Consider the following 57671-nt stretch of genomic DNA (forward strand, 5'->3'; position numbering starts at 1 on the left):
ACGTCGAAGAAGACCTGCCCGGCGGTCGGCAATTCGCGAGCCGAGCGCACTCGCCGGCCGGTCTCGATCCGCCCGCCGTTGCCGAGGATGATCGCGGCCAGCGCGTCGACGACGGACTGGGATCCGCCGGCGGCAACGGGCCAACCCGCCTCGGCCAGCGTTCCCAGCAGAAGTCCGGGGGCGGCCGAACCGAGCGCGTCCGAGGGCCGGATGGCGTGCGCGGCCACCGCCGCGAACGCGGTGCGCACCCGTTCGGTACGGAAAGCCCACCGGACCAACGCGTCGACGGGCATCAGGGCCTGCGGACCGAAACGCGCCATTCGCGGCAGATGCCGGGGAAACGCGGGCATCCGTAACGCGTCATGCGCCGCCCCGGTGCCGAGCGCGACCGTCCGACGCCACGCCCGGGCATCGTCGCCCAGCTCACTCGCCCGTCGCACCGGATCGCGGTACACGCCCAGGGCATCACCTCGCGAGAAGACGTGGGCGAAAGAGACTTCCGGCACCAGCCACTCGACCCGGTCCGCCAGGCCGAGTTCGGCGAACGCCGGCGACGCGTACCCGGTCGGATGGACGGCCGCGCAGACGTCGCGCCGAATTCCGGTTCCGAACGCCTCGTCAGTCCGCGAACCGCCGCCGATCGTGTCCTCCGATTCGATGACCAGCACCGATCGGCCCGCACGCGCCATCACCGCTCCCGCGGTCAATCCGTTCGGACCGGAACCGATCACGATCGCGTCCCATTCGTTACCCACCGTGCCCCGTTCACCGACCCAGAACCGTCAGACTCACAAGCTAGATTGAGTCCATGGTTTTCGCGAGCATCCAGCGTCTGATCCGGGCCCGCCTACTCATGGTGACGGTCTCGGCTCTCGCGGTCCTCGCGGCACTGCTCTTCACCGGGGCCGGCAGCGCTCGGGCTCAGGCGCCGCTGCGCATGGCCGATCAGGTGGTCGACACCGCCGGCGTCTTCAGTGAGGCCGACCACGACAAGATCGCCTCCGCGATCGACGCTCTCTATAACGACCACAAGATCCAGATGTGGGTGGTCTACGTCGACTCCTTCGACGGCATGAAGGCGGCCGACTGGGCCCGCCAGACCGAAGACCTCAGTGATTTCGGCGACCGCGACGTACTGCTGGCGGTGGCCACCGGGGACCGCGGCTACCGGCTCACCGCGCCGGCCGCGATCGACGGTCTCACCCAGGACGAGATCAACAGCATCGCCACCGACACGTTGGTCCCGGATCTGAAGCGGGGACGGTGGGCGGCGTCGGCGCTCGACACCGTCGACGAGATCGACGCGGCGGCGGCCGGCGATGAGTCCCACGCCGGAGCGATCGCCGCGGGGGTGGTCGGCGGCGCGGCCGTGATCGCGGGCGGCGGCTTCCTCTACCTCCGCAGGCGGCGACGCCGGGCTCACGCCGCGCACGTGGACGATCTGCGTGAAGCCGGCGACTCGTTGACCGTCGACCAGTTGTCCGAGCAGCCCCTCGAAGTACTCCATGCATGGTCGCGGGAGGTGCTCACCGACACCGACAATGCCGTCAAGACCAGCGCCGACGAACTCGTCCTCGCGATCGACGAGTTCGGTGAGGCGGACGCCGCGCCGTTCACCGCGGCGCTCGGCGCCGCCCAGCGCGCGCTGGCGTCGTCGTTCGCTCTCCGTCAGAGATTGGACGATCACATCCCGGAGACCGCCGACGAGCAGCGGTCGATGCTGGTGCAGATCATCACCTCGTGCTCGGACGCGGATGCGCTGCTGGACGAGCAGGTGGAGAAATTCGACGCCATGCGCAACCTGCTGATCAACGCCGAGGAACGGCTCGACGAGCTGACACGGCGGATCGTGGAGACCACGGCCCGCCTGCCCCGATCCGAAGCCACCCTGGCCGAGCTGACCGAGCGGCACGGCGGAACCGTGGTCTCCTCGATCAGCCAGAACGTCGCCCTGGCGCGTGAGCAACTCCGGTTCGCCGAGGACAGCACCGATCAGGGCCGCGAGGCGATCGCCCTGCCCGCCGGACAGCAAGGACCCGTCGTGGCCGACATCCGGTCGGCCGAGGGAGCGCTGGAGACCGCTGCCAAACTGCTCGACGCGATCGACTCGGCCGACGCGACCCTGGCCCGCGCTCGTCACGGCCTGTCGCCGCTGACGGCCGATGTCACGGCCGCGGTGGCGCAGGCCGAGGGACTGCCGGCTCCCCCATCCGATCTCACGGCTGCGATCGGGAAGGCGAAGGCTGCGCTCGCCACCGCGGACTCGGAGGCCGACACCGACCCGCTGGGCGCCTTCGCTGCCCTCTCGGAGGCCGACGCGGACCTCGATGCCGCACTGGCCGCCGCACATCGGACCGCCGACGAGACGTCGCGGCGCACCCAGCTGATAACCAATGCGCTCGAGACGGCCGAAGCCAAGACGCAGGCCGCGGCCGACTTCATCGAGACCCGGCGCGGTGCCGTCGGCTCCGTCGCCCGGACCCGCCTGTCGAGGGCGCAGCAGCTCGGCGCCGAAGCGGTTCGGCTCTCCGACACCGACCCCGATCGGGCCCTGGAGCAGGCGCGGCAGGCGTCCCGGAACGCCGACGAGGCGCTGATGGCGGCACAGAACGACGTCGTCGCCTGGCAGGACCAGCAACGGGCGGCCGGCGCGGCCGACCGGACCGGTCCTCCGATCGCCGGTGCCGTCCTCACCGGCATCCTCGTCGACAGCGTTCTGCGCGGCACGATGCGTCCGGGATCGTTCGGCGGCTACAGCTCCGGCGGACGCAGTCCCGGTTCCTACGGCGGGTCGTCGAGTTCGGGCCGCATCGGGACCGGCGGTCGCTTCTGACCGGCGTCGGTCCGTCTCACTCCGGTGGTCGAGGTGTCCCGGACGTGTGACGTTCCCCATTTTCCTGACGTGAACTCCCTGTTCACAGGGCGATCGATGGCTCCGCGGTCTTTTATTTAGGCTTACGAAGTATTAGGCTTACGAAGTATGACCGATGAGAACGCCCCCGACCTCGCCTCAGGACTGCGGCACACGGTGACGCGGTTGTACCTGACCCTGCGACGCAACTCGCCCATCAGTGAGCTCAGCGCCGCCCAGGCCTCGGGGCTGGCCTCACTCGTGGACTACGGGCCGATGAGGATGGGCGAGTTCGCCGAACGCGAATCGATCCGGATGCCGACCGCGACCGCACTGATCGACGGCCTGCACCGGGGCGGATACGTATCCCGCGAACCCGATCCCGACGACCGCCGGGCAGTGATCATCGCAGCCACCGACACCGGCTCCGAGATCGTCAGCGACATCCGGACCCGTCGAGACGACAGCGTCACGCGCGCACTGCAGACCCTGTCCGACGATCACCGCGCAGCCCTGGCAGCCGCCCTGCCCGCCCTGCGTGAACTGCAGACTCGAATGGAGCTTTCATGAGCACTGACTCCCGCTCCCTCACCGCGGCCTTCAAAGGGCAACCGCGGACCGTCTGGGTGACCGCGTTCGCCGCGGTCATCGCGTTCATGGGGATCGGCCTCGTCGACCCCATCCTCAACACCATCCGCGAGGCGCTCGGCGCGCCCGAGACCAAGCTCACGCTGCTGTTCGGCGTCTACATGGGCGTCCAGGTGGTGGCCATGCTGCTGACCGGATGGTCCGCGTACCGGTTCGGCCCCAAGCGGACCCTGACCACCGGACTGGTGTGCATCGTCATCGCGGCCGGCCTGTCGACCTTCGCCGGAAACATCGACCAACTCATCGCCCTGCGCGTCATCTGGGGTCTGGGCAACGCACTGTTCATCGCCACCGCGCTCGCCTTCATCGTCGGACAGGCCACAGGCGGCCAGCAGGGAGCGATCCTGCTGTACGAGGCCGCACTGGGAGCGGGACTGGCCGTCGGTCCGCTGCTCGGCGCCGTCCTCGGAGAGTGGACGTGGCGCGCACCGTTCGCCGGCACCGCACTGCTCATGCTCGCGGGCGCCGTCCTGTGCGCCGTCATGCTCCCCGCCGACGGACCTCGTGAACAGCGGCAACCGGTCAAACTCCTCGATCCGATCAAGGCGCTGAAGAACCGCAGCCTGCTCATCAACTCGATCGGCTCGGCCTTCTACACCGGCGCACTGTTCACCGTCATCGCCTGGGCACCGATCGCGATGGGCCTGCGCCCCATCTACGCCGGAATGGTCTTCTTCGGATGGGGTCTGCTGACCGCGCTCTCCGGCGTCTTCGTCGGGCCGCGCATCGCCTCGGCCATCGGTGCTCGCGGCGGCGTCCTCTCCGCCATCGGCGCCTACCTGGTGACGATGGTGCTCGCCGCGATCGGCGTCGTCGATCATCAGGTGTGGCTGATCGGTCTGGCCGTGGTGCTCTCGGGCATTCCCTCCGGTGTGCTGAACACGCTGTTCACCGGGGTCGCGATGTCGGCCGCCGACGACTCCACCCCGCGGTCGGTGGCCAGCGCCGGATACAGCTTCCTGCGCTGGATGGGCGCCGCCGCCTCTGCGGTGATGGTCGCCTACCTCGCCGAGTGGTTCGGCATGGCCGCCCCGTTCTGGTTCGCCGCAGGCTACTGCGCGGTGGCCGTGGCCGCCCTGGTGCTCGCCGGAGGCAGCAAGCCCGACGAGCACACGGTGGACCCGGAGGCCGTCCTGGTCGGCGCCGAGGAGTACTGAGCCGAGAGACGTCATGCAGAGCCGGCATTCAATAGGATCGACGGTATGCCTACCGCTTTGATCACCGGTGCCAGTCGTGGGGTCGGTGCGCAGATCGCGAAAGCGCTCGCACCGACCCACGACTTGATTCTGGGCGGCCGCGGGTCGGCCGAACTCGACCGTGTAGCAACGGAATTGGACGGCGCCGTGACTCTTCCGGTGGACCTCACCGATTACGCCGCCCTGGAAACCGCTCTGGAGACCGTCACCCGTCTCGATGTGCTCGTTCACAGCGCGGGAGTCGCGAGCAGCCTCGAGGCCCTCGCCGACACGCCCGTCGAGGAATGGCGGCAGGTGATGGATGTCAACGTGATCGCAGCCGCCGAGGTCACCCGACTGCTGCTCCCGGCGTTGCGGGCCGCCGACGGACACGTCGTCTTCCTCAACTCCGGCGCGGGAATGAACGTGCGGGCCAATTGGACGCCCTATGCCGCAAGCAAATTCGCGCTCCGGGCCCTGGCCGACGGGCTGCGCGCCGAAGAACCCGCACTCCGGGTCACGTCCATCTTCCCCGGACGCATAGACACCGATATGCAGCGCGACATCGTCGCCTTCGAGGGTGCCGAGTACGACCCGTCGAAGTACCTGCGCGCGGAGACCGTCGCCGCGGCGGTGGCGTCAGCGGTGAACGCGCCGGCCGACGCCCACCCCACCGAAGTGGTGCTCCGGCCGCGCGGTCCGCGCAACCGATAGCCGGCGTCGGCCGACCGTCCGACCTACAGCTGCTTGAGGTCCGACTGCTCCCACACGGCCCGCATGCCGGCGATCTTGCCGTCGGCGTCGAAGACCATGATGTCGACCGGGGTGATCTCGAACTTCATCCCCGCGGTGCCGGTCACGAGCGTGAACTCGAAGACCGCGGTGTCGCCGGCGATCTTGGTCCACTTCAGCGTCGCTTCGCGGCTCTCGAGGCCGGTGATGATGCTGTAGAACTCGACGAGCTCGTCACGCGTGCTGCGCACCGGTGCGCCGATCGGGTCCTCCACCGTCGCGCCGTCGGCGTACAGGTTCACGATGTCCTCCGCCGACCCCGAGTTGAGGCCGTCGATGTAGGCCTCGACGGTGGCCGCGATCTTGTCGGAAAGTCCGGTTTCCTGCTGCTCAGCAGTCATTTCCACTCCCTGAATTGAAACATGTTCTAGTGGGAAGGTTAACAGGAGCGCCCCACTGGCGCGAGGGTCCGCGAAAGATTGCCGCGACCGCGTCCGCGAGCCCCGATCCCGGTCCGCTGGCATGATCGACTGCCATGACCGTCGCCCGTTCGCTCATTCTGTTCGCGCTAGCGGCCGTCGCCGAGATCGGCGGGGCCTGGCTCGTATGGCAGGGCGTGCGCGAACACCGCGGTTGGCTGTGGATCGGTGCCGGAGTCGCCGCACTCGGCGTGTACGGATTCGTCGCCACATTGCAGCCCGACGCCGAGTTCGGCCGCATCCTCGCAGCCTACGGCGGCGTCTTCATCGCGGGCTCCCTGCTGTGGGGGATGGTCGCCGACGGCTACCGGCCCGACCGCTGGGACGTCATCGGCGCGCTCATCTGCCTCGTGGGCGTCGCCGTGATCATGTACATGCCGCGCGCGGTGGACGGTTAGCCCGGGGCACAGCCGTAACAGGTCTACTTCAGCTCGGCACTGGTCTTTCCGAGCACCCGACGGGCGATGATCAGCTGCTGAATCTGCTGTGTGCCCTCGAAGATGTCGAGGATCTTGGAGTCGCGAGCCCACTTCTCGAGCAATTCGGTCTCGGAGAACGCCGCCGTGGCACCGATCTCGACGGCCTTGTTGGTGAGTTCGGTGACGGTGCGGCCGGCCTTCGCCTTGGACATCGACGCCTCGGTGGAGTTGGGCTGCTTATTGTCGGCCATCCACGCCGCGCGCAGCGTGAGCATCCACGACGACTCCCAGTCGGACTCGAGCCGGATGAACTCGGCGACGGCGGCGTGCTGAGCGGCGACCGGACGGTCGTAGTCGACCTCGTGACCGGACTCTTCGAGCATCCGGCGCAACTCCTCGAGAGCGGCCCGCCCGAGGCCGACGGCCATCGCGGCCACCACCGGCCTGGTGTTGTCGAACGTCTGCATGACGCCACCGAAACCCGTCTTCACCTGGATCTCCGGCGTGCCGAGCAGGTTCTCGGCCGGCACTCGAACGTCCTCGAACCGGACCACCGCGGTATCGGACGACTTGATGCCGAGCTTGTGCTCGAGCCGCGCGACGGTGACCCCGTCGGCGTTCATCGGCACCACGAAGCTCTTGATGGCGGCGCGGCCGACGCTCTTGTCGAGCGTCGCCCACACCACGACGTGGTCGGCGCGGCTTCCGGCGGTCACGAAGATCTTCTCGCCGTTGATCACGTACTCGTCGCCGTCCAGGACGGCGGTGGTGGAGACGGCGGCCGAATCCGATCCGAAGCCCGGCTCGGTGATGGCCATGGCGGCCCAGACATCGGCGAAACGCTCGAGCTGCTCGTCGTTCGCCACCGCGGCGATCGCCGCGTTTCCGAGGCCCTGGTACGGAATCGACAGCATCAGACCGACGTCGCCCCAACCGAGTTCGCGGGCGTTGAGCACTGACCGGAGGTTGGCGCCGTTGACGGTCTCCTCCGCGGACTCGTCCGCCTTGTCGGCGTCCTTATCGCCCCCGCGGGCCTGTTTGGCGATCTTCCCGAGCTCGTCGAGTTCGACGGGGTACTCGTGCTCGGCCTTGTCGTACTTGCGGGAGATCGGCCGGAAGATGTGCTCGGCAGCGAGACGGGCGCGCTCGACCGTGGAGTTCAGCTTCTCCGGGAGCTCAAGGTTGATAGCCATGGCGCTACCTTACTACTGAGTAAGTTCGTTGCCAAGCGTCTGCAGTCTCCCCGTTTCGGCACAATCGTGAAATGGTCCGATTCACGGCGAATCCCGTGCGTGCACTCGCCGGGACCGATCCCGGCCGTACCCGGCTGCTCAACGCGAGCGGGGTAGCGGTGGCTGTGCTGATCAGCACCGGGTGCGCCTGGCTGATCGTGAACGCGACCCACGCGGACGGCGGCTACCTGGCGGTCGGAGCGTTTCTCGCGATGCAAGCGGGTCTGAGCGTGCGCGACGCCACCGCGCCGGCCCGGCTCGTCACCACGGCCCTGTTGGTGATTCCCGTGGTCGGCGGCCTCGCCGGCACCACATTGCTCGCACACAACAGGTACGTCGAGATCGCCGCCTTCGTCGTGATCGGCGGCGTCGCCACCTGGATGCGACGCTTCGGTCCGCGCTGGTCGGCGGTGGGAATGATCGCGTTCTTCTCCAGCTTCTTCGCGTTGTTCCTGCGGCCGACGGTCGACGATCTCGGCCCGCTGCTGCTCATCGGCGTCGGCGCTGTGGCGGCGAGTCTGATCGTCAAGTCGACCATGCTGCTGCACGCACCAGACCGGTCGCTGCGACTGCTGATGCGCCAGTTCCGCGGCGCCGGGGACGCGGCCGTGCGCGCGGCGGAAGGCGCCGTCGGCCGGCCCCGCGCGACACTGCAGGCCCGGCTCGACCGCCTCGGCGACGTCGCCATGGCGATCACCGACTGGCAGAGCCGATACGACACCGCCGCCCGCACCGGATTGACAGCACACGAATTGGCCCGGCTGGTCTTCGACGCCCGCACCGATCTGGTGCAGGCATGTCTGCATCTGGCGCAGGTCCCAGAGCCGAACGCCGACCGGGAACTGACCGCACTACTGGACGCCATGCATCGCGTGCTGGACACGGACCTGCCGGCGTCCGAGCGGTCGGCCGCGTCCGCCCGCGCTCGCCGGACGCTGGAGGCCGTCGATCCCGACGTCCCCGGGCGATTCGCGGTCGCGCTCCTCGCCCGCGCGGTCGAATCGCAGGTCGCTCTGCGCGAGGCGCTCGAGTCACCGCATCCGGCGGCGACTGCCGAACCCGACACGGACGTCTCGAGCGACGAGCCGACGGACGCCGAACCGGCGGTCGCGCGCGATGCCGAGATCGCTGAGGCCCCAGACGCCGGAGGCGGTCCGCATCGTTTCTGGCACGAGTGGACTCCGACCACGCGGATGGCCGTGCAGGTGATGCTCGCGGCCACCCTCGCCACCGTCGCCGGCGAGGCCATCTCGGCGTCACGCTGGTACTGGTCGGTGCTGACGGCGTTTCTGGTGTTCGTGGGCGTCAACACCCGTGCCGCGATCCTGACCAGGGCCTATCGCCGAGTGATCGGCACCGTCTGCGGAGTCTTCGTCGGCTTCGGCTTCGGCATCGCGATCGACGGCGCGGAGTTGCCCCTCATGCTGCTGTGCGCGGTCAGCGTCTTCTGCATGGTGTACCTCGGGCCCCTCAATTACGCGGTGATGGCCTTCTTCGTCACCGTCCTGCTGTCGTCCATGTACGGCCTTCTGGGGATCCTCAACCGGCACATCCTCGAACTGCGGCTCGAGGAGACCCTCACCGGAGCGGTGATCGGCGTCGCGTGCGCCTTCCTGATCTTCTCCAGCAGTTCCCGTCCCGAGCTGATCACCCGCATCCGCGCATACTTCGCCTCGCTCGAGGAGGTCCTCACCCGATCCGGCGACGTCCTCATCGGCCACGGGCCGACCACGGCGGTGCTCGACGCGGCGCATCGGCTCGACACCGATCACCGCGAACTGGAGACCTTCGTCTCGTCGATGGCGGTCTCCTTCGCAGGCGGTCAACGCCGCACCCTCCGTCGATCGGCCACCGCGCTGCTCAAGAACGCCGGTGTTCACGCCGACCGGCTGGCCCAGGAATCGGTGATCCTCGGAAAGGAGGGCGGTACCGCGGCCTTCCACGGCGACGCCGCCGACGCGGTGCGGCGCGGCATCGACGCAGTGGTCGCCCAGTCGGACGCCGCATGCCGCTCGTTGCTGCACCGCAGACGCGACAATACGGCCAAAAGCGAGGCGTCCGAGACCTTCGACGCCGTCCGTCGGGTTCCGTGCCGACCGCATACGCCGCAGTATCGGGCCATGCTGGCGCTGTCGAATCTGAGCATCACCATGGCGAACATCGAACGACTGCGGGAGCGCGACTGACGCCTCGACCTCGTCATCGGGTCGCGGCTTTTGCCACGAATCGGCGACTGCGCGATCATCGGTGACCATGACACTGTTTCCGCCCGTCGCCACCGAACCGCCCGCGTCCCTGGTGACCCGCGGCCGATACAACTTCGGCACCTACGACGGCCCGATCGCCGACATCAACCCGCTCGACGCCGCCGGCTCCGGTCCGCTCGCCGGCACCCGGCGCGCCGTGCGCAACCTCGGGTTGAAGGAGTGGGAGGCCTTTCAACTCGGGGACGACGACCTCTTCGTCCTGGGTGCGGTCTACAACGCGAAGACCCTCGGTCTGCTCCAGGTCCTGGTGGTGGACAAGCACGCGGCGACCATCCGGCGCTGGGAGACCAAACTCCCGTCGCCGCTGCTGACGGTCGCGCGGGGTCTCGACGGCACCGTCTCCGAGGGGGAGTTCGCGGGACTGGAGATCGAGATCGGAAACCAGCTCCCCGGCGGCCGAGTCACCGTCGACGCGACGCACCGCGGCACCGCGCTGACACCCGAACTCGACCTGCACATCACGGGCCACTGCGCGACCGGTGCGGCCGGTCATCTGGTGATCGTGCATCCCTTCGACGAGAACCGGGCCCTGTACTCGCACAAGGCGATGATGCCCGCGTCGGGCTCGCTGCTGATCGGCGGAGCCGACGTGGGTCTCGCCGACGGTCGCGGCTTCCTGATCCTCGACGACCACCACGGCGACTACCCCCGGCCGATGAAGTACGACTGGGTCACCGGTGTCCGGCGCACGCCCGCCGGCGTGGTCGAGGGCTTCAACCTCACCGACAATCAGGTCCGCAATCCGGGTGTCTACAACGAGAACGCCATCTGGATCGGCGATCAGGTGCACCGCCTGCCCGCGGTCACCGTCGACCGCCCCGACGGCCCATGGGGCACCTGGTACATCCGCGACTCGGGGGGCGCGGTGGACGTGACGTTCACACCCACCGTGCAGTCGACGATGCACGTCGGACCACGCAAGATCCTCGCCGAATACTACGCGCCGTACGGGTGGTACGAGGGCACCATCCACGCGCAGCATGCGACGCTGAGGGTCGACGGCATGTTCGGCGTGGGGGAGTCCAAGCGCATCTCGGTGTGACCGTCGAGCGCGGTCAGGGAACCACGTTCACCATCTTGCCGGGCACATAGATCACCTTGCGCGGCTCGCCGTCGAGCAGCGCGGCGATCTTCGGGTCAGCCAGCGCGGCGCCGACGACCGTCGGCTCGTCGGCGTCCGCGGCCACCTGGATACGGCTGCGGACCTTGCCCTTGACCTGCACCGGGATCTCGATGCTCTCCTCCACCAGCCACTGCTCGTCGACCTCGGGGAAGGGTCCCCGCGCCAGCGAACCGTCGTGGCCCAAGCGGCTCCACAGTTCCTCGGCGAGATGGGGAGCGAGGGGAGCGAGCATCAGGACCAGCGACTCCACCGTCTCCCGCGGCGCGCCGCCGGGGTAGTTCTTGGTGAGGAAGTTGGTCAGCTCGATCAGCTTCGCACCGGCGGTGTTGGTCCGCAGGTTCGCGAAGTCGTCGCGCACGCCCTCGATCGTCCGGTGCAGCGCCTTGTTGGCCTCGTCGGACGGCGCCTCGTCGACGACGCGGACTCCGCCGGTCTCCTCGTCCACCACCAGGCGCCAGACGCGCTGCAGGAAGCGCTGCGCACCGACCACGTCCTTGGTGGCCCACGGGCGCGACTGGTCCAGCGGACCCATCGACATCTCGTAGACGCGCAGGGTGTCGGCGCCGTAGTCACGGCAGATGTCGTCGGGAGCGACGGAGTTCTTGAGCGACTTGCCCATCTTCCCGTACTCCTGCGTGACCTCCTGGCCCTGGTAGAAGTACTTGCCGTCCCGCTCGGAGACCTCCTCCGCCGGAACGTAGACGCCGCGCGAATCGGTGTACGCGTAGGCCTGGATCATGCCCTGGTTGAACAGCCGGCGGTAGGGCTCGCTGCTGGTGACGTAGCCGAGGTCGAACAGGACCTTGTGCCAGAAGCGCGAGTACAGCAGGTGCAGGACCGCGTGCTCGACGCCGCCGATGTACAGGTCGAGGCCACCGGGATCGTCCGGCCCGTGGATCGCCGGTCGCGGACCCATCCAGTATGCCTCGTTCTCCTTGGCGCACAGGGTCTCGTCGTTGGTCGGGTCGATGTAGCGCAGCTGGTACCACGAGCTGCCCGCCCACTGCGGCATCACGTTGGTGTCGCGGGTGTAGGTCTGCAGACCGTTGCCGAGATCGAGTTCCACGGTGACCCAGTCGGTGGCCTTGGCCAGCGGGGGAGACGGCTCGCTGTCCGCATCGTCGGGATCGAAGGAGACGGGCTGGTAGTCGGCCACCTCCGGCAGCGCGATCGGCAGCATCGACTCTGGCAGCGCGTGCGGGGCGCCCTGGGCGTCGTACACGATCGGGAAGGGCTCGCCCCAGTACCGCTGCCGGGCGAACAGCCAGTCGCGCAGTTTGTACTGCACGGTGCCGGTGCCGGTGCCGTCGGTCTCCAGCCGCTCGATCATCGCGGCCTTGGCCTCGTCCACACCGAGCCCGTCGAGGAAGCCGGAGTTGATCAGCGGACCGTCGCCGGTGAACGCCGACTCCTCGATGCCCTGCTCCGAACCGATCACCTCGAGCAGCGGCAGCCCGAAGGTGCGAGCGAACTCGTAGTCGCGGGTGTCGTGCGCCGGGACGGCCATGATGGCGCCGGTTCCGTATCCGATGAGCACGTAGTCGGCGATGAAGACCGGCACCGGACGACCGTTGACGGGGTTGGTCGCGAACGCACCGGTGAAGACGCCGGTCTTCTCCTTGTTCTCCTGACGCTCCAGATCGCTCTTGGCGGCGATCGACGCGCGGTAGGCCGCGACGGCCTCGGCGGGCGTTGCCGCGCCGCCGGTCCATCGCTCGTCCACCTCGTCGGGCCACTGGTCGGCGACGATCTCGTCGACCAGCTCGTGTTCGGGCGCCAGGACCATGTAGCTGGCACCGAAGAGGGTGTCGGGCCGGGTGGTGAAGACCTCGATTGAGGCGTCCGTCCCCGGGACCGGGAACTGAACCTGCGCACCGCGCGAGCGGCCGATCCAGTTCCGCTGCATCGTCTTGACCTTCTCCGGCCAGTCCAGCAGCTCGAGATCGTCGAGCAGGCGGTCGGAGTATGCGGTGATCCGCATCATCCACTGACGCAGGTTCTTCCGGAACACCGGGAAGTTGCCGCGTTCGCTGCGACCGTCGGCGGTGACCTCTTCGTTCGCCAGCACCGTGCCCAGGCCGGGGCACCAGTTCACCAATGAGTCACTGAGGTACACCAGGCGGTACTCGTCGAGCACCTCGCGACGCTCGGCGGCGCTGAGCGCCACCCAGTCGCGTCCGTCCTCGAGCTCGCGCGAACCGTTCTCGAACTCCTCGATCAGCTCCGAGATGTGACGCGCCTTCTTCGCCTCCGGATCGAACCAGGCGTTGTAGATCTGCAGGAAGATCCACTGCGTCCACCGGTAGAAGTCGATGTCGGTGGTGGCGACGCGGCGGCGCTCGTCGTGCCCGAGACCGAGACGGCGGATCTGCTGCAGGTACCGCTCGATGTTCGCCTCGGTGGTGGTGCGCGGATGAGTGCCCGTCTGGACGGCGTACTGCTCGGCCGGCAGGCCGAACGAGTCGAAGCCCATGGTGTGCAGGACGTTCTTGCCGGTCATCCGCTGGTAGCGGGCGAAGACGTCGCTGGCGATGAAGCCGAGCGGATGGCCGACGTGCAGACCGGCGCCCGACGGGTACGGGAACATGTCCTGAACGAACAGCTTGTCCTCGGCGTCGGGGGAGTCGCCGGAGAAGTGCGAGAAGTCGCCCGCCAGCGGGCCGACGGGGTTCGGGGCGGCGAAGGTCTGGTTCCGCGTCCAGAACTCCTGCCAGCGCGCCTCGATCTCGCCGGCGGTCTGCGCGGTGTACCGGTGGGCGGCGCTGTCGGCCGGACGATTCGTCGAATCAGCAGAAGTCACCCGACCAGCGTAAATCCTCGCGTCCCGGTGCCCAAAAGCGACCAGTGCCCACCGCGAAGTGAACCCGCCGCGGCCCGCTCGCCGTTATCCATTTCGCCCGGACGACGAGCCCGTCGTACAGTGACCGTGTGTCTATCGCGTCCACCGTCGTCTCAGTTCTCGCGCTGGTGCTTGCGGCCGGATGGCTCGGAGTCGGCGTAGCCGGCCTGACCGGTGCGCTCCGCCGCAACCGCTGGTTCGGTGTGCGTTCTCCGGAGACGCTGCGGTCGGAGGAGACCTTCGCCGTCGCCAACAAGGTCGCGGCGCCCGGCTTCCTCGGGGCCGCTCTGATCCTCGCCGTCACCGGCGGTCTCGGACTCGCCTTCGGCGGCTGGGGCCTGCTGTTCGCGGTGTTCGGCATCGTGGTCGCGGTCGGGGTGATCTCGGCGGTCGGGGGCATGGCCATCCAGGCCGCGCAGAGCGTGCCGGTGCCCGACGCGGGCGGGTGCGGCTGCTGTTCCGGCGCCGCCGATACGACGGCGGGAGGCTGCTCGGAGACCGCGGGCGACGACGACGCGGCGGCCGCGGACTGCGGCGAATCGAGCTGCGGTACGTGCGCACTGAGCGGCATGTGCCTGTCGGAGGACAACCCGCACAACGCCGGGTAGCTCGATGCGCAGACTTCTCGATCGTTCCCCGATCGACGGTTTCGTCCTGTCGATACTGCTCGCGGTGGTCGTCGCCGCGGTCTTCCCGGCGCGGGGCGCCTTCGCCGACGTCATGGACTGGGTCGTGACCATTCTGATCGGACTGCTGTTCTTCCTCTACGGCGCCCGGTTGCATCCGCGGGAGGCCCTCGACGGTCTCACCCACTGGCGGCTTCACCTGACGATTCTGAGCTTCACCTTCGTCCTGTTCCCGATCATCGGGCTCGTTCTGCTGCCCGCGCTGACACCGGTCATCGGCGATCAGCTCGCACACGGCGTGCTGTACCTGACCCTGGTGCCTTCGACCGTGCAGTCGTCGATCGCCTTCACCTCCATCGCCCGGGGCAACGTCGCCGGCGCGATCGTGAGCGCCTCGGCGTCCAACCTCCTCGGCGTCTTCGTGACGCCGCTGCTGGTGGTACTGCTGATGAGTTCGGAGGCCGGCGTCCACATCACCGCGGCGTCGGTCACCAAGATCGTGCTCGAGATCCTGGTCCCCTTCATCGCCGGTCAGCTGTGCCGGCCGTTGGTGGCCGGATTCCTGACGAAATACGCGGCACCGACGAAGTACGTGGACCGCAGTTCCATCGTGGTGGTGGTCTACGTCGCCTTCAGCGAGGGCGTGGTCTCGGGGATGTGGTCGATCGTGAGCGTCTGGGACGTGATCGCGGTCTGCCTGCTGTCGCTGGTGTTCGTGATCGCCATGCTGGCTCTGACCGGCTGGTTGCCCAAACGTCTCGGCTTCTCCCGTGAGGACACGATCGCGATCCAGTTCTGCGGGACCAAGAAGTCACTGGCGACGGGACTTCCGCTCGCATCGGTGATGTTCGCCGGAAGCGCCGTCGGCTTCATCGTGCTGCCGCTGATGATCTTCCATCAGATCCAGCTGATCCTGTGCTCGATGCTGGCCAGCCGTTACGAGAAGCAGGCACTGGCGGTCACCGAGGCCTGAGGCGGCGTGTCCCGGAACCGGCGTCGCCGCCGGTGCGTCCAATCGGTATGGACACCGCCATCGAGTACTACTTCGGCACCGGACACGCACCGCCGACGCACTGGTGGACCGCGCCCGACCTCGACCTCGACGGTGACGGCCGGCTCGATGCCGTCGCTCTCGACTTCGACGGCGACGGTCGTAGCGACGATGCGATGTGGGATACCGACGGAGACGGCGTCGCCGATCTGGCAGCCCTCGATCTGGACGACGACGGCGTCCGCGAGAGCTTCTACGCCGACGGCGGCGGGGGGCTGTGGGAGACGGCCGCGGACCCGCCGCCCGATACCGGCGCCGTCTCCGCCCGGCCTCCCGCCGAGACACCGCTCGACACCGACGGCGACGGCAGACCCGACACCGTCCTGCTCGACGGCGACGGCGACGGTTTCGCCGATGCCTACCGGCGCGTCGGCTACCGGGCCACCGGCTCCGACAGCAGTACGGGCGGAGCCGATCCCTCGGCCCGCTGACCGGACCGCCAGACGCCGGCGGCGGCGACGGCGTACAGCGCCGCACCCGCGAAGATCAGCTGCACACTGAAGCCGGTGGGCGGAATGACGAGTGCGGCCACGAAGATCGCCGCCACGAAGGCCGTGTTGAACAGCGCGTCCTGCACCGCGAACACCTGCCCGCGATAAGAGTCGTCGATGTCGCATTGCATCGCGACGTCGCCGCAGAGCTTGATCGTCTGTCCGGCGAGACCGACCAGCAGCGCCGCGATCAGCACCGGGACCGGACGGACCGAGAGCAGCATCAGTTCCGCGAACGCCCCGATCAGCAGGGCCCAGACCACTGTGCCCCGACGCCCGGCGCGCCGGACCGACACCGGCGTCGTCCCGGCCGCGATCAGCGCTCCGACAGCGACGAAGGCGCCGATCATGGCGATGGCCCGAACGTCGGCGCCGAGAGCGTCTCCGAGTTCGGTGTTCCGCACCAGCATGAGGAACATCAGCGTGTTCAGCCCGAACACCAGCCGGTGCGTCCCGATCGCGCTCAGCACGATGGCGACACTCGGCGTGCGCACCACGGCGCCGAGTCCGTGCGAGAGCCCCCGGACCACCGAATACGCCGCCGTGTGACCGACTCCGTCCGGATGGTCCGGTCCCAATTGACGAACCGCGAACCTGGTGGCCAGCAGCGCCGAGCACACGGCGAAGACCGCTCCCGCGAGCAGGGTGGCGCCCGAACCGCCGTTGTCGGCCCCGAAGATCATCCGCAGCACCCCGGAGACACCCGCTCCGGCCGCGAGCATCGCGGCGCCCACCGTCGTGAACACCGCATTCGTCTCCACGATCAGTTGCGGCGGCGCCACGTGCGGCAGGCTCGCCGACAGGCCCGACGCCACCAGCCGGCTGCAACCGGTCACCAGCAGCGCCGACAGCAGGACGACGGGTTCGGCGGTGTCGGTGCTCATGGTGATCGCCACCACGACCACAGCCGCGGCCCGCAGCAGGTTGACGAAGACGAGCACGCGTCGACGATCCCAGTGGTCGAGCAGGGCGCCGGCGAAGGGACCGAGGAGCGAGTAGGGGAGCAGCAGTACGGCGAAGCCGCCGGCGATCGCCATCGGATCGGTGTGCCTGTCGGGGTTGAAGAGGATCGAGAAGGCCAGCGCGGCTTGGAAAGCGCCGTCGCTCAGCTGGCTCAGCAGACGGACCGCGAACAGCCGGAACAGCCCCGGGGCATGCGTTACCGACTGCAAACTCTTCACCAGTCGAGTTTACGGCTCATCTTGAGCCGGGGTGGCGGCGTCACCGGGCGCTGAGTGTCATTATTGAGGTGTGTCCGGCGCCGACTATCTGACCGATCAACCCGAGGTGAGTGCGGGAAGCCTGCTGATAGCGTCCACCGCTCTCACCGGGCCGACGTTCGCCCGCACGGTGATCTACGTGATCGAACACGATGAGCAGGGCACTCTCGGCGTGGTTCTGAACAGGATGTCGGACGCCGCGGTGTACAACGTGCTGCCCGCGTGGACCGAGCTCGCCGCCAGTCCTCGCGCGGTCTTCGTCGGCGGTCCCGTGGCGACCTCGTCGGCGCTCTGCCTCGGAGTCGCGAAGACCGGCGTCGACGTCACCAAGCAGCCGCGTCTGCACCAGGTGCTCGGTCCGGTGGCGATGGTCGACCTCGACGCCGATCCGGACGAACTGGCACAGGTGCTCACCGGCGTCCGGATCTTCGCCGGCTACGCAGGCTGGGATGCCGGTCAGCTCGACGAGGAACTGGCGGAGGGCAGCTGGATCGTCGCCCAGGGCCTGCCCACCGATCTGCTGGCCGAACCCTCCGTCGACGTATGGCAGCGAGTGCTCGCCCGGCAGCCGTGGCCCCTGCCACTGCTGTCCACCTACCCTCGCCATCCCGAGGAGAACTAGGGCAGGTCGCCGGTCACCGCTTCGCCACCGGAACGACCATCATGTCCTCGCCGACGGTGACCCGGCCGTCGTATCCGCGTTGGGCTTCCTCGGTCCATACCTTGGGGTCGATCGTGCGTCCCCCGGTTTCTTCGATGTGTGACAGGACCAGAGACGGCACGTTCGCCTTTTGGGCGATGGGACCGACTTCGTTCACGAAAACGTGAGACTTGCGGTGGTGATCGATCACGTCCTCGGTGAGCCCGGCATCCGGCGGGATGCGGAGTGCCTCGTGGACGAGAACGTCCGACGAGTTCGCCAGCCTGATGAGGTTCTCCGAGTGTCGAGTGTCGCCGGAGAACGTGACGGCGCCGTGGTCGGTGTCGAATCGGAAGGCGAAAGAGGGAAACACCGGGCCGTGTGGAACGAGCGTGGCCGTCACCTTGACCCGATCGTCTTCCATCACGGTGAACGGTGCCATGTCGGGGGCAGTGTTGTCCCACCGCGCACCGGTTGCCGCCGGGATGGCGATCTCGTGGATGTCCGGGATGTCGCGGGGGTCACGGAAACCCGCATCGCGCATGAGGACGTTGCTGTTGTATGCGAAGGCCTCGTGGAGCCTGTCTGTCATCTCGCGGGTTCCGGGCGTCGGACTCTGCGGGGCGACAGTGGTCACCCGCCGGCCACCCAGCGCTTCCGGAAGCCCTCCGGCGGATCCGGGTCCGTAGACCGGGATACCGGTCGGGACGACGTCTCCGTTCTTCTCGCCGGTGGTACCGGCCATCATGAAGTAGTTGTAGTAGTCGGCGACATGGTCGGCGTGCAGATGGGTCAGGAAGACTCCCGCCATTTCCCGGTAGTGCAGTCCGGACCTCTTGTACTGCGTCACCGAGCTGCGACCGCAGTCGATCAGGTAGGTCTTCCCGTCCACCACCAGGGCCGTCGAGATGCCCACTCGCTCGGTCGCCGGCGGCGGTCCGGCCTTCGTGCCGAGCGGAACGAGCGTCAACTTCGACTGCTGCAGATCGGGTGGCATCGCCGTCGGCGTCAGCGAACTGGCCACCGGTTGGGTCGATCCGCATGCGGCGACCAGACCGGCCCCGGTAAGCGCCGCCCCGCCTGCGAGCGCGGCGCGGAGGAAGTTCCGGCGGCCGAGATTCGACGAAGCCTTCTCGGCCACAGGCCGGCTAACGTGCTCGTGATGTGAACCGCAATTCATTGCGGATTCCTTTCGATCAGTGGCGAAGAGAGACGGCGTGAGTCACAGCGGCGTCCGTGCGTCGCGGGCGTGCTGTGCCGGGCGGACGAGGAGGGCCTCGACGCCGTACTGCCGCCCATATGATGTGTACCCGGTCACAATTAGAATAGTCAATAGACTTTCTAAAGTTTCCGATATTTTCGATGTTGTGCCGCGGTTCCGCATCACCGCTGAGCCGGGTGACCCACCGCCGAGTTCCGATCGTCAGCCATGTCTTAGCCGCCGCTGCCCCGACGGCGTTCGGCCCGGCCGGCCCGGACGCGGCGGAAAATGAGGAATCCGAACGCCGCGACACCGACGGCGACACCCACGATCAATGCGACCTCGGCGCCCAGAGTGGCGCCCACGCCGTACGAGACCAGCAGCACGGTCATCGTCCAGCTGATTCCGCCGATCGCGGAAGCGAGAGCGAACCGGGTGTATCTCATCCGCCGGGACCCCGCGAGCAGTGGCGTCACACTCCGGACGTATCCCACCCAGCGCGCCGAGGCGATCGCCAGGACCGCGTCGCCCGACTCGGGCGCCCGATAGCCGGAGGCGATCGCGCGGCGGACCACCTTGCGGCCGAGCCGCGTCCGGGCCAGCCGCGGGCCGGTGACCACGCCCACCGCGTAGCCGGTCGAGTCGCCGGCGATGGCCGCCACGGCGCAGACCGCGATCAGCACACCGATGACGGGCTTGCCGACGGCCGCCACCACGCCCGCGGCGATGAGCACCGCCTCGCTCGGGGCCACCAGTCCCACCACCGCGACCGCCGTCTCGAGATAGACGACCCCGCCCGCGATGAGGTAGACCGCCCATGCCGGGGCGGAGTCGACGAGATCGGTCAGCCGATCGGTCAATGTGTGCATATCCGCGCTTTTCGGGGCGAGACCGCGCGTGACGAGCGGCCGAATGGTCCGGCGGCTCAGTACCCCATGGTCCGGATGGCGTTGGCGAGCTGATCCAGCTGTTCCGGGCGCACATCGAGGTGAGGGCTGATCCGCAGCAGCGAATCCTCACCGGCGAGGGGCGCGCGCCAGGAGTCCGCCGCCGTGACCAGAAGCCCGATCTCCCGCAGTCGGTCGCGCGCGGCCTGCACGTCGGCCGGTCGCCATCCGGGCGGCGGCGCCAGGGTCACCAGTGCCGAAGGCTCGTCGACCGGCTCCATGACCTCCCAACTGCCGATCCCGTGCAGTCGTTCGCGCGCGATCCGTCCGATACCGGCCAACTCGGTGTACACACGCTGCTGTCCGATGTCGAGGAACTCGGCGACCGCCGTCGAGAGTGCCAGCTGGCCGGCGATGAACGATTCCGACGGCAGCAGTCGCACGTCGATGCGCGAGTCGGGCCGGATGGCGATGAATCCGACGCCCCGGGGTCCGGTGAGCCATTTGCGCGAGGTGCCGTAGACCACATCCGCGCCGGTCACAGTGGGCACATGCCCCACCGACTGCGCCATGTCGACGATCACCGGAACGCCCGCGTTGTGCGCCACCTCGACGATCTTCGCCACCGGCTGCACCAGTCCGCTCGCCGAACCGATGTGGCAGACATGGATGAAGTCGGGCTGCTCGAACTGCAGCATGTTCTCCAGCGAGTCGACGTCGACGTGCCCGTACACGTCGCCCTCGGGCATGGTGCGGACCGCGAAGTCGCGGCGTTCGAACTCCAGCAGGTTGGGACCGAACTCATTCTTCGCGACCCATACCGTGGGGGAGAGCGGGAGCGCCATGGTGTTGAGCAGCGCCCGCAGCGCCGACCGCGCGCTGTCTCGGAAGACGATCTCCTCGGCGCGATGGCCGATCAGCGAGCCCAGTGCGCGGCGGCCGGCTTCAAGGGCCTCTGCGCGTTCGTCGGCGGCGATGTAGGAACCGTTCCTGGCCTCGCGGATCAGGTGTTCGTGCAGAGTCGTGATGACCGCGTTCGACGAACGCCCGGCCGAGGCGGCGTCGAGATGCCCGATCGAGGGTTCCACTCTCGCTGCATGCCACTGTTCACCGAGTTCGCTGCAGTACATGCCTTGAATCTACCCTGTGGCTCCGGGCCCGATCAGTCGCCGTTGCGGTCCGCCCACCATGCGCGCAGAGCCGCCTCGGCGTCCTCGCGGCTCATCGGCCCGCTGTCGAGCCGAAGCTCCTTCAGGTACCGCCAGGCCTCACCGACCACCGGGCCGGGCGGGAGACCGAGCAGCTGCATGATCGCGTTGCCGTCGAGGTCCGGTCGGACCCGATCGAGGTCCTCGGCCTCCCGCAGCACGGCGATGCGGTGCTCGAGATCGTCGTACGTCTCCTGCAGACGCCGGGCACGGCGCTTGTTGCGGGTGGTGCAGTCGGCGCGCACCAGCTTGTGGAGCCGGTCGAGGAGCGGACCGGCGTCGTTGACGTACCGGCGAACCGCCGAATCGGTCCACTTGCCGTCGCCGTAGCCGTGGAAGCGCAGGTGCAGGAAGACCAGTTGCGAGACGTCGTCGACGACCGCCTTCGGGTACTTGAGCGCCCGCATCCGCTTGCGGACCATCTTGGCGCCGACCACCTCGTGGTGGTGGAAGCTGACGCCGCCGCCCTCCTCGTGCCTGCGGGTGGCGGGCTTGCCGATGTCGTGCAGCAGCGCGGCCCAGCGCAGAACCGGGTCGGGGTCGCCGGTCTCGAGGTCGATCGCCTGCTTGAGCACCGTGAGCGAATGCTGGTAGACGTCCTTGTGCTGGTGATGCTCGTCGATGGTGAGCTTCATCCCCGGGATCTCGGGAATGATCAACTCGGCCAGACCCGTGTCCACCAGCAGGTCGACGGCCTCGATCGGATGCTCGCCGCAGATCATCTTGTCGAGTTCCACCCGGATCCGCTCGGCGGTGATCCGCTCGATCTGCCCGGCCATCTCACCGATGGCGCGGCGCACGCGGTCGGAGAGCCGGAAGCCCAGCTGTGAGACGAAACGCACGCCGCGCAGCATTCGGAGGGGATCGTCATTGAACGACGACTCCGGCGCGGCCGGGGTGTCGATGACGCCGGCGAGCAGATCCGCCATGCCGTCGAGCGGATCACAGAACTCCTGACCGCCCCCCGGGAGCAGCCGGACCGCCATCGCGTTGATGCGGAAGTCCCGGCGGACCAGATCGCCTTCGAGCGTGTCGCCGAAGGTCACGACGGGGTTCCGGCTCTGCTGGTCGTAGATGTCGGAGCGGAAGGTGGTGATCTCCACCGTCTCGCCCCCGCGCGCGGCGCTGACCGTGCCGAACTCGATGCCGGTGTCCCATACCGCGTCCCCCCAGGTCGAGAGGATCTCGGCGATCGTCTCGGGCCGGGCGTCGGTGGTGAAGTCGAGATCGCCCGCCAGTCGGCCGAGGACGGCGTCGCGCACCGAGCCGCCGACGAGGTACAGCTCGTGCCCGCGCTCGGCGAACCGGTCCGCCAGCGGAGTCAGGACGTCGCCGAGAGAGTTCAAGGTCACCGCCGCCGACGCCAGCAGTCGCGTACGCCGTTCGGAGCGCTCGGCGGCGCTCATCTGTCCACGTGGCGCTGTGTCGGTCATGGGATGACAGACTACCGACTGCCGACCCGCTCAACCTGTTCGGCTAACACCCGGTTACAAGCGGCTAGCATCGGGGTGTGTCCGCTGAACCCTCGCTGCAGCGCCCGGACGTCGATTCCGACGCTCCGGTGTCCGAGGGTGCCTCCGGGCCGAACGGCTCCGGCTCTCAGGATAATGCGGCGCAGGCCGTGGGCGGAAGCAACCAGGCCGGACGTTCCCGGCACAATCGGCGCGGCAGACGCCGGCGCGGCAGGCGTTCCGGACGCGGAGGCGGGCAGCAGCAGAACACGGACTCTGCGGCCGAAGCAGGGTCCGGCGACTCGGCGAAACCGAAACCGGGACCGCGAAACGCGGGGTCGAAGGGCAACGGCGGCGCCAAGAGCGCGGCGCCGAAGAACCTCACTTCGAAGGCAGGGTCGCAGCAGAGCGCCGACGACGGGCGGACCAAGCCGTCCGATCTCGCCAGCCGGGCGCGCCGCAGCGGGTCCAACAGTCCCGCGGCCATGCCCCGCACCAAGCGCCGTACCGCACGCAAGCCCGAGGCCGAGGGCGGACCGCGGCTGCACACGGTCCGCGAGACGTCGGCCGGCGGCCTGGTGCTCTCCGACATCGACGCTCCGTTCGGAGAGCTGTCGGCCGCGCTGATCGGCCGCATCGACAGGCGCGGGCGCATGATGTGGTCGCTTCCGAAGGGGCATATCGAGACCGGCGAGACGGCTGAGCAGACCGCGATCCGGGAGGTCGCCGAGGAGACCGGCATCGAAGGCACCATCGTCGCGCCGCTCGGCAAGATCGACTATTGGTTCGTCAGCGAGGGTCGCCGCATCCACAAGACGGTGCATCACTACCTCCTGCGATTCACCGGCGGCGAGCTGTCGGACGCCGACTACGAGGTCAGCGCCGTGGCGTGGGTCCCGTTGAGCGAGCTGCCCCGTCGACTGACGTACTCTGACGAGCGACGTCTGGCGCGGATGGCCGAATCGGTGATCGCTGATCTGCAGAGCGACCCACACCGGTTGGCGCAGTCAGAAGCCAGCTGCCTCCGCACCGAGCCGAACGACTATGAGAAAGCCGCAGCCGCACGCAACCAGCGACGCAACGAGCCGCCGCCGGCGCCGAAACCTCGTCGACGCCGGCGGCGCCCGCGTCGCACCGCATCCGGTGACAGCTGACCGAATCCCGTCGCGGCGTTCGTCACTTCTGTTCGTGCTGTCGGCGGTCGCCGTCCTGCTGGCCCTGACCGTCGGCGCAGTGCCTGTGGCGCACGCTGATTCGGCCTCCACCTCGTCGTACGCCACACTCGGACTGACCGAGGTCACTCCGACCACCGTCACCAGTTCCACCGGCGATCGTGTGACTGTCCGCGGTCGCGTGGTCAACACCGCGGGCAAACCAATCAGCGACGTCAGCGTGCGGCTGCAGCGCGGTCACGCGCTCACCGAGTCCTTCCAGCTGCGCAGCTCACTGACCTCACCCTCGGCCGACTACTCGGTGAGCAGCACCTCGCGGCACGTCACCGGCACCCTGGGAACCGGCGAGTCGGCCGATTTCACCATCTCGGTCCCCGTGAACGGCCCCACCGGTCTCGATCTCACCGAGGCCGGGGTGTATCCGCTGATGGTCGACGTGATCGGCACTCCGCGCGACGCGGGCACCGTGTCGATCGCGGATTCGCGCACGCTGCTCCCGGTGCTGTCGCTGCCCGCCAGCCGCACCCGCGCGCAGAACTACGTCGACCCGGCCACCGGTGCGCCCGGCGCTCCACTGCTCGGCCGGGACGGATCGATCGCGCCGAACACCTCCCGCCCCGCACCGTTCACGATGATCTGGCCGCTCGCGGCCGCACCGCAGGAAGCCGCGGGCATCCTCGGCGGCGGCACCGCGGAGCTGCGGCTCACGAGCGACGCCCTGGGCCATTCCCTGCAGCCCGACGGCCGCCTCGGGATGTCGTTGCAAGCGCTGGAGCAACTCGCGGGCACCGCGTCCTCCGACACTCCGCCGACCGTCGGCCCCGGAACCACCGAACCGGCGGCGAGTCCCGACGACCCGGTGCGCGACTCGACCTGTCTCGCCGTCGACCCCGACCTGCTGCTCACAGTCACGAGAATGGCCGACGGCTACGTCGTCACCGACGATCCGGCAGACCCCGAGGCCCGCACCCACGACGGGCAGGGCGCCTCGGCGGCCAAGTCGTGGCTGCGCGGCCTCACGCAGGTCGCGAGCCGAATGTGCGTCACCGCACTGCCTTTCGCACAGGCCGGCCTCGACTCCCTCCGCACCGTCAACGACGCCGGGCTCGCGCGGCGCGCCGTGCTGAATCCGTACGACACCGTCGATGCGATCCTCGGCGTCAAGACCGTGCGCGGTCTCACCATTCCCGCCACCGGAACGCTCACCGACGCCGGCCGCGATCTGCTGTCCGAACTCGGCGTCACCTCGGCGGCCATCGCAGCCACGTCGCTGACTCCTCTCGGCGCCGACCGCGCACCCACCTCGGGATCGGCGTCCGGCCGTTACCGGAGCCAGGCGACGCATCTGCAGAGCTACGACATCGCGATCAGCGCGGCCATCGGAGGCGCCGGGCTCACGCCGGTGGTGCCTGCGATCGTTCCCAACTGGCAGCAGCCGAACCTCTCGGGCGAGTCGGCGGTGAGCCGCAGGCAGGCGGCCGCCGCCGCCCTGGCCTTCCCGATGCTTGACGCTCCGGCGCCCACCGCGTCGGCCGAAGCGGATTCGACCAGGCTCCCGACCACCGGGCGGTCGGCGTTCATCATGCCGCCGACCTATTGGTCACCGACCGTGCAGGACGCACAGGCACTGCACGACACCGCCGAGCTCATGCTGTCTTCGGGCACCGCCCGCCCGGTGCCGCTCGCGACCGTGGTGGACGAGCTGCCTGCCGCCGCCACCCCCGCCGAACTCGACGTGCCCGGCGACATCTCGCCCGACGCGGCGGCGGGATACCCGATCACGCAGAGCGACGCCGAGACGGTGCGTCAGCGGCTGGACCGTATCGACCACATGCAGGCCGCCCTGGTCGGAAACGCCGAGACCGTCACCACGCCGGCCGAATACCTGGCGCCCTTGCGCGACGACCTGCTGCGCGCGGTGTCGAGCGCGTCGACCACCGATAACGCGGTGGCGCGCGGCCAGCGCACCGATCGGCTGACCGCGGTGGGCATCACTCTCGGCAACATGCAGCAAGCGGTTTCCCTGCTCGATCCCAGCGGCCGATACACCCTGGCCTCCGAGCGGAGCCCGCTGCTCCTGGTGGTCCGGAACGATCTGGCGCTTCCGATCCGGGTACGGCTGGACATCGACGCACCCAGCGCCCTGGAGGTGGGCGACGTCGGCACCGTCGAGATCCCGGCCGCCGGAACCCGGCAACTCCAGATCCCCACCCACGCGTCGAGCTCGGAACCGGCGACGGTGCACATCTCGCTGGTCACCTCCAGCGACGTGCCGCTGAGCACGCCCATCGAACTCTCGATCTACGCGAACGCGTACGGCAAGCCGCTGTTCTGGATCACCGTCGGTGCGGCCGTCATCTTGATCCTGCTGACCGCACGCCGGCTGTGGCATCGGTTCCGCGGCGAGCCCGACCCCGCCGACGAGGACCGGCCGGAGCCGGACGAGGAGGACCTGGAACAGGCGACGCTGAGCTATCAGGACAGACTTGAGGCGGAACGGGCCGCGGATGGGCAACTCGACGGCGAGTTGCCCGGAGAACGCGCGGCGGGGGACTCTGGGCCGTGGGACAGTGGGCCGAGGGACAGCGGGGAGCGTGAATGAGCAATCGTCCGAACCAGCGCACCGGAGATCCGCGCGACGCCGGGCCGGGCGCCGCCAGGGCTGAGCCGGCGGCGGTGAGCCCCGGGGCGGCGAACGGCGGCGGAGCGGACGCTCCGGCGGTGAAGCCCGACGACTCCGACGTCGGCATCATGCGCACCGGCGGCTCCATCGCCATCGCGACCCTGATCAGCCGGATCACCGGATTCATCAGGACCGTCCTGGTCCTGGCGATGCTCGGCGGCGCGGTCGCGTCTGCCTTCCAGGCCGCCTACGTGCTCCCGAGCATGATCGCCGAAGTGGTCCTCGGCGCGGTGCTGACCGCCATCGTCATCCCGGTGCTGGTGCGCGCCGAGAACGAGGACGCCGACGGCGGCGCCGGCTTCATCAACCGCATCTTCACCCTGACACTGGTGCTGCTCGGCGTCGCCAGTCTCATCGCGATCGTCGCGGCGCCCCTGCTGACCCTGTTGAACGTCGGCGACGGCCAGGTGAACCGGCCGCTGACCACCGCACTCGCGTATCTGCTGCTGCCCGAGATCCTCTTCTACGGACTGTCGGCGCTGTTCATCGCGATTCTGAACATGAAGGGCCTGTTCAAACCCGGTGCGTGGGCGCCGGTCCTGAACAACGTCGTTCAGATCACCACGCTGGTGCTGTACTGGGCGATGCCGGGCGAGATGACGCTGAACCCGGTCCGGATGTCGGAGCCGAAACTGCTCGTCCTCGGCATCGGCACCACGCTCGGCGTGGTGATGCAGGCCGCGATCCTGATGCCCTTCCTCCGCAAGGTCGGCGTCCATCTGAAGCTCGAGTGGGGTATCGACGCCCGACTGCGGCAGTTCGGGGGCATGGCCGTCGCGATCGTCGCGTACGTCCTGGTACTGCAGGTCGGGCTCGTGATCACTTACCGGATCGCCGCCCACGCCACCGCGTCGGGAATCTCGGTGTACGCGACCCACTGGCAACTGCTCCAGCTGCCTTACGGCGTCCTCGGCGTCACCATCCTGACCGCGATCATGCCGCGTCTCTCGCGCAACGCGGCCGCCGACGACACCGACGCCGTCATCGATGACATGTCCCTCGCGACACGACTGACGATGATCGCGCTGGTACCGACGGTGGCCTTCATGACCTTCTTCGGCCCGGCCATCGGCATCGCGATCTTCAATTTCGGCAAGTTCGACGCCGATACCGCGTCTCAGCTGGGGTCGGTGCTGTCGTGGGGCGCGTTCACGTTGATTCCGTACGCGATGACCCTCGTGCAGCTGCGTGTGTTCTATGCGCGCGAGGACGCCTGGACCCCGACCCTCATGGTCGTCGGGATCACGGCCGTCAAGGTCGCGTCGTCGTATCTCGGTCCGGTGATCTTCGACGATCCCGAGCTCATCGTCCGGTGGCTCTCGCTCTCCAACGGTCTGGGCTATCTGGTGGGCGCGATCGTCGGTCAGATGCTGCTGCACAAGCGCCTCGGCATCACCCGGCTCTCCGACGTCACCCGCACGACATATCAGGCGATCGGAGTCTCGCTCGCCGTCGCACTCGCGGTGTGGCTCGTCGCCGATCTCACCGGGCTCGACGAGATGTCGACGCAGGCGGGCAAGATCGGCTCGGTGGTCTATCTCGGATTCACCGCGATCATCGTCCTGGGCGTCACCTACCTGCTGCTGACCGCACTGAAGATCCCCGAGATGGTCACCATCAGCAACACGGTGCAGCGTCTCCTCGGACGGTTCATTCCGGCACTCGCCCCTGCACCCACACCGTCGGCCGACGACTCCGACTCGCGGACGATGACCATCCAGATCCCGCGGATCACCTCGGACGATTCGGTCCCGTACGCTGGTCAAGTAGACGTCCGTCGCCGGTTCGATCGAGGCACCGCGACGTGGCAGGAGTATTCGGTGTTGTCCGGCGGGGCGGTGGGCGAGACCATGGTCCTCCCGGTTGTGGGAGGTCCCGGTCCTCGACCTCGGCCCTACGGGCCACCACGTCAACGAGGAGTTCCGCCGATGGGCCAGAACGGCAACAAGGGCGGCCGTCCGACCGGCCCGGCCGCCGGTTCGCCGACTGGTCCGTCCAGTGAGGCCACCCGCATCATGGGACCGCCGCGCGGACCTCGCCTGGTTCCGGGCGCCGCCATCGCCGGTGGGCGCTACCGCCTCCTCGAGAAGGAGGGCGGAACCCGCGGCCTGGAGTTCTGGCGCGCCAAGGACACCGGACTCGACCGCGAAGTCGGCCTCACGTTCGTCGACCCCGAACAGAAGGCGCCGCCGATCCGGCCGGGCGACCGCGACGACGACACCGGTCCCCGCGCGATTCTGAATCGCACCCGTCGGCTCGGCCAGCTCCACTCGGCCGGCGTGGCCCGGGTGCTCGACGTGGTCCGCAGTGCTTCCGGCGGCGTGATCGTCACCGAATGGATTCACGGCTCCTCGCTCAAGGAGGTCGCGGCCACGTCGCCGTCGGCGATGGGTGCCGCGCGCGCGGTCCGGGCTCTGGCCGCGGGCGCCGAAGCAGCGCACCGCACCGGTGCGACTCTGTCGATCGACCACCCGGACCGGATCCGCGTCAGCACCGACGGTGATGCGGTCCTCGCCTTCCCGGCGGTCATCCCCGGTGACGACCGGACCGGCGACGTCCGCGGTCTCGGAGCGGTCCTGTACGCGCTGCTGCTCAACCGCTGGCCGCTCGACGCCGCCACCGGTGCGGTCGCGACAGCGGGTTCCGCGCCGGTCGGCGGGATTCCGCCCGCCGAGCCCGATCCCGAGCATCCGTCGCGTCCGATCGCACCGCGCGCGGTGAAGCCCGAGATCCCGTTCGAGATCTCGGCCGTCGCCTCGCGCGCTCTCGAGGGCGACCGGGGCATCCGCACCGCGGCCACCGTCCAGCACGTCCTGGACCAGGCGACCGTGGTCGATCTCAAGACCGACATGATCCCGCGCGTCGAGTCCCGGGAGGCTCCGGTCTCCGTGGCGCCGCTGTCGAGGACGCGCAAGGAACGCCTGCTGGGCGAGGGTGAGGCGGGTCGCCGCAACACCGCGCTGCTGGCGGGCGCCGGTCTGTTCGTGCTCTTCCTGATCGTCGCCGTGGTGGTCGCGATGACCAACGTCTTCGGCGGCTCGGGCAACACCGAGTCCGATATCGACTCGATCCTGCCGAGTGAGAGCGCATCGGCGACGTCGGCACCCGCTCGCACTCCCGCGGCTCCGGCGGTGAGCCTCAAGTCGGTGACGCTCCTGGACGTGTCCGGCGAACCGCCCGACTCCGCACCGAACATCCAGAACGTGCTCACCGGCACCCCGCCGGCCTGGCGGACCGACGCCTACCGTGGCAGTCCGCAGTTCGGCGGTCTCAAGTCGGGGATGGGGCTGCTCTTCGCCACCGGCGGCGACAACACCGTGCGATCGGTGACGATCACGACCACCACTCCCGGCTTCCAAGTGGAGCTGCGGACGTCGGACCAGAGGTCTCCGACCAGCCTCGATCAGACCACGCAGGTCGGCGGCGGAACCGTGGACTCCAAGTCCACGACGATCAAGGTCGACGAGCCGGCGTCGGCGCCGTACTTCATCGTCTGGCTCACCACTCTGCCCGTGGGGCCGAGCGGCGACTACCAGGCCGTGATCTCGAAGGTCAGCGTCTCCTGACGGCTCACGACGAGACCTTCTCCGGAGCCGGCGCCCACCCGGGCGGACCGAAGACGTAGCCGAGCTTGGCGCGCAGAGACGGGGCCTCGCGGACGTCGCGGGCGATGTTCACGTACTCGTGCGTCTGCAGGGTCCAGATGTTGTAGGTCTCGACGGGCTTGGTGAGCCCGTAGTGCGGCCGGTCGAGTTCGGGCTGGAACGAGCCGAAGAGCCGGTCCCAGACGATGAAGGTGCCGCCGTAATTGCGGTCGAGGTATTCCGGATCGCTGCCGTGATGCACTCGGTGGTGCGAGGGCGTGTTCATCACGAACTCGAAGGGTTTCCACATCTTGTCGATCCGCTCGGTGTGGATCCAGAACTGATAGACGAGGTTCAGCGAGTACACGGCGAAGACCACCGCGGGCGGGAAGCCGAGCAGGGGGAGGGGCGCCCACATGATGATACCCATGCTGTTGTTCCACTTCTGCCGGAGCGCCGTCGCGAAATTGAAGTACTCGCTGGAGTGGTGGGCTTGGTGAGTGGCCCAGACCAGGCGTACCCGGTGGGCGATCCGGTGCTCCCAGTAGAAGAGGAAGTCGAGAGCGATGAAGCCGATCACCCAGGTGTACCAGGCGTCGACCGGCAGATGCCACGGCGCGACGTACGCGAACAGCGCGCTGTACCCGAACAGAGCGACGAACTTCCAGAAGGCCGACGTCCCGATCGAGACGAGCCCCATCAGGATCGACGTCCGCGCGTCCCTGCGCTCATAGGAGCCCTTGGGCGGCCGGCCGTCGCCGTCCTCCCGCTCCAACTTGGCCGCGGCGTAGGTCTCCAACAGCAGCAGAACCGCGAAGAACGGGATCGCGAGCACCGTCGGCTCCCGCATCGGTTCGGGCAGGAAGTCCAGCAATCTCCACCCCTCCAGAACGCACGGACGGATTGTTCTCGTCCGATTTATTTGACACAGTACCGTGTCAGATATGCGGTGCCAACCCCTGGCCCGAATCGCCTCGGCGGTAGAATCTGATTCGATGAACAAAAACAGTGGTGGGCGAACATACGGGGGTGTGTCCGCCGCGGAGCGACAGAAACAACGACGATCCGCGCTCGTGGAAGCGGGTGTGGAGTTGTTCGGCACCGAGGGATACGTCAACGTCTCGGTCAAGAAGATCTGCGACGAAGCCGGTCTGACGCAGCGGTACTTCTACGAGTCGTTTCCCGACCGAGTGAATCTTCTTGCAGCGGTGTACCAGCGTTGCGTCGACATCGCTCGCAGCGCGACGATCGCGGCGGCCACCGAGGTCATCGATCGCGCCGGCGTGGCCGACGGACCGGTTCCGGCGGCTGTCATCCCGATCCTCGCCGAGGAGGCATTGGGCGGCTTCATCAACAGTCTCGTGGAAGATCCGCGGCGGGCGCGGGTCATCCTCATCGAGGTGGTCGGCGTGGCACCCGAGATCGAGAAGTTGCGGCTCGGCGCCATTCACGACTGGGCCGATCTGATCGCCGGATTCGCGAGCAACGGACGGCCGACCACTCCGAAGCAGAAGCTCGCGGCCATCGGCCTCGTCGGCGCCATCACGCAGTTGCTCGTCGACTGGCAGATGGCACTGACCGACCCGATCAACGAGCAGGCCGGCCCCGATCTGTTCCAGGTGGACTCGGTCCACGATGTGGTCACCGAGATGTTCGTCGCCACCTACGACAAGATCTTCGGCTGAGCCGGCCGCCGTCGCACCGGGCGACGGTCAGCGGTTCGCCGTGAGACGCTCACGGATCCGTGTGCACGCGTCGTCCAGTTCCGCGATCACGAACAACCACTCCGAACCGTCACCGAGGGTGAGACACAGACGATCGGCCTTGCCGCCGGAGAGCAGCCTGCCGGTTCCCGGCGCCGACCCGACGGCTGCCACGAACTTCAGCGCGACCGAGAAGCGCGCGCCGGCGGCTCGCTTCGACTTCGGCTCGAAGACGACGTGCGTCTTGGTCAGCGCCAGCTCACCGGGAACGGCCATCCGGCCCATCGATCGGGCGGCCCGCCAAGCGGCCAAGGGCTTGTCGTCGCTCATGAGACCAGCCTAGTAAGAGCGGCGGCGACAACGGCACCGAGGCGGACAGAGCCTCGAGAACACACTCTGATGTGCATAAGTCGGCTTCACCGCGCGATTCGTCCACAGGTTCGCCAACAACCATCCACAAAGTGAGGAAAAGCTCGAATCCGGCACTGTTTCGCGCTTAGTGTCGTCGCATGACTCGGGGGATCATCGATCAGAAGACCGATGCGCACTTGCTTCGCGCACACATCGGGGGCGACGCCGGAGCGTTCCGCGAACTGTACGAACGGCACCGGAATCATCTCTGGGCCATCGCCTTACGCACCACAGGCAATGAGGACGACGCCGCGGACGCGATGCAGGACGCGTGGATCTCCATCTACCGCACGGCCACCTCCTACCGAGCCGACGCATCAGTGTCGAGCTGGTTGCACAAGATCGTCGTGAACTCCTGCCTCGACCGCCTGCGCCGCATCCGCTGTCACGAGACCATGCCCCTCATCGAGTTCGAGTCGGCACTGCTCGCCGACGAACGCGACTACACGGTCGGGATCGACGTCGGACTGTCGATCGGCCGAGCTCTCGACGTACTGCCGCCCGACCAGCGGGACGCCGTCATTCTCGTCGACTATCACGGATACTCGATCCGCGACGCCGCGGCGATCCTGTCGGTGGCCTGCGGGACGGTCAAGAGCCGCTGCTCCCGCGGCCGGGCCAAGCTCGCGATGGTTCTCGAGTATCTGGACGATGACTGTTAGGGCTCCGGCCGACTCACCGGAGATCATCGCCGGAACCGATTCGTCGGCACGTGCGTCTAAGTAGTGTGGATGGCGACGACGGACGATAGGCGATTCTCAAAGATCATGGTTCCTTCAGCGAAGCACCGGGCGGGCCGCCCCGCGCCTGAGCCGCCGTACTCGACGGAGCTGCTGGCGGATCTGCACGCGGACGCACTCGAGCCCGAAGTCGCCGCACACGTCCGGAGTCGGCTCGCCGCCGATCCGCACGCCGCTCAAGTGCTCGCCGCGCTCGATCGCGTGCAGACGGAGCTGCGAGAACGCGGGCAGTCGGCGGCGCCGATGCCCGATGCGATCGCGGCCCGTCTCGATTCCGTGATCGACCGACTCACCGGTGGCTGAACCGTCGCGCCGAACGGCTCCTCGGTGAGGTGCGCCGCACCGGAACGCACACGCGGGAACATCGCGCCATACTCTGGTGTTGACTGATGCGTCTGCCCGGCGTCATCGCACGATGCAGGCCGCACCGAGCGGACTACGCGACAACGGAGGATTGATGAGCGACAACCAGAACCAGATCCATGACGTGATCATCGTCGGGTCGGGGCCTGCCGGCTACACGGCGGCGATCTACGCTGCCCGGGCCGAACTGTCGCCGTTGGTCTTCGAGGGCATCTCCTTCGGCGGCGCCCTCATGACGACGACCGAGGTCGAGAACTTCCCCGGCTTCCAGAAGGGGATCCAGGGTCCCGAACTGATGGACGAGATGCGCGAGCAGGCGCTCCGCTTCGGAGCCGACCTGCGCATGGAGGAGGTCGACGCCCTGCGGCTCGAGGGCGAGATCAAAGAGGTCGAGGTCGCCGGCGAAGTCCACCGGGCCCGCAGCGTCATCCTCGCGATGGGGGCGGCGGCACGTTATCTGAACGTCCCGGGCGAGCAGGAACTGCTCGGCCGCGGTGTCTCCGCATGCGCCACCTGCGACGGCTTCTTCTTCCGGGACCAGGACATCGCGGTGGTCGGTGGCGGCGACTCAGCGATGGAGGAAGCGACCTTCCTGACCAAGTTCGCGAAGTCGGTCACGCTGATCCACCGCCGCGACGAGTTCCGCGCCTCGAAGATCATGCTCGAACGCGCTCGCGAGAACGAGAAGATCCGATTCATCACCAATGCGACCGTCTCGGCGGTCAAGGGCGAGAACACCGTCACCGAACTGGAGCTCACCGACACCGAGACCGGAGAGGTCCGGACGCTCGACGCGACGGGAATGTTCGTCGCGATCGGTCACGATCCGCGAAGCGATCTCGTCAAGGGACAGGTCCAGCTCGACGACGACGGTTACGTCAAGGTCGTCGGCCGCACCACGTACACCAACCTTCCCGGCGTCTTCGCTTGCGGCGATCTCGTCGACCACACCTACCGACAGGCGATCACCGCCGCCGGCAGCGGCTGTTCGGCCGCTATCGACGCCGAACGATGGCTCGCCGACCAGGCCCACGCCTGACCGAACCTCACGCCGGCCATCCGAGCCGACGACCATTCAGGAGGAAGAATGTCTGAGAACACCGTTGCAGTCACCGACGCGACCTTCGCCGGCGACGTGATCGAGGCCTCCGGGTCCAAGCCCGTCCTCGTCGACTTCTGGGCCACCTGGTGCGGCCCCTGCAAAATGGTGGCTCCGGTGCTCGAGGAGATCGCCCGCGACAACAGCGACAAGCTGACCGTCGCGAAGGTCGACGTCGACCAGAACCCGAACGTCGCCCGCGAGTACCAGATCATGAGCATTCCCACGCTCATGCTCTTCTCCGGCGGTAAGCCGGTCAAGACCATCATGGGCGCCAAGCCCAAGGCGGCTCTGCTTCGCGAACTGTCCGACGTCCTCGCCTGACATCGCTGCCGATCGGCCCACGCCCGCACCCGGGCCGTGGGCCGATCGTCACAGAACGGCGCGATCATTTGTCGCGCCCGGCGCTGGCTGAGAGAATGGTGCGAGTCTCGGATCAGCAATGCCTCGGTCCGGGTCGGCGGTATCGAGAGAGTGGGAAGTACGTATGCAGGTGTTGCGTCTGGGGGACCACGGTTCTGCGGTAGCCGAGATCAGGGCCATTCTGGCCACCCGTGGATTACTGCCCGACGCTGCACCCACCCCGCCGTCCACCACGCAGGGCCCCTGGTCGCCGCCCGAGGCGGTCTTCGACAAGGCCTGCGACCGTGCGGTGCGCGCCTTCCAGCAGGAACGCGGACTGATCGTCGACGGGATCGTCGGATACGCCACCTACACCGCCCTGCGCGAAGCCTCGTACCGTCTGGGCGCCCGCATTCTGCTCTACCGGCTCTCCGCGCCGATGACGGGCGACGACGTCGCCACGCTCCAGTCGCGCCTGCAGAATCTCGGCTACTACCACGGACTGGTGGATGGAATCTTCAGCGAGGTGACGCACCACGCCGTCTGCCTGTACCAGACCGAGTACGGTCTCTCGTCCGACGGCATCTGCGGGCCCGCGACGCTGCGATCACTGGAACGTCTCGGCACCCGCGTCACCGGCGGCTCGCCGCACGCGATCCGCGAGGAGGAGCACGTTCGCAAGTCCGGTCCGCAGCTCACCGGTAAGCGAATTCTGATCGATCCCGGCGACGAGAGCCCCATCGGGAACGAGAACACCCTGCTCTGGGATCTGGCGGCCCGTCTCGAGGGCCGGATGTCCGCCGCGGGTATGGAGACATTCCTGTCGCATGACGCGAAGACGACCCCGACCGACGACGACCGTGTGCGGGTGGCCAATCTCGCCGATGTCGACCTGATGATCTCGTTGCGAACCGGCCATTACCCGAACGAGAAGGCCAGCGGGCTCGCGACGTTCTACTTCGGCAACACGCACGGTTCCTACTCCACGATCGGGCGCAATCTCGCCGGGTACATCCAGCGGGAGATCGTGGCACGCACCGGCTTCCTCGACTGCCGCAGCCACCCACGGACCTGGAACATCCTGCGCTCCACGCGGATGCCGGTCATCGTGATCGAAGCCGGCTACATCACCAATCCTCACGACGCCGCGCAGCTGAGCGACCCCGCCATCCGCGACACCATCGCCGAAGCCGTCCTGGTCGCAGTCAAGCGGCTGTACCTGCTCGGTGAGAACGACCGGCCGACCGGAACTTACACGTTCGCCGAACTGCTTGCGGCAGAACAGGTCACCGGCTGACTGATCGGGTCCGCCAGCATTTCCGCCGGCGGGGTCTCCACCAGTTTCCGGAGCGCACGCTCCACCTGGCTCTTCCAACCCAGGCCCTCGTCGAGTTCGAGCCTCAGACGCGGCAGGTACGGGTCGTCGGCGACCACCTCGAACCCGAAGTCCGTCAGCAGTCGGGTCGGCAGAATGCACCGGCGGCACACGTCAGCGGCCAGGCCGCTGCCGAGAAGCAACGTCACCAGATCCATCGCGAGGGACTCGTCGTCGCCGCTGAAACCGAACGCCTCCACCGCGCGCACTCCGCGCCGGACGAGGTCGGCCACGACGGCGTCGAGCAGTGCCGTCGACTCGCTCTCGAAGCCCGGTTCCATGCGAATCGTAGTGAGTAGAACGGCATCCGCACCGACCGGGGCGGTGGGGAAGTGCTGCGCGCGGGGCACCCGTCCCGGCGGGGAGTAGAAGGCGGCACCGACGACTCGTCCGGTCGTGGGTTCCACAGCGACCTGACAGCACACACCCCATTCCAGCAGCAGTCCCGACAGCCAAGCCTCTTTGTCGAACTCACTCTCGGGTCCGGCGGAGTCCGTGCGCTTATCACCTCCGGTGATCACCGTGTCGATCGCGGGCGACCCACCGGTCCGATCGACCTCCCAGAAGACGCAACGACGGGAATGCAGCGGCAGAGTCTCGAAGTCTTCGAGCTCCAGTGGCACCACAGACAGACCCATCGCTGCGGTCTCCTCCTTCTCGCGGCGGAAGATCGTCAAGGTTTAGCGCCACACATGGACGCCGTCACAGTGACGAAACAGCCACGTATTCTCGTATACCCCTTTGCGGGACTACTTTTCGGTCTGTTCGGCGATCACATTGACGATCCGCTCCAGATCGTCGACCGATCCGAATTCGATCGATACGCGTCCCTTCCGCTTACCCAGGCTCACCGTCACCTTGGTATCGAGACGATCGGACAGCCGGTTCGCCACATCCTGCAGCCCCGGCATCTCCATCGGCTTCCGCTTCTTCGCGGCGGGCTTGTCGTCGACGCCGTCCCGATTCGCGAGAGTGACTGCTTCCTCCGTGGCTCGGACCGACAGTCCCTCCGCGACGATCCGCGCCGCCAGTGCCTCCTGTGCGTCGGCACCCGCTTCCAGAGCGAGGAGTGCGCGAGCATGCCCGGCGGAGAGGACACCGGCCGCAACCCTGCGCTGGACCGGAATCGGGAGCCGCAGCAGCCGGATCATGTTGGTGATCACCGGGCGTGATCGACCGAGCCGAGTGGCGAGCTCTTCGTGTGTCACGTCGAACTCTTCGAGCAACTGCTGATAGGCGGCGGCCTCTTCGAGTGGGTTCAGCTGTGCTCGGTGAATGTTCTCCAGCAGAGCGTCTCGGAGCAGATCGCCATCCGGGGTCTCCCGAACGATGGCCGGGATGGTCTCCAGGCCCACATTGCTGCCGGCGCGCCACCGTCGTTCGCCCATGATGAGCTGATAGCGCGCGCCATTCGCGCCGGGGGAGGGGAGCTCCCGCACCACGATCGGTTGCATGAGACCGAACTCCCGAATCGAGTGCTCGAGTTCGGAGAGCGCCTCCTCGTCGAAGACTGTGCGCGGCTGCTTCGGGTTCGGCTCGATATCGCTCGGTGCGATCTCACGGTAGACGGCGCCGATCTCGTCTGCTCCACCGCTCGCGGAAGAGGCCTGTGACGCTGAGGGCGCGGGACCGGTCGGCGCGAGGAGATCCGACGATGGCTTCTCCGCCACCGCAGCACCGACCTTCGGTGATCCGCCACCGATGACGACGTCCGCGGCGGCGGAACCCATCTTCGTGGTATTCACACCGTGATCGTCATCGCTCGGCCCCGTAGGAATCAGTGCTGCCAGACCTCGTCCCAGACCTCCGCGACGTTGAGTGTCTCGCTGACTCATACCGTTCCTCCTACAGCAGCGCCTCGCTCCGCCAGCTCACGGGCGGCGTCGAGATAACTCATGGATCCACGTGAACCCGGGTCGTACTCGATGATCGTCATACCGAAGCCCGGAGCTTCGGAGACCTTCACACTGCGGGGAATGATCGTCGACAGCACCTTGTCGCCGAAGTGATTCCGAACCTCCGCAGCCACCTGATCCGCGAGCTTGGTGCGGCCGTCATACATGGTCAACAGAATGGTCGACACATGCAGTTCCTTGTTCAGATGTGCCTGGACGAGTTCGATATTCCGCAGCAGCTGGCCCACGCCCTCGAGCGCGTAATACTCGCACTGGATCGGAATGAGGACTTCACGGGCCGCGACCATCGCGTTGACCGTCAACAGCCCGAGCGACGGAGGGCAGTCGATCAGCACGTAGTCGATCTCGAGCTCGGCCAGCACGGCCGGATCGAGGGCATTTCGCAGGCGACTCTCGCGCGCTACGACGGAAACCAACTCGATCTCGGCGCCGGCGAGATCGAGAGTTGACGGCACGCAGTACAACCGATCGTTCGCCGGCGACTTCTGGATCGCTTCCCGCAGCGGCACGTCGTCGAGAAGCATCTCGTATACAGACGCGATTCCCGGCTTGCGATGGTCGATGCCCAGGGCCGTACTCGCATTACCCTGCGGATCGAGATCGATGACCAGGACCCCGAGGCCGTGCAGCGCGAGGCCGGCCGCAAGGTTCACGGCGGATGTCGTCTTTCCGACTCCACCCTTCTGGTTCGCGATAGTCATCACCCGCGGCTGTGGCGGTCGGGGGAGCCTGCCGGTGCCGCCGGGGGTCAAAACCTGGCTCGCGCGGGCTGCTGCGGTCGCTATCGGGGTGTCGTCGTAGCTCTGCACTGGCGGTACTGGTGGCGTTTCACGTGAAACGCTGGGCTCGTGGTTGGGCACCCCGGAACTCCTTCGGTCAGTGCTTCCATTGTGCGCCCTCCGGCGAAATGACACCAATTCTTGAGCCTCCATCAGTTCCGGCGGGCAGCCCGACGGGCCGCCCGCGCATCACGTGCTGTCTCATTCCGCCGCCCGACTATCAACGTGGTCGGCGTCTCCAGCATCGTCCCGCATTGAGCCACTGCCAGATCCCGGATCCCGGACCTCATCACCTTCTCCCAATCGCGAGCGATCTCGTCAGGCGCAGACTGCCCCTTCAATGCGACCAATCTGCCGCCTCCTCGGATCAGGGGAGCGGACCATTTCGCCAGCCGTTCCAGCGGCGCGACAGCCCGCGACGTGACTACATCCGCCGGCTCCACGGCCTTCAGCACCGCCTTCTCTTCGGCGCGACCGCGTACCACCGTCACGTTGTCGAGTGGAAGCCCGGAGACCACTTCCTCAAGAAAGGTGGTCCGGCGAAGCAACGGCTCGATGAGAGTGACCGCCAAGTCCGGACGAGCGATCGCGAGGGGGATACCGGGCAAGCCCGCGCCGGACCCGATGTCGATGACGCTCGCACCATCCGGAATCTCCTCGGAGACAACGGCACAGTTGAGCAGGTGCCTGGTCCAGAGTTGCGGCAGTTCACGGGGACCGATGAGTCCGCGGACCACGCCCTCCTCAGACAGAATCTGCGCGTACTTCTCGGCCGGCGGCAGTCGTTCGCCGAATATGGCCGCAGCGATCTCCGGCGTCGATTCGGCAGCCGCCGGCGTCGGGTCATCCTCTGACATCTATTCATCCCTTCGATGTTCCACGTGGAACACGGCCGTTGTGGTGCCCGATCGGTTGAGTGGTTTCACGTGAAACCCGCTCCGCTCGCGAGCCGCGATCCTGAAGCACGCAGCAGATCCACGATCGAGACAACTACCGGCCACCCTGCTAGGGGAGCGGACACGCTCAGGGCAAGCACACATCTGAGGACAGACTTCGCACCGTAGCCGGACAGCCTCATTCAGTTTAGTCCGCACCGACCCGCCACCCGACGTCGGGAACCGATTTCCACAGGTTGCCGATCTAACCCACAACCTGACGCCACCCGTCGACCGGAGCTTCAGCCCCTGGTCTTGTTCCACGTGAAACACAGGGCCAGCCGCGAACAGCGCTGATCGAGCTGGACAGTCGGACGCGGGCGCGGGTTTCACGTGAAACGCGCTCAGAGCATCTGATGACGCCGACCCGGAGAATCACACTGACGTAAGTCAAAACAACCGAATGGGAGAGTTTCAGACAAGGCCTTAGACCCTGGACCCATAAAGTCACTGTGTCGAAAAGACGATCCCCGCGACACCCTGTTGTCAGAGCGTTGCGGGGATCGTCTGCGGATATCCAACCGGGGCTAACCCCGGATCAGGGGAGTCGTCATTCCTTGATGACGACCACACGGCGGTTCGGCTCCGCCCCCTCACTCTCGCTGTAAACTCCGTCAACCGCGGCGACGGCGTCGTGCACGATCTTCCGCTCGAAGGGAGTCATCGGGTCGAGCGACTCACTCTCGCCCGAATCCCGCACACGCTCGGCGACCTCGTTGCCGATGCGAGCGAGACGGTCGCGGCGATCAGCACGCCAGCGGCTGATGTCGAGCATCAAGCGGCTGCGGTCACCGGTCGACTGCTGCACAGCCAGTCGCGTCAGCTCTTGGAGTGAGTCGAGCACCTCGCCGTTGCGACCGACGAGCTTGGTCAGGTCCTTGCCGCCGTCGATGCTGACGATCGCTCGGTCACCGTCGACGTCGAGATCGATGTCGCCGTCGAAGTCGAGAATGTCGAGCAACTGCTCGAGATAGTCGCCGGCGATCTCGCCCTCCTCGACCAACTGATCCTCTTCATCGATCTCGTCGAGATCAGCGTCCTGCTCGATGGGCTCCACAGGATCGACCTGTTCAGTGTCGTCACTCGACACAGTCTGGTCCGTCATCTTCTACCTCACTTAATGGAAACGTCTGAATGAGTCGCGGCGCCGTCAACGGCCGCCGGGCCGACCCTTCTTCTTATTGCGCTTGCTGCCGGATTTCCTGGCTCCGCCCGGCTTCGCTTGACTCGGCTTCTGCCCGGGAGACGGCTTGTTGGCCGCCGGCTTGGTCGTGCCCTGGCGCTTGGCTGGACTCGACTTCTTGCCGCCGGCGGACTTCGTCTCATCTGACGCGTCGTCCACTTCACCGTCGACGACCGCAACCGTGGTCGGTGCCCTCTTCGTCTTGTCGGGTCGGGCGCCGGGCTTCGGTGCTGCGGCCCTGAGCCGCTCTTCCTTCGCGGCCTTCGCCTCTTCTTCTTCACGTGCGATGCGTCCGAAGACGATGTGCTGCTGGCCGTAGGTCCAGAGGTTGTTGCTGACCCAGTACAGGAGGATGGCGACCGGGAAGAACGGACCAGTGACCAGAATGCCCAGCGGGAAGACGTACAGTGCGAGCTTGTTCATGATCCGTGTCTGAGGATTGTCCATCGCCTCAGCACTCTGCCGCGCGACCGAGGCCCGCGAGTTCATATGCGTGGCGATCGAGGCCACGATCATCAGCGGGATCACCACGGCGGCGATCTGCCAGCGCGAGAAGTCGATGGGCTGGCCAGGATCGACGAACGCCTTGAACTGGTCGACCGGTTCGGTGATGTACGACGAGAGCGGAACACCGAACAGTCGCGCATCCAGGAAGTTCTGCACCTGGTCGGCACTGAAGACGTAGTTGGCGGTATTGCGGGTCTGCTCGGCAGTCATGCCGCCGCTGGCCGAACCGCCGATCGGCATCGAGGTGCCCGCACCCATCCGGTTGAACGAACGCAACACGTGGAACAGACCGATGAAGACCGGGATCTGCATGAACATCGGCAGACACCCGAGGAGTGGATTGAAGCCGTGCTCCTTTTGGAGCTTCTGCATCTCCTCGGTCATCTTGACCCGGTCGTTGGCGTACTTCTTGCGAATCGCCTGCATCTGCGGGTTGATTTCCTGCATCTGCTTCGTCGTGCGGATCTGCTTTACGAACGGCTTGTACAGAATCGCGCGGAGGGTGAAGACCAGGAACACCACCGACAGGGCCCACGCTATTCCGTCCCAGCCGGGGGAGTTCGGCATGATGCTGTCGAACAGCCAGTGCCAGACCCACATGATCCAGGACACCGGGTAGTAGATGAAGTTGAGCACGGCTCACTTACCCCTATCTGAAGTTGGTGCGGTGGCACCACTGTTTGAAGTCTTGCTGCGCAGCCACTCCACGGGTCCTCGTTCGGGGACCGGGTCGTAACCGGGCTTGTGCCACGGGCCGCACTTCAGCAGGCGCCACGTCGCGAGTACCGAGCCCCACACGAATCCGTGTTTGTCGAGCGCTTCGACGGCGTAGCCGCTGCAGGTGGGTTCGAACCGACAGGTGGGCATTCGAGTCGGCGAGATCCACGTCCGGTAGAGCTCGATGACGAAGATCAAGCTCGCCCGCGGGAGACGATAGAGCCGCTGTCCGAGACTCATGGGACGACCGTTCCCCGGTCCGCACGCGCACAGGCAGCGGCCACCTTGCGGTGGGCGAACGCGCCGCGCAGCGTCTCGGCCAGTTCGGAACTCGAACGATCCACGATTCCGGGGTGCGCTCGCAGTACCACGAAGGTCTCCGGCGGGAGCACCGAAGGCGCACTCTCGGCGAAGGCACGACGAAGGCGTCGTGCGGTCCTGTGACGGATCACGGCGTTACCGACCTTCTTCGAGATGATCAGGCCGAGCCACGGCCCACCGTGCAGGGCCACGTCCGGGCGCAATCGACTCCCGTCCGGCCACGCCGGTGCGACCGGCGCCACGTGAACTGTCAGATCACGTGCCGAAACCCGCACACCCTTGGAGAGTGTGCGGGTGAAATCGGACTTCCTAGAAATCCGCGCCGAGTCGGCCGACACCGATTGCCCGGGCCGGATTCGCGACTCAGGCGGTCAGCTTGGCGCGGCCCTTGGAACGACGTGCGTTCACGATGGCGCGACCGGCGCGAGTCCGCATACGCAGACGGAAGCCGTGCACGCGAGCGCGACGACGGTTGTTCGGCTGGAAGGTGCGCTTCCCCTTGGCCACTGGAAACTCCTCGTGTTGGAACTGCAGGCGGTCTTCGGCCCCTCATGGATCGGCCGGGGCCGAGCTCGTGATGAGCGCGCGTTACCGCAGTCCATGTACAGGCGACCTTTCGAGGGTACTGGCCCCCGGAAACCAAATCAAACGACGGGTTACCTGCAGATATCTCCAGACCCGAATTACACCTGTGGGATTTGTTCACAGAACAATCCACAGGTGTGGACAACTTTGTGGACAACTCGCGCCGAGACCCGCGTTCGTGGCACCCTCTAGGTCTGAAACGATCCGATTCGACCAAACGAGGGGGAGCCAGTGGCCGGCGACCGGGAGTCATTCTCCGACATCTGGAACGCAGTCGTCGCTGATCTGTCGGCCAACACCGGTCCGGCCGAGGTGGAGCCGCTCACCCGACAGCAACGAGCCTGGTTGTCGCTGGTCCAGCCGCTGACGATGATCGAAGGATTCGCACTGCTGGCCGTCCCCAACACGCTCGTGCAGGAGCAGATCGAACGGAATCTGCGCGACGCGGTGCGCCTCACACTCAGTCGACACCTCGGCCAGAGCGTCGACATCGCGGTCCGCGTCGCCGAGCCGGAGGAGATCTCTCCCCAGCCCGTGGATGGTGCGGAAGCGGCTGGGGATACTCATCCACACTCAGGCGCCACAGGTGCAACAAACGTCACACCGGAACCATTCGTTCCGAGCTCCCCGTACGACGCCGCGAACGCCGCCGGCCCGGCGATCCCGACACCGACCTATCCCGCGAGTCCCGCGATCCCGTCCGACGAGCAGCTCGCGGCGCTGAACTACCCGCAGTCGGCGCCGCCGTCGCGTCCGGTGGAACCGCGCGAGTGGTCGAACTACTTCGAGCAGCGAGAGACGAGCGCACCAGACAACGGCACCACCTCACTGCATCCGAAGTACACCTTCGACACCTTCGTCATCGGCGCGTCGAATCGATTCGCACACGCCTCGGCCGTGGCCGTGGCCGAGAATCCGGCGCGCGCCTACAACCCGATGTTCATCTGGGGCGAGTCCGGCCTGGGCAAGACCCACCTGCTGCACGCCGCGGGCCACTACTCGCAACGACTCTTCCCCGGCATGCGCGTGAAGTACGTGTCGACCGAGGAGTTCACCAACGACTTCATCAACTCTCTGCGCGACGACCGCCGCGTCGCCTTCAAGCGCAGGTACCGCGACATCGACATGCTGTTGATCGACGACATCCAGTTCCTGGAGGGCAAGGAGGGCATCCAGGAGGAGTTCTTCCATACGTTCAACACGCTGCACAATGCGAACAAGCAGATCGTCGTCTCCTCCGACCGGCCGCCCAAGCAGCTCGCGACACTCGAGGACCGGCTCCGCACCCGGTTCGAGTGGGGCCTCATCACCGACGTCCAGCCACCGGACCTGGAGACGCGCATCGCGATCCTCCGCAAGAAGGCCCAGATGGACAAGCTCGCGGCACCGGACGACGTCCTCGAACTGATCGCGTCGAAGATCGAGCGCAACATCCGCGAGCTGGAGGGCGCCCTCATCCGAGTGACCGCGTTCGCCTCTCTCAACAACACAGAACTCGACATCACCCTGGCAGAGGTGGTGCTCAAGGCGCTGATCCCGGACTCGGGTCCGATGGACGTGAGCGCCGCGAGCATTGTGGCGGTGACCGCTGACTTCTACGATCTCTCGATCGACGATCTCTGCGGTCCGAGCAAGGTCCGTGCACTGACGCTGCCGCGGCAGATCTCGATGTATCTGTGCCGTGAGCTGACGGATCTGTCGTTGCCGAAGATCGGTGAGACCTTCGATCGCGACCACACCACGGTGATGCATGCGGACAAGAAGATCCGCAAGGAGATGCATGAGAACCGCAACATCTACGACCAAGTGCAGGAGTTGACCGCGCGCATCAAGCAGCGCGCGAACCGCTGATCGGTACACTGGCGCGCACTCTCGACGTCGGCGGCAGACTCTGACGAGTCCGCCGCCGACTTTTTTCACGATTCCTCCGCGAGGGGGACCCCATGGAAAAGCCCAGGACGCGCGTGCGTCGCACGTGTGGATGATCTGGTGACAACAGGGGCGATTTCTGTGGACAACAGGTGCGTGTCGGTTGAACAGTTAGATCCGTCCACAACCGCCCCGATTCATCCACCGCCCTCGTCCACCGGGAGTCCACACCTCGTCGGAGGCCGTGACCAGCACAGACGAGCTGTTACCCACAGAACTCACACCGCCTATTACTAAGAAGATTTCTTCTTTGAAGAACATCTTTTAAAAGAAGCTGTGTGCATACACAGCCTGCGGCGACCGCGCGACCGCGTCCGCTTCGCCGGACGCTCCGAAGTCGCGACCGAGTTATCGATCCGGTTCCGCATCCGAGGCCGAAGCGCTCTACAGTGGGGTTCTGCGACCAACCACCGCCGGGCCCTGCTGCACCCTGCGCCAGACCCGGCATGTCGAGAAGGGGTTACACCACCGATGAAGTTTCGTGTCGTGCGTGACGAGTTCGCCGATGCTGTCGCGTGGGTGGCCCGGAGCCTGCCTTCCCGGCCGCCCGTCCCTGTTCTCGGCTGCGTCGTCCTGACCGCGGACGAGCACGGACTCCAGGTAGCCGGTTTCGACTACGAGGTCTCGGCCACCCAGACCATCTCGGCCGAAGTCGCCGAAGGCGGAAAAGCCCTGGTCTCGGGCCGGCTGCTCGCCGACATCACCAAGGCGCTGCCCAACAAGCCGGTCGACGTCACGATCGACGGCAGCCGCGTCGCGATCAGCTGCGGCAGTGCCAAGTTCTCGCTGCCGACGATGCCGGTCGAGGACTACCCCGAGCTGCCCGAAGTGCCGCAGAACACCGGATCGGTTCCTGCAGAGCTGTTCTCCGAAGCCGTCTCGCAGGTGGCCGTGGCCGCGGGCAAGGACGACACCCTGCCGATGCTGACCGGTGTTCGCGTCGAGATCGACGGCGACAAAGTGGTTCTCGCGGCCACCGACCGCTTCCGGCTCGCGGTCCGCGAGCTGCAGTGGAACCCGGCGGATGCGAGTGCGGCCGGTGCGGCGCTCGTTCCCGCCAAGACCCTCTCCGAAGCCGCGAAGTCGGCCGGCGCCGACGCCACCGGCAACGTCGAACTCGCGTTCGGCGCCGTGAACGCGATCGGCTCCGAGGGGATGCTCGGCATCACCGACAACGCGAAGAAGACCACCACCCGGCTCCTGGACGCGGAGTTCCCGAAGTTCCGCCAGCTGTTTCCGGCCAACCACACCTCGATCGCGGTGGTCGAGAGCGCCCCGCTGATCGAATCCATCAAGCGCGTCTCACTGGTGGCCGAACGCGGCGCCCAGGTGCGGCTCGACTTCTCCAGCGACTCGGTGCTGCTCACCGCGGGCGGCGACGAAGCCGGAAAGGCCGAGGAAGAGCTGCCTGTCCAGTTCTACGGCGAACCGATCATCATCGCGTTCAACCCCCACTATCTGCTCGACGGACTGGCGGCGATCGGCACCGACACGGTGGAGTTCGGGTTCACCAACCCGGAACCGGACGGCTCGGGCCAGCGTCGCGCGGCGATCCGCCCGGCGGTGCTGCGGCCGTCGTCCGGTGACGAGCCGGCCGCCGACGAGTCGGGTGCTTACGCCGCGTCGGCGAGCGAATTCAGCTATCTGCTGATGCCGGTCCGTCTCCCGGGCTGAGCCTCTGCAGCCGACCTGAATCCCTTCCCGGAGAGGACGCCATGCAACTCGGACTCGTAGGACTCGGCAAGATGGGCGCCAACATGCGCACCCGACTGAGGGCCGCCGGACACGAGGTGGTCGGCTACGACCCGCGGCCGGAGGTGTCGGATGCGGAGAGCCTCGAGGCGATGGTCGGAGCGTTGTCGACTCCGCGCGCAGTGTGGCTGATGGTTCCCGCCGGGGACATCACCAGGCAGAACGTCGCCGCTCTCGCCGATCTTCTCGCTCCGGGCGACATCGTCATCGACGGCGGCAACTCGCACTACTCCGACGATCGGCCCCACGCGGATCTGCTCGCCGAGCGCGGTATCGGGTACCTCGACTGCGGAGTCTCGGGTGGCGTGTGGGGTCTCGAGAACGGCTACGGTCTCATGGTCGGCGGCTCAAAGGCCGACGTCGAGACGGTGATGCCGATCTTCGACGCTCTCCGTCCGGACGGAGAGCGTGAAGACGGCTTCGTGCACGCCGGCCCCGTCGGCGCCGGTCACTACGCGAAAATGGTGCACAACGGCGTCGAGTACGGGCTGATGCACGCCTACGCCGAGGGGTACGAACTGCTCGATGCCGAGCCGCTGATCGAAGATGTGACGGGCACGCTCCGGGCCTGGACCCAGGGTACGGTGGTGCGGTCGTGGCTGCTGGAACTGCTGGTCCGGGCGCTGGACGCCGATCCCGGCCTCGCCGGGATCTCGGATTACACCACTGATTCCGGCGAAGGTCGCTGGACGGTGGAGGAGGCGATCAGGCATGCGGTGCCCGCGAACGTGATCTCGGCGGCACTCTTCGCCCGATTCGCCTCGCGGCAGGACGAGTCGCCGGCGCTGAAGGCCGTCTCGGCTCTGCGGAACCAGTTCGGCGGCCACGCGATGATCGACACCGCTGGTCAGAGCATCGGCGAGACCGCTGGTCAGAGCTCCGACGAGACCGGTGGTCAGAGCATCGACGAGACCGGTGGTCAGAGCTCCGGCGAGCCCGCAACGCCGAACTCGTGACGGCGAGGTAGCGGTTCGTTGTTCGTTCGCGAGCTGACTCTGCGCGACTTCCGGTCCTGGCCGCACGCGCAGTTCACGTTGTCGCCCGGGACCACGGTCTTCGTCGGTCGCAACGGTTTCGGCAAGACCAATCTCCTCGAATCGCTGTTCTATGTCGCGACCCTGCGCTCGCATCGGGTCTCGTCCGACGCTCCGCTGGTGCGGACCGACGCCGAGGCGGCTCGGGTGACAGCAACGGTGGAGAACGACGGCCGCGAACTCACCGTCGAGCTGACGATCCCGGCCCAGGGCGCCAACAAGGCGACGATCAACACGCGACCGGTTCGGCGCACCCGCGAAGTGCTCGGAATCCTGCGTGCGGTGCTGTTCGCACCCGAGGACCTCGCACTCGTGCGCGGCGAACCGGGGGAGCGTCGCCGCTTCATCGACGAACTGGTGGCGCAGCTGCGACCGCTCGCGGCGGGCGCGAAGGCCGACTACGACCGGGTTCTCCGACAGCGATCCGCGCTGCTCAAGACTGCGAGTGCGGCGATGCGCCGGGGCGGGTCACAGGCCGATTCGGTGCTCGGCACCCTGGACGTGTGGGACGCCCAACTCGCCGAGACGGGTGCGCAGGTCACCGCCTCCCGCATCGCGGTGGTGCGGCAGCTCGCCCCGTTCGTCACCGAGGCCTACTCGTCGATCGCCCCGCACTCGAGGCCCGCGCACATCTCGTACCGGTCCGCCGCCGGCGCCGCCGTCGACGCCAGCCCAGGCGGTGACGACGCGGTGCCCGCGATCCGCGACATCCTCGCCGAGCGTCTCGCCGAACTGCGCAGCAAGGAGATCGAGCGGGGGATGTGCCTGGTGGGACCGCACCGCGACGACCTCCTGCTCGGTCTCGGCGACGAACCCGCGAAGGGTTTCGCCAGCCACGGCGAGAGCTGGTCGTTCGCGCTGTCGCTGCGGCTCGGCAGTGTCGAACTGCTGCGGGCCGACGGCGTCGAACCGATCATCATGCTCGACGACGTCTTCGCCGAACTCGACGTCACCCGGCGCAGACTGCTGGCCGAGTTCACCTCCGGCGCCGATCAGCTGCTGATCACCGCCGCCGTCGCCGACGACATCCCCGAATCGATCGGCGGACGCCGGATCTGTGTCGGAGTCACCGACGATGATGGTCGCAGGCACTCGGTGGTGACCGCCGACGACGCGCCCGAAGGGGGACCGACCTCGGCCGGGGCGTCCGGCGCGGATACCGCTCCGGACGAGGGGAGTGATGATGACTGACGAGAAACCCACTGTGCAGCCGGAGGGGCTGTCGGGGTACGACCTCGCGAGGGCTGCTCTGGAAGAGGCCCGGGCGCTGGCCCGCGCTCAGGGCAAACCCGTCGGCATGGGACGGTCAGCACCCATCAGAAGCAGGCGCCGGACCAGTGATCGATCGCGTCGGCGCTGGTCAGGAGCAGGTCCGGACCCTCGCGACCCGCAACCGCTGGGAAGCATGGTCGGCAGGGTCGCCAAGCAGCACGGCTGGGAGTCCCGCATCTCCGAGGGCGCGCTGTTCGGCATGTGGCCGTCGATCGTCGGCGACGACATCGCCTCCCACGCCGACCCGACGAGGCTCGAGGGAACCGTCCTGCACGTCAGGGCCGAGTCGACGGCGTGGGCCACACAGCTGCGGTACATGCAGGGTCAGATCATCGCGAAGATCGCGAAGGTGATCGGCCACGGAATGGTGACGAGTCTGCGGATCACCGGCCCCCAGGCGCCGTCCTGGCGGAAGGGGCCGCGGCACATCTCCGGACGCGGTCCGCGCGACACGTACGGCTGAGCCGCGCAACGATCGCCCGATTTCGACACGAGAGGCTTTAAACCGGATCGACCCATGATCGGTCCCGGCTTGAACCAAGTTCGTCGGTCTCCGTCGCTACTGGGGCGTGGTAAACGCGGCTCTGGGTTGATTACCAAGTACACTGGTCGGTAACTGTCCCCAACACGAATGGGAGCTGACCGGAGTGGCAGACACCAGCGGCAACGCACCTAAGAAGTCAGGCAAGTCAAAGCCGAGCGAATACGGTGCCGACTCGATCAGCATCCTCGAGGGTCTGGAAGCTGTCCGCAAGCGTCCCGGCATGTACATCGGTTCCACCGGTGAGCGCGGTCTGCACCACCTGATCTGGGAAGTCGTCGACAACTCGGTCGACGAGGCGATGGCCGGCTACGCCACCCGCGTCGACGTGACCCTGCTGGCCGACGGCGGCATCCGCGTCGTGGACGACGGTCGTGGCATGCCCGTCGGCATGCATGCGACGGGTGTGCCCGCGGTGGAGGTCATCATGACCCAGCTGCACGCCGGCGGTAAGTTCGACTCCGATTCATACGCGGTGTCGGGCGGTCTGCACGGCGTCGGCATCTCGGTGGTCAATGCGCTGTCCACGAAGGTCGAGCTGGAGATCAAGCGCAACGGTTCGGTGTGGCGGCAGACGTACACCAACGCCGAGCCGGGTCCGCTCGTCGAGGGCGAGGCCGCGTCCGGCACCGGGACCAGCGTCTCCTTCTGGGCCGACGGGAAGATCTTCGAGACCACCGAGTACAACATCGAGACGATCGCCCGGCGGCTCCAGGAGATGGCCTTCCTGAACAAGGGCCTCACCATCACCCTGACCGACGAGCGGGTCCACGAGGCCGTGCTCGAGGCAGAGGTGGAGGAGTCGGAGGACGGCGACGCCAGCATCAAGACCGAAGAGCAGAAGGCTACGGCCATCGCTAAGGTCAAGACGCGGACGTACCACTACCCGGACGGCCTCATCGACTACATCAAGCACCTCAACAGCCGCACCAAGGCCCCGATCCACAAGACCGTCGTCGGCTTCACCGCCAAGGGTGAGGGCCACGAGGTCGAGATCGCGATGCAGTGGAACGAGGGATACGCGGAATCGGTCCACACCTTCGCCAACACCATCAACACCGCTGAGGGCGGTACTCACGAAGAGGGCTTCCGCGCGGCGCTGACCAGCACGGTCAATCGGTATGCGATCGACAAGAAGCTCATCAAGGAGAAGGACGGCAAGCTCTCCGGCGACGACATCCGAGAGGGTCTGGCCGCCGTCATCTCCGTCAAGGTGGCCGACCCGCAGTTCGAGGGCCAGACCAAGACCAAGCTCGGTAACACCGAGGTCAAGAGCTTCGTCCAGAAGACGTGCAACGAGCACCTGGCGATGTGGTTCGACGCGAACCCGGCCGAGGCCAAGACCATCATCCGCAAGGCCGCGGATTCGCAGCAGGCCCGACTCGCGGCGCGTCGCGCACGTGAGCTCGTCCGCCGCAAGACCGCGACCGACATCGGCGGCCTGCCCGGCAAGCTCGCCGACTGCCGCAGCAACGACCCCAGCAAGTGCGAGGTCTACATCGTGGAGGGCGACTCCGCGGGCGGTTCCGCCAAGTCGGGCCGCGACTCGATGTACCAGGCGATCCTGCCGCTGCGAGGCAAGATCATCAACGTCGAGAAGGCCCGCATCGACCGCGTTCTCAAGAACGCCGAAGTCCAGTCGATCATCACCGCCTTCGGCACCGGCATCCACGATGAGTTCGACATCAGCAAGCTGCGCTATCACAAGATCGTGCTGATGGCCGACGCCGACGTCGACGGTCAGCACATCGCGACGCTGCTGCTCACGCTGCTGTTCCGCTTCATGCGGCCGTTGATCGAACAGGGACACGTCTTCCTCGCGATGCCCCCGCTGTACAAGCTCAAGTGGCAGAAGGGCGCCGAGCCGGAGTTCGCGTACAACGACCGCGAGCGCGACGCGCTGCTCGAGGCCGGCCGCGCCGCGGGCAAGAAGATCAACCCGGACGACGGCATCCAGCGTTACAAGGGTCTGGGCGAGATGAACGCCAGCGAGCTGTGGGAGACCACGATGGATCCGGAGGTCCGCGTCCTCAAGCAGGTCACCCTCGACGACGCCGCTGCCGCCGACGAACTGTTCTCGATCCTCATGGGCGAGGACGTGGTGGCACGCCGCACCTTCATCGCGCGCAACGCCAAGGACGTTCGCTTCCTCGACGTCTGATCCGTCCACCGACTTCGACTCCGCGGATCCCGGCAGTGCCGGGGACCGCACCCGATGCCAGCACGCGGCGTTGGCCGCAGGAAAGTGATTCATGAGCGACGAAACTGATCTGCCAGAGAACAACGGCGGGGACCGCATCGAGCCCGTCGATCTCGGGCAGGAGATGCAGAACAGCTACATCGACTACGCCATGAGCGTGATCGTCGGACGCGCCCTGCCGGAGGTCCGCGACGGCCTCAAGCCGGTGCACCGCCGGCTTCTGTACGCATCATTCGACGCCGGTTTCCGTCCCGACCGCGGCTACGTGAAGTCGGCCCGCCCGGTGTCGGAGACGATGGGTAACTACCATCCGCACGGCGACAGCTCGATCTACGACGCGCTGGTGCGTCTGGCGCAGCCGTGGTCGATGCGGTACCCGCTCATCGATGGTCAGGGCAACTTCGGTTCGCGAGGCAACGACGGCGCCGCCGCCATGCGATACACCGAGGCCCGACTCACTCCGCTGGCCATGGAGATGCTGCGCGACATCACCGAGGAGACCGTCGACTTCATCCCGAACTACGACGGCAAGACGCAGGAGCCGACGGTGCTGCCGTCGCGCGTCCCGAATCTGCTGATCAACGGTTCCGGCGGCATCGCGGTCGGTATGGCGACCAACATCCCGCCGCACAATCTGCGCGAGGTCGCGGACGCCGTGTTCTGGGCGTTGGAGAACCCGGAGGCCGACGAGGAGGCGACGCTCGCCGCCTGCATGGAGGCCGTCAAGGGGCCGGACTTCCCGACCGCCGGACTGATCGTCGGCAGCCAGGGCATCCGCGATGCCTACATGACCGGCCGCGGCAGCATTCGGATGCGCTCGGTGGTCGACATCGAGGAGGTCAAGGGCACCACTCAGCTGGTCGTCACCGAGCTCCCGTACCAGGTGAACCCGGACAATCTGATCAGTTCGATCGCCGAGCAGGTCAACGACGGCAAGCTCAAGGGCATCAGCAAGATCGAGGATCAGTCGTCCGATCGTGCCGGCCTGCGCATCGTCATCACCCTGCGACGTGACGGCGTGGCTCGCGTGGTGCTCAACAACCTGTACAAGCACAGCCAGCTGCAGACCAACTTCGGCGCCAACATGCTGTCGATCGTCGACGGTGTGCCGCGCACCCTGCGGCTCGACCAGATGATCCGCCTCTACGTGGCGCATCAGATCGACGTCATCATCCGGCGCACCCGGTACCGGCTGCGCAAGGCCGAGGAGCGCGCACACATCCTGCGCGGCCTGGTGAAGGCGCTCGACGCGCTCGACGAGGTCATCGCCCTCATCCGCGCGTCGGCCAACACCGAGGCGGCACGGACCGGCCTGATGGATCTGCTCGACATCGACGAGATCCAGGCCGATGCGATTCTGGCCATGCAGCTGCGTCGACTCTCGGCTCTCGAGCGGCAGAAGATCATCGACGAACTCGCCGAGATCGAGCGCGAGATCGCCGACCTGAAGGACATCCTGGCCCGCCCGGAACGCCAGCGCGCCATAGTCAGGGACGAACTCAAGGAGGTCGTCGACAAGTACGGCGACGATCGCCGCACCCGGATCATTCCGGCCGAGGGCGATGTGACCGACGAGGACCTGATCGCCCGCGAGGACGTCGTCGTCACGATCACCGAGACCGGGTACGCCAAGCGCACCAAGACCGATCTCTACCGCAGCCAGAAGCGCGGAGGCAAGGGAGTCCAGGGCGCCGGATTGAAGCAGGACGACATCGTCGCCCACTTCTTCGTCTCGAGCACCCACGACTGGCTGCTGTTCTTCACCACCAAGGGTCGCGTCTACCGCGCCAAGGCCTACGAACTGCCGGAGGCCAACCGCACCGCCCGTGGCCAGCACGTCGCGAACCTGCTGGCCTTCCAGCCGGAGGAGCGGATCGCGCAGGTGATCCGGATCTCCGGCTACGACGACGCGCCGTACCTGGTGCTCGCCACCCGCAACGGACTGGTCAAGAAGTCGCGGCTGGACGCCTTCGATTCCAACCGCTCCGGCGGCATCGCGGCGATCAATCTGCGCGGCGACGACGAGTTGGTCGGCGCGCGACTGTGCAGCGCCGACGACGACCTGCTGCTGGTGTCGAAGAAGGGTCAGTCGATCCGATTCACCGCGGACGACGAGACGCTGCGGCCGATGGGACGTCAGACCTCGGGTGTGCAGGGTATGCGGTTCAATGCCGACGATGAGTTGCTCAGCCTCACCGTCGTCCGGCCCGACACCTTCCTGCTGGTCGCGACGTCGGGCGGCTACGCCAAGCGGACCGACATCGAGGAGTATTCGGCGCAGGGCCGCGGCGGCAAGGGCGTGCTGACGATCCAGCACGATCCCAAGCGCGGCGACCTGGTGGGTGCTCTCGTCGTCGATCTCGACAGCGAGATCTACGCGATCACCTCCAGTGGAGGCGTGATCCGCACCAAGGCCAAGCAGGTCCGAAAGGCCGGCAGGCAGACCAAGGGCGTGCGCCTGATGAATCTGTCCGAGGGCGACAACCTCATCGCGATCGCGCGCAATGCGGACGAGCCCGATGAGGACGAGGGCGCGGCAGACGACAACTAGCCCATCTCAGCGGTTAGGGTTTGGGGTAGTACCCGTTCAGTGAGGAATCGCCTGTGAGCACACCGAATCAGCCGGACGACAAGAACGTCGAACGCGGGGTCGTGCCCCCGCCGTGGAAGCGTGCGGAGACCTCCGCCGCGACCGGGCTGACCGCGGGGGAGATGGCCAAGGCCGCCGGGACGGTCGGCGACGACCGTCCCGGCGGTCCGCCCCCGCGCGGCGTTGTGTCGGGTGCTTCCCCGCGGACGGAGTCGAAGCCACCGGTCCCGTCGAGTCCGCCTTCCGGTCCGATGCCGGCGGTCAAGGCTCAGCAGGGGCCGACGCCTCAGCCCGGGAAGCCCGGTCCTGCGGGACCGCCGGCCGGCCCCCAGCCGGGTGCGAACCAGCCGGGTGCCAAGCCCGCCCCCTTCGTCGAGTCGGAGACGCGGAACATTCCGCGCGAGGATCTCGCGCCGAAGGACGAGCTGCCCGATCTGGACTCCATTCATCACACCGAGCAGGCGAAGGAACAGGCCATCGCCCGCGCCGCGAGTCAGACGATCCCCGCCCGGGCCGTCGGCACGCCGCTGCGTGCCGCGGTTCAGATCCGCCGCGTCGACCCGTGGTCGGTGTTCAAGGTGACCGGGGTCCTCTCGGTCGCGGGGTTCTTCATCTGGATGATCGCCGTCGCCATCCTCTACGGCGTGCTGGGCGGCATGGGTATCTGGGATCAGATCAACAGTTCCTTCGGCACGCTCGTCAGTGCAGACGGCAGCACCAGCGGTCAGGACTTGATCAGCGGCGGCCAGGTATTCATGTTCAGTGCGCTCTTCGGTGTCGTCGCTGCGATTCTTCTCACAGCCCTCGCCACCATCTCGGCCTACATCTACAACGTGTGCGCGGACATGGTCGGTGGTGTCGAGGTGACGCTCGCGGATCTCGACTAGCGCTGTGACCAGCCGTTTTGGAGATGTATCGCGGTTCGGGTAATCTTCATTCTCGGTTCAAGGGCCTATAGCTCAGGCGGTTAGAGCGCTTCGCTGATAACGAAGAGGTCGGAGGTTCAAGTCCTCCTAGGCCCACCAGAATTCACCGGCCGGTGACCCGGCACGGGGCCTTAGCTCAGTTGGTAGAGCGCCGCCTTTGCAAGGCGGATGTCAGGAGTTCGAATCTCCTAGGCTCCACAATTTCGACAGAAGTCAGAGCTACTCCCTCTCACGAGGGGTAGCTCTTTTCCCGTCCTCGGGCACATTCCGAGGCACCACACCACCAAAAATGGCCAACCTCCCGGGTAGCGTGCGAAGCCATGAGCGCCATTCCCAGTCACTGGATCCCACACCGTCGTGAGGACGGAGAAGTCGTCGGATGGATCGACCTCGAGTCTCAGGCGCCCGACCTAATTCCGTTCGACCGTCTGGGCCGGCCGCTGGAGCCAGTGGCCGATTGGTCCGCAGCCGAGGAAGCACTCGAAGAGCGCGGGCTGGGGTTCCTGCGCAACCGGTTTCACTACCGCGGACACACGGTGCGGATCCGGCAGCTCTACTCGGATCGGGTCATTGTCACTACCGCGGTCTCCGACGCCATCGGTGACGTCGGCGACGAATTCACGCTCCCATTCCCTGCCGGAGAAGCGCTCACCGAGATCTAGTCGAGTTCCCGCCGCATTGTCACCGTCGACCGTCTCCGGACCGGTGATCCGTCGTACGCTGCACTGAGCTGGAACTTCACGAGCTGAGGAGAGAGCGATGCGACCACTCCGATACTCGATCAACGTGACGCTCGACGGGTGCTGTCATCACGAGGCGGGGATCGCGCCGGACGAGGAGTCGATGGCCTACTGGACGGCCGAGATGGAGAGAGCCGATGCTCTGCTGCTCGGCCGGGTGACGTATCAGATGATGGAGTCGGCGTGGCGGAGACCGCCGACCGGCGTATGGCCGGACTGGATGGAACAGTGGGAGGTTCCGTTCGCCGAGGCGATCGACGGGGCGAAGAAGTACGTGGTGTCGAGCACCCTGGCCACCGTCGACTGGAATGCGGACTTGGTGTCGGGAGATGTCGGGGAAGCGGTTCGGCGGCTCAAACAGGAACCTGGCGGGGGACTGTGGGTCGGCGGAGTGACGCTCCCGCTGGCCTTGGCCGACTCGGGCCTCATCGACGAGTACGAGTTCATCGTCCAGCCGGTCCTGGCCGGGCACGGGCCGACATTGCTGTCGGGTCTGCGCGAGCGCATCCGACTCGAGCTGGTGCACCGTGAGGAGTTCCGGTCGGGGGCGATGGCTTTGCGCTACCGGCGTGTTGAGAATCCGGGCGGACAGTAGAGACGCGCTCCTCGTCAGTCCGCTGAATCCCGACCGGCACGCGCCGTCCGTTCACGATGGCCGTGCGGCGCAGTCACTCCCCGTCGTCTTCGGCACGGCGGCGCTGCGCCTCGGCCCGTTCGCGAACCCGGCGACGGAACTCCTCTTCCTCGCGGGCGGCGATCGCCGCCTTGTACTCGGGACGCTCGTATTCGGGGAAGCCGGTGGTCCGGGGTGGCACGGGAGCACCGCCTTCGGGGCGGCCGACCAGGAACCAGACCAGCGATCCGGCCAGCGGAATCAGGATCACGATCAGCACCCAGGCGACCTTCGGCAGGTGACGGACGCGGAACTCGTCGGCGATGATCACGTCGATCAACGCCGCCACCCAGATCAAGAAGACGATTCCACCGAGATACGGCATGCTGACTCCCCCATAGCAGTCGAAACGGATGCCTCACGGTAGCGCAGTACGCACCGCGCCGGAGGCGGGGAAGCCGGAATCGCCCGAGTTCAGGGCACCGGTGCGACGGTCGGCTGGGGCCGCGGGTCGGATTCGAGGTTCTCCTTGGCGAGCTCGCGAATCGTCGTGAACACGCGCTTGGCGGACTCGGCCCACGGCATCAGGATGGGGAAGACGTGGAACATGCCGGGTTCCTCCATCGCATGCAGATTCACGCCGCCCTCGCGCAACCGCTCGGCGAACTCCCGGATCGCGTCGCGGAACATCTCCTCGCCGCCCCAGCACACGAACGTGGGTGGGAACCACTCCGGATCCGGATGGCTGTAGACCGCCGAGACCCGCTCGTCGTTGGGCTGGATACCCCGGAGATAGAAGGTGACGGGGATGTTCCAGGGCAGGACATCCTTCGACGCGTTGTCGACGATGGAGTCCTGCGACAGGTCGAGGTCGACCTCGGGCGAGAACAGCACCAACGACCGCGGCTTCGGCATGCCCTGCTCCTGCAGGTAGACGACCAGCGAGGTGCTGAGTCCGCCGCCGCCGGAGTCGCCGGCGACGATGATGTCCTCGGCGGGGATACCGAGGTCCATCAGCCCCCGGTAGGCATCGGCCGCATCGTGCAACGCGGCGGGGAACGGGAACTCCGGCGCCATCCGATAGTCGGGGATGAACACCTGGCATCCCGTGAGGCGGAC

The 57671-nt window shown here is 67.1% G+C and carries 52 protein-coding genes and 2 tRNA genes (2 of these 54 cut by a window edge); 32 read left to right on the forward strand and 22 right to left on the reverse strand.

Going from position 1 to position 57671, the window contains the following annotated elements; translation table 11 throughout:
• Positions 1-755, reverse strand: partial view of a phytoene desaturase family protein gene (locus tag Y710_RS10475; RefSeq protein ID WP_062367437.1) — the 5' portion only. Its footprint begins 655 nt before the window's first position; only the first 755 of its 1410 coding nucleotides appear in the window; its start codon is at positions 753-755; the stop codon falls past the left edge of the window.
• A gap of 53 nt (positions 756-808) precedes the next feature.
• Between Y710_RS10475 and Y710_RS10480 the strand changes: the two genes are divergently transcribed.
• The 4 genes from Y710_RS10480 to Y710_RS10495 all read left to right on the forward strand — a co-directional run bounded on the left by Y710_RS10480 (position 809) and on the right by Y710_RS10495 (position 5388).
• Positions 809-2833 carry a TPM domain-containing protein gene (locus tag Y710_RS10480; protein ID WP_062367438.1) on the forward strand — a complete coding sequence of 675 codons (2025 nt, stop codon included), beginning with the start codon at positions 809-811 and terminating at the stop codon, positions 2831-2833.
• Positions 2834-2980: 147 nt separating this feature from the next.
• Positions 2981-3421 carry a MarR family winged helix-turn-helix transcriptional regulator gene (locus tag Y710_RS10485; protein WP_045538193.1) on the forward strand — a complete coding sequence of 147 codons (441 nt, stop codon included), beginning with the start codon at positions 2981-2983 and terminating at the stop codon, positions 3419-3421.
• Positions 3418-4656, forward strand: coding sequence for an MFS transporter (locus tag Y710_RS10490; protein WP_062367439.1), 1239 nt, complete (start codon positions 3418-3420; stop codon positions 4654-4656). The genes Y710_RS10485 and Y710_RS10490 overlap by 4 nt, the downstream gene beginning before the upstream one ends.
• A 45-nt stretch (positions 4657-4701) precedes the next feature.
• The gene (locus Y710_RS10495) at positions 4702-5388 is read left to right on the forward strand and encodes an SDR family oxidoreductase (RefSeq protein WP_062367440.1); all 687 of its coding nucleotides are present in this window, start codon (positions 4702-4704) and stop codon (positions 5386-5388) included.
• A gap of 23 nt (positions 5389-5411) precedes the next feature.
• Here Y710_RS10495 and Y710_RS10500 read toward each other — a convergent pair whose 3' ends face one another.
• Positions 5412-5807 carry a nuclear transport factor 2 family protein gene (locus Y710_RS10500; protein WP_062367441.1) on the reverse strand — a complete coding sequence of 132 codons (396 nt, stop codon included), beginning with the start codon at positions 5805-5807 and terminating at the stop codon, positions 5412-5414.
• 134 nt (positions 5808-5941) lie between these two features.
• On the opposite strand from Y710_RS10500, the gene Y710_RS10505 reads away from it, so the two are divergent.
• Entirely contained in the window at positions 5942-6283 is a 342-nt protein-coding gene (locus Y710_RS10505) for a YnfA family protein (RefSeq protein ID WP_006896734.1), read from the forward strand.
• A 23-nt stretch (positions 6284-6306) separates the two neighbouring features.
• Here Y710_RS10505 and Y710_RS10510 read toward each other — a convergent pair whose 3' ends face one another.
• Complete coding sequence (locus Y710_RS10510; RefSeq protein WP_062367442.1) at positions 6307-7497, reverse strand: acyl-CoA dehydrogenase family protein; 1191 nt, start codon at positions 7495-7497, stop codon at positions 6307-6309.
• Between the two features lie 71 nt (positions 7498-7568).
• Here Y710_RS10510 and Y710_RS10515 point away from each other — a divergent pair, with 71 nt between their 5' ends.
• Both Y710_RS10515 and Y710_RS10520 read left to right on the forward strand, forming a co-directional pair.
• Positions 7569-9722, forward strand: coding sequence for an FUSC family protein (locus tag Y710_RS10515; RefSeq protein WP_062367443.1), 2154 nt, complete (start codon positions 7569-7571; stop codon positions 9720-9722).
• 67 nt (positions 9723-9789) lie between these two features.
• On the forward strand, positions 9790-10845 hold the full coding sequence (locus tag Y710_RS10520) for a DUF2804 family protein (RefSeq protein ID WP_062367444.1): 1056 nt from the start codon (positions 9790-9792) through the stop codon (positions 10843-10845).
• Between the two features lie 13 nt (positions 10846-10858).
• Here the strand turns inward: Y710_RS10520 and leuS are convergent, their stop codons facing one another.
• Positions 10859-13726, reverse strand: a complete 2868-nt coding sequence (gene leuS / locus Y710_RS10525) for a leucine--tRNA ligase (protein ID WP_045537082.1) — start codon at positions 13724-13726, stop codon at positions 10859-10861.
• Between the two features lie 128 nt (positions 13727-13854).
• Here leuS and Y710_RS10530 point away from each other — a divergent pair, with 128 nt between their 5' ends.
• The 3 genes from Y710_RS10530 to Y710_RS10540 are packed head-to-tail and all read left to right on the forward strand — an operon-like array spanning position 13855 to position 15873.
• Entirely contained in the window at positions 13855-14373 is a 519-nt protein-coding gene (locus tag Y710_RS10530) for an SdpI family protein (RefSeq protein WP_062367445.1), read from the forward strand.
• 4 nt (positions 14374-14377) lie between these two features.
• Positions 14378-15364 (forward strand): bile acid:sodium symporter family protein, encoded by a 987-nt coding sequence (locus tag Y710_RS10535; RefSeq protein WP_006896740.1) that lies wholly within the window; start codon positions 14378-14380, stop codon positions 15362-15364.
• A 47-nt stretch (positions 15365-15411) separates the two neighbouring features.
• A complete protein-coding gene (locus Y710_RS10540) occupies positions 15412-15873 on the forward strand; it encodes a hypothetical protein (RefSeq protein WP_006896741.1) in 462 nt (153 codons plus the stop codon).
• Here Y710_RS10540 and Y710_RS10545 read toward each other — a convergent pair.
• Positions 15816-17114 carry an MFS transporter gene (locus Y710_RS10545; protein ID WP_101841505.1) on the reverse strand — a complete coding sequence of 433 codons (1299 nt, stop codon included), beginning with the start codon at positions 17112-17114 and terminating at the stop codon, positions 15816-15818. The genes Y710_RS10540 and Y710_RS10545 overlap by 58 nt on opposite strands.
• 70 nt (positions 17115-17184) lie before the next feature.
• On the opposite strand from Y710_RS10545, the gene Y710_RS10550 reads away from it, so the two are divergent.
• Complete coding sequence (locus Y710_RS10550) at positions 17185-17775, forward strand: YqgE/AlgH family protein (RefSeq protein WP_006896743.1); 591 nt, start codon at positions 17185-17187, stop codon at positions 17773-17775.
• Positions 17776-17788: 13 nt separating this feature from the next.
• Here the strand turns inward: Y710_RS10550 and Y710_RS10555 are convergent, their stop codons facing one another.
• From Y710_RS10555 to Y710_RS10570, 4 genes are all read right to left on the reverse strand, one after another.
• A complete protein-coding gene (locus Y710_RS10555) occupies positions 17789-18934 on the reverse strand; it encodes an MBL fold metallo-hydrolase (protein ID WP_231875724.1) in 1146 nt (381 codons plus the stop codon).
• Between the two features lie 293 nt (positions 18935-19227).
• The gene (locus tag Y710_RS10560; protein ID WP_006896745.1) at positions 19228-19863 is read right to left on the reverse strand and encodes a DedA family protein; all 636 of its coding nucleotides are present in this window, start codon (positions 19861-19863) and stop codon (positions 19228-19230) included.
• Between the two features lie 56 nt (positions 19864-19919).
• The gene (locus Y710_RS10565; RefSeq protein ID WP_006896746.1) at positions 19920-21011 is read right to left on the reverse strand and encodes an aminotransferase class V-fold PLP-dependent enzyme; all 1092 of its coding nucleotides are present in this window, start codon (positions 21009-21011) and stop codon (positions 19920-19922) included.
• 32 nt (positions 21012-21043) lie between these two features.
• Positions 21044-22522 carry a CCA tRNA nucleotidyltransferase gene (locus Y710_RS10570; RefSeq protein ID WP_051999655.1) on the reverse strand — a complete coding sequence of 493 codons (1479 nt, stop codon included), beginning with the start codon at positions 22520-22522 and terminating at the stop codon, positions 21044-21046.
• A gap of 77 nt (positions 22523-22599) precedes the next feature.
• Between Y710_RS10570 and Y710_RS10575 the strand changes: the two genes are divergently transcribed.
• From Y710_RS10575 to murJ, 3 genes are read left to right on the forward strand one after another with little or no spacing between them, the layout of a single operon-like run.
• On the forward strand, positions 22600-23694 hold the full coding sequence (locus Y710_RS10575; RefSeq protein ID WP_062367447.1) for an NUDIX hydrolase: 1095 nt from the start codon (positions 22600-22602) through the stop codon (positions 23692-23694).
• Positions 23585-26314, forward strand: coding sequence for a DUF6049 family protein (locus Y710_RS10580; protein WP_331709897.1), 2730 nt, complete (start codon positions 23585-23587; stop codon positions 26312-26314). Before Y710_RS10575 ends, Y710_RS10580 begins: the two co-directional genes overlap by 110 nt.
• Positions 26311-29961, forward strand: a complete 3651-nt coding sequence (gene murJ, locus Y710_RS10585; RefSeq protein ID WP_062367448.1) for a murein biosynthesis integral membrane protein MurJ — start codon at positions 26311-26313, stop codon at positions 29959-29961. Before Y710_RS10580 ends, murJ begins: the two co-directional genes overlap by 4 nt.
• A gap of 4 nt (positions 29962-29965) precedes the next feature.
• Here the strand turns inward: murJ and Y710_RS10590 are convergent, their stop codons facing one another.
• Complete coding sequence (locus Y710_RS10590) at positions 29966-30853, reverse strand: sterol desaturase family protein (protein WP_006896751.1); 888 nt, start codon at positions 30851-30853, stop codon at positions 29966-29968.
• Between the two features lie 199 nt (positions 30854-31052).
• Here Y710_RS10590 and Y710_RS10595 point away from each other — a divergent pair, with 199 nt between their 5' ends.
• On the forward strand, positions 31053-31664 hold the full coding sequence (locus tag Y710_RS10595) for a TetR/AcrR family transcriptional regulator (RefSeq protein WP_331709898.1): 612 nt from the start codon (positions 31053-31055) through the stop codon (positions 31662-31664).
• 27 nt (positions 31665-31691) lie between these two features.
• On the opposite strand, the gene Y710_RS10600 is transcribed toward Y710_RS10595, so the two are convergent.
• The gene (locus Y710_RS10600) at positions 31692-32012 is read right to left on the reverse strand and encodes a hypothetical protein (RefSeq protein WP_006896753.1); all 321 of its coding nucleotides are present in this window, start codon (positions 32010-32012) and stop codon (positions 31692-31694) included.
• 179 nt (positions 32013-32191) lie between these two features.
• Here Y710_RS10600 and sigM point away from each other — a divergent pair, with 179 nt between their 5' ends.
• From sigM to Y710_RS10625, 5 genes are all read left to right on the forward strand, one after another.
• Positions 32192-32755 carry an RNA polymerase sigma factor SigM gene (gene sigM / locus Y710_RS10605; RefSeq protein ID WP_006896754.1) on the forward strand — a complete coding sequence of 188 codons (564 nt, stop codon included), beginning with the start codon at positions 32192-32194 and terminating at the stop codon, positions 32753-32755.
• 105 nt (positions 32756-32860) lie between these two features.
• Complete coding sequence (locus Y710_RS10610; protein WP_101841504.1) at positions 32861-33136, forward strand: hypothetical protein; 276 nt, start codon at positions 32861-32863, stop codon at positions 33134-33136.
• A 154-nt stretch (positions 33137-33290) separates the two neighbouring features.
• Positions 33291-34235 (forward strand): thioredoxin-disulfide reductase, encoded by a 945-nt coding sequence (gene trxB, locus Y710_RS10615; RefSeq protein ID WP_006896756.1) that lies wholly within the window; start codon positions 33291-33293, stop codon positions 34233-34235.
• Positions 34236-34283: 48 nt separating this feature from the next.
• Positions 34284-34619: a thioredoxin gene (gene trxA, locus Y710_RS10620; RefSeq protein WP_006896757.1), complete on the forward strand. Its 336-nt coding sequence runs from the start codon at positions 34284-34286 to the stop codon at positions 34617-34619.
• 163 nt (positions 34620-34782) lie between these two features.
• The gene (locus tag Y710_RS10625; RefSeq protein WP_006896758.1) at positions 34783-35934 is read left to right on the forward strand and encodes an N-acetylmuramoyl-L-alanine amidase; all 1152 of its coding nucleotides are present in this window, start codon (positions 34783-34785) and stop codon (positions 35932-35934) included.
• Here the strand turns inward: Y710_RS10625 and Y710_RS10630 are convergent.
• From Y710_RS10630 to rpmH, 9 genes are all read right to left on the reverse strand, one after another.
• Positions 35889-36650, reverse strand: a complete 762-nt coding sequence (locus Y710_RS10630; protein ID WP_006896759.1) for a hypothetical protein — start codon at positions 36648-36650, stop codon at positions 35889-35891. The genes Y710_RS10625 and Y710_RS10630 overlap by 46 nt on opposite strands.
• A 111-nt stretch (positions 36651-36761) precedes the next feature.
• Positions 36762-37847 (reverse strand): ParB/RepB/Spo0J family partition protein, encoded by a 1086-nt coding sequence (locus Y710_RS10635; RefSeq protein WP_006896760.1) that lies wholly within the window; start codon positions 37845-37847, stop codon positions 36762-36764.
• Complete coding sequence (locus tag Y710_RS10640) at positions 37844-38788, reverse strand: ParA family protein (RefSeq protein WP_081598115.1); 945 nt, start codon at positions 38786-38788, stop codon at positions 37844-37846. The genes Y710_RS10635 and Y710_RS10640 overlap by 4 nt, the downstream gene beginning before the upstream one ends.
• A gap of 71 nt (positions 38789-38859) precedes the next feature.
• Positions 38860-39564: a 16S rRNA (guanine(527)-N(7))-methyltransferase RsmG gene (rsmG, locus tag Y710_RS10645; RefSeq protein ID WP_062367449.1), complete on the reverse strand. Its 705-nt coding sequence runs from the start codon at positions 39562-39564 to the stop codon at positions 38860-38862.
• 628 nt (positions 39565-40192) lie between these two features.
• On the reverse strand, positions 40193-40747 hold the full coding sequence (locus tag Y710_RS10650; RefSeq protein ID WP_062367450.1) for a Jag family protein: 555 nt from the start codon (positions 40745-40747) through the stop codon (positions 40193-40195).
• Between the two features lie 45 nt (positions 40748-40792).
• Complete coding sequence (gene yidC, locus Y710_RS10655) at positions 40793-41968, reverse strand: membrane protein insertase YidC (RefSeq protein WP_006896764.1); 1176 nt, start codon at positions 41966-41968, stop codon at positions 40793-40795.
• A gap of 3 nt (positions 41969-41971) precedes the next feature.
• Complete coding sequence (gene yidD / locus Y710_RS18500) at positions 41972-42289, reverse strand: membrane protein insertion efficiency factor YidD (RefSeq protein ID WP_082781294.1); 318 nt, start codon at positions 42287-42289, stop codon at positions 41972-41974.
• Positions 42286-42708, reverse strand: a complete 423-nt coding sequence (gene rnpA / locus Y710_RS10660; protein WP_062367451.1) for a ribonuclease P protein component — start codon at positions 42706-42708, stop codon at positions 42286-42288. Before rnpA ends, yidD begins: the two co-directional genes overlap by 4 nt.
• 25 nt (positions 42709-42733) lie before the next feature.
• Complete coding sequence (gene rpmH, locus Y710_RS10665; RefSeq protein ID WP_006896767.1) at positions 42734-42877, reverse strand: 50S ribosomal protein L34; 144 nt, start codon at positions 42875-42877, stop codon at positions 42734-42736.
• A gap of 309 nt (positions 42878-43186) precedes the next feature.
• Between rpmH and dnaA the strand changes: the two genes are divergently transcribed.
• From dnaA to Y710_RS10725, 12 genes are all read left to right on the forward strand, one after another.
• Positions 43187-44806 (forward strand): chromosomal replication initiator protein DnaA, encoded by a 1620-nt coding sequence (gene dnaA, locus Y710_RS10670; protein ID WP_006896768.1) that lies wholly within the window; start codon positions 43187-43189, stop codon positions 44804-44806.
• A 549-nt stretch (positions 44807-45355) separates the two neighbouring features.
• Positions 45356-46558, forward strand: a complete 1203-nt coding sequence (gene dnaN / locus Y710_RS10675; protein WP_062367452.1) for a DNA polymerase III subunit beta — start codon at positions 45356-45358, stop codon at positions 46556-46558.
• Positions 46559-46599: 41 nt separating this feature from the next.
• Entirely contained in the window at positions 46600-47592 is a 993-nt protein-coding gene (gene gnd / locus Y710_RS10680; protein WP_062367453.1) for a phosphogluconate dehydrogenase (NAD(+)-dependent, decarboxylating), read from the forward strand.
• An 18-nt stretch (positions 47593-47610) separates the two neighbouring features.
• A complete protein-coding gene (gene recF, locus Y710_RS10685) occupies positions 47611-48861 on the forward strand; it encodes a DNA replication/repair protein RecF (RefSeq protein ID WP_006896771.1) in 1251 nt (416 codons plus the stop codon).
• The gene (locus Y710_RS10690; RefSeq protein ID WP_006896772.1) at positions 48854-49405 is read left to right on the forward strand and encodes a DUF721 family protein; all 552 of its coding nucleotides are present in this window, start codon (positions 48854-48856) and stop codon (positions 49403-49405) included. The genes recF and Y710_RS10690 overlap by 8 nt, the downstream gene beginning before the upstream one ends.
• Before the next feature lie 184 nt (positions 49406-49589).
• Positions 49590-51644: a DNA topoisomerase (ATP-hydrolyzing) subunit B gene (gene gyrB / locus Y710_RS10695; protein WP_006896773.1), complete on the forward strand. Its 2055-nt coding sequence runs from the start codon at positions 49590-49592 to the stop codon at positions 51642-51644.
• A gap of 91 nt (positions 51645-51735) precedes the next feature.
• Positions 51736-54234 (forward strand): DNA gyrase subunit A, encoded by a 2499-nt coding sequence (gene gyrA, locus Y710_RS10700; RefSeq protein WP_006896774.1) that lies wholly within the window; start codon positions 51736-51738, stop codon positions 54232-54234.
• A gap of 53 nt (positions 54235-54287) precedes the next feature.
• Positions 54288-55160, forward strand: coding sequence for a DUF3566 domain-containing protein (locus Y710_RS10705; RefSeq protein ID WP_082781295.1), 873 nt, complete (start codon positions 54288-54290; stop codon positions 55158-55160).
• Positions 55161-55221: 61 nt separating this feature from the next.
• A tRNA-Ile gene (locus Y710_RS10710) sits at positions 55222-55298 on the forward strand.
• 26 nt (positions 55299-55324) lie between these two features.
• A tRNA-Ala gene (locus Y710_RS10715) sits at positions 55325-55397 on the forward strand.
• Positions 55398-55519: 122 nt separating this feature from the next.
• Positions 55520-55861 carry a hypothetical protein gene (locus tag Y710_RS10720; protein ID WP_062367454.1) on the forward strand — a complete coding sequence of 114 codons (342 nt, stop codon included), beginning with the start codon at positions 55520-55522 and terminating at the stop codon, positions 55859-55861.
• 97 nt (positions 55862-55958) lie between these two features.
• On the forward strand, positions 55959-56534 hold the full coding sequence (locus Y710_RS10725; RefSeq protein WP_062367455.1) for a dihydrofolate reductase family protein: 576 nt from the start codon (positions 55959-55961) through the stop codon (positions 56532-56534).
• Between the two features lie 73 nt (positions 56535-56607).
• On the opposite strand, the gene Y710_RS10730 is transcribed toward Y710_RS10725, so the two are convergent.
• On the reverse strand, positions 56608-56937 hold the full coding sequence (locus Y710_RS10730; RefSeq protein ID WP_006896778.1) for a PLD nuclease N-terminal domain-containing protein: 330 nt from the start codon (positions 56935-56937) through the stop codon (positions 56608-56610).
• Positions 56938-57026: 89 nt separating this feature from the next.
• A protein-coding gene (locus Y710_RS10735; RefSeq protein ID WP_062367456.1) for an alpha/beta hydrolase crosses the window boundary here: on the reverse strand, positions 57027-57671 show its 3' portion. Its footprint extends 474 nt past the window's final position; 645 of the gene's 1119 nt are visible here — the last part of the coding sequence; the start codon falls outside the window, past its right edge — the gene reads right to left on this strand; its stop codon occupies positions 57027-57029.

This window comes from Gordonia sp. QH-12 (assembly GCF_001578675.1).
GTDB lineage: Bacteria > Actinomycetota > Actinomycetes > Mycobacteriales > Mycobacteriaceae > Gordonia > Gordonia sihwensis.

Excerpts from the sequence above, each read along its gene's own strand:
- Y710_RS10515 (WP_062367443.1), top strand. The coding sequence starts at position 7,569 with ATGGTCCGATTCACGGCGAATCCCGTGCGTGCACTCGCCGGGACCGAT.
- Y710_RS10730 (WP_006896778.1), bottom strand. The coding sequence starts at position 56,937 with ATGCCGTATCTCGGTGGAATCGTCTTCTTGATCTGGGTGGCGGCGTTG.
- Y710_RS10630 (WP_006896759.1), bottom strand. The coding sequence starts at position 36,650 with ATGGGTCTGTCTGTGGTGCCACTGGAGCTCGAAGACTTCGAGACTCTG.
- trxB (WP_006896756.1), top strand. The coding sequence starts at position 33,291 with ATGAGCGACAACCAGAACCAGATCCATGACGTGATCATCGTCGGGTCG.
- Y710_RS10540 (WP_006896741.1), top strand. The coding sequence starts at position 15,412 with ATGGACACCGCCATCGAGTACTACTTCGGCACCGGACACGCACCGCCG.
- Y710_RS10725 (WP_062367455.1), top strand. The coding sequence starts at position 55,959 with ATGCGACCACTCCGATACTCGATCAACGTGACGCTCGACGGGTGCTGT.
- murJ (WP_062367448.1), top strand. The coding sequence starts at position 26,311 with ATGAGCAATCGTCCGAACCAGCGCACCGGAGATCCGCGCGACGCCGGG.
- Y710_RS10650 (WP_062367450.1), bottom strand. The coding sequence starts at position 40,747 with ATGACGGACCAGACTGTGTCGAGTGACGACACTGAACAGGTCGATCCT.
- rsmG (WP_062367449.1), bottom strand. The coding sequence starts at position 39,564 with ATGTCAGAGGATGACCCGACGCCGGCGGCTGCCGAATCGACGCCGGAG.
- Y710_RS10485 (WP_045538193.1), top strand. The coding sequence starts at position 2,981 with ATGACCGATGAGAACGCCCCCGACCTCGCCTCAGGACTGCGGCACACG.
- Y710_RS10720 (WP_062367454.1), top strand. The coding sequence starts at position 55,520 with ATGAGCGCCATTCCCAGTCACTGGATCCCACACCGTCGTGAGGACGGA.
- trxA (WP_006896757.1), top strand. The coding sequence starts at position 34,284 with ATGTCTGAGAACACCGTTGCAGTCACCGACGCGACCTTCGCCGGCGAC.
- gnd (WP_062367453.1), top strand. The coding sequence starts at position 46,600 with ATGCAACTCGGACTCGTAGGACTCGGCAAGATGGGCGCCAACATGCGC.
- Y710_RS10560 (WP_006896745.1), bottom strand. The coding sequence starts at position 19,863 with ATGCACACATTGACCGATCGGCTGACCGATCTCGTCGACTCCGCCCCG.
- Y710_RS10565 (WP_006896746.1), bottom strand. The coding sequence starts at position 21,011 with ATGTACTGCAGCGAACTCGGTGAACAGTGGCATGCAGCGAGAGTGGAA.
- Y710_RS10495 (WP_062367440.1), top strand. The coding sequence starts at position 4,702 with ATGCCTACCGCTTTGATCACCGGTGCCAGTCGTGGGGTCGGTGCGCAG.
- Y710_RS10625 (WP_006896758.1), top strand. The coding sequence starts at position 34,783 with ATGCAGGTGTTGCGTCTGGGGGACCACGGTTCTGCGGTAGCCGAGATC.
- Y710_RS10520 (WP_062367444.1), top strand. The coding sequence starts at position 9,790 with ATGACACTGTTTCCGCCCGTCGCCACCGAACCGCCCGCGTCCCTGGTG.
- gyrA (WP_006896774.1), top strand. The coding sequence starts at position 51,736 with ATGAGCGACGAAACTGATCTGCCAGAGAACAACGGCGGGGACCGCATC.
- sigM (WP_006896754.1), top strand. The coding sequence starts at position 32,192 with ATGACTCGGGGGATCATCGATCAGAAGACCGATGCGCACTTGCTTCGC.
- dnaN (WP_062367452.1), top strand. The coding sequence starts at position 45,356 with ATGAAGTTTCGTGTCGTGCGTGACGAGTTCGCCGATGCTGTCGCGTGG.
- Y710_RS10580 (WP_331709897.1), top strand. The coding sequence starts at position 23,585 with ATGAGAAAGCCGCAGCCGCACGCAACCAGCGACGCAACGAGCCGCCGC.
- Y710_RS10610 (WP_101841504.1), top strand. The coding sequence starts at position 32,861 with ATGGTTCCTTCAGCGAAGCACCGGGCGGGCCGCCCCGCGCCTGAGCCG.
- Y710_RS10535 (WP_006896740.1), top strand. The coding sequence starts at position 14,378 with ATGCGCAGACTTCTCGATCGTTCCCCGATCGACGGTTTCGTCCTGTCG.
- Y710_RS10635 (WP_006896760.1), bottom strand. The coding sequence starts at position 37,847 with ATGAGTCAGCGAGACACTCAACGTCGCGGAGGTCTGGGACGAGGTCTG.
- Y710_RS10510 (WP_062367442.1), bottom strand. The coding sequence starts at position 7,497 with ATGGCTATCAACCTTGAGCTCCCGGAGAAGCTGAACTCCACGGTCGAG.
- Y710_RS10505 (WP_006896734.1), top strand. The coding sequence starts at position 5,942 with ATGACCGTCGCCCGTTCGCTCATTCTGTTCGCGCTAGCGGCCGTCGCC.
- Y710_RS10600 (WP_006896753.1), bottom strand. The coding sequence starts at position 32,012 with ATGAGCGACGACAAGCCCTTGGCCGCTTGGCGGGCCGCCCGATCGATG.
- Y710_RS10690 (WP_006896772.1), top strand. The coding sequence starts at position 48,854 with ATGACTGACGAGAAACCCACTGTGCAGCCGGAGGGGCTGTCGGGGTAC.
- Y710_RS10490 (WP_062367439.1), top strand. The coding sequence starts at position 3,418 with ATGAGCACTGACTCCCGCTCCCTCACCGCGGCCTTCAAAGGGCAACCG.
- Y710_RS10480 (WP_062367438.1), top strand. The coding sequence starts at position 809 with ATGGTTTTCGCGAGCATCCAGCGTCTGATCCGGGCCCGCCTACTCATG.
- Y710_RS10570 (WP_051999655.1), bottom strand. The coding sequence starts at position 22,522 with ATGACCGACACAGCGCCACGTGGACAGATGAGCGCCGCCGAGCGCTCC.
- yidD (WP_082781294.1), bottom strand. The coding sequence starts at position 42,289 with ATGAGTCTCGGACAGCGGCTCTATCGTCTCCCGCGGGCGAGCTTGATC.
- Y710_RS10500 (WP_062367441.1), bottom strand. The coding sequence starts at position 5,807 with ATGACTGCTGAGCAGCAGGAAACCGGACTTTCCGACAAGATCGCGGCC.